Origin of the sequence: Nocardioides halotolerans DSM 19273 (assembly GCF_000422805.1) — a bacterium.
In the GTDB taxonomy this organism is placed as follows: Bacteria; Actinomycetota; Actinomycetes; order Propionibacteriales; family Nocardioidaceae; genus Nocardioides; species Nocardioides halotolerans.
In genome coordinates this window covers 297,666-353,071 of the sequence record NZ_KE383923.1, presented here as the reverse complement: position 1 = coordinate 353,071, position 55,406 = coordinate 297,666, and the positions used below count along the sequence as shown (strand labels likewise).

The following is a 55,406-nucleotide window of genomic DNA, read 5'->3' as shown; positions in this document are numbered from 1 at the left end:
GAGCAGCAGGATGAGGAAGGTCCGCATGTCACCGTTGCCCTTGGGGCCGCGGTTGCTTGCCCGGGTGGCGCTCTGAAGGACGTCGGCGGCTCCGCTGGTGTCGACGATGTGACTGACCAGCTGGTAGCGGAACGCGGCCTTCACGCCGCCCCCTCCTGGGCGATGTCGGTCCGGCGGCCGCGCAGAACAGTGGCGGCGGCCGCCTCATCCATGGCCGGCAGGTGCGGCAGCAGGTCCGGCAGCGTCCGCGCAGTGCGGAGGCCGGCGGCCGCCATGACCACGTCGAGCCGAACCGGCTGCATCAGCAGTGCCGCCAGCCACGTCGCACGCAGCCGCGACTGCTCGATCCGCGGGCAGTCACCGAGTACGACCACGTCAGCCAGAGCGTTTGCCGCGAGGTTGCGGCGGTCTTCGACTCGCCCGAGGAGCAGCTGGTCCCCGCCGAGTCCCTCGACGCCTCGTGCGACGAGGTCGACGTACTCGGTACGGATCGGCACGATCCTCGTGCGCGATCCGGTCGCCGTCCCGGGGACTGTCACCTGTGCTCGCAGCGACCCATCACCTCGGTCGGCGCGCTCAATGTGGATGTGCTGACGGCGCAGCCCGCGGAAGTCGCTGGAGTCGAGTCCGGCGCCGAGCCCGAGCCCGACGCACAGCGCGGCCTTGCGGGTTCGTTCCGATGAGGGCTGGTTCCACGCGGTGCGGACCAGCGCCTGCACCTGCGTTTCGGTGTAGGGCGGCCGGATCCTGGGACGTTCGATCTCCACGTGCGGGCCGGTGGACTGCTCGGGGTGGACTCGGTCGGCGAGCCGGCGCAGGCGGCTGCGTCGGTCGGACCGGGACTTGGGCGTGCTGTCCGGCATCCCTGTCCGGGCGTACTCCTCGATGTTCGTCCGCGTGAGGGTCGCAGCGGTGAGTGGGAGGTCGTGCTCGCTGGCCCAGGCGTAGAAGTAGCCGAGGTGGGTCAGGTGTTTGCGGAAGCTGTCGTTCCCGCGGACGACCGATCCGGCCAGAATCTCGGCGACCACAGACCTGACCTGGGGCCAGATTCGGGAGATGGGAGGTCCCGGGCTGAAATCGTCGATCATCCTGGCCAGCTCATCTGGCAGCTGCTGTGCGCTGACCGTTGCTTCGCCTCGCGCGACGAGCAGTCGGCGGGCAGCTGCGGCGCTGACCTTGCGCGGTCGAGTCGTCACCGTGGCTCCTAGGTTCTCCCCGGCGGAAACCGGGTGCCGAGAGAGACTCGGCAGCCCGCAGAGTGCTCGATGCGTCGCTGCTGGCATTCACATCGCCCGATGCAACCCGGCCAAGAGGGCAAGCTCCTTGCCGGTGTCGGGGTCAAGGCAAGAGTTCAGGTGGCAACTGCTGGCGTAGACCGGTGTGTCCCACCATCTGCGCGGTGGGCGTAGGGGGAACCGCTCGCCGAGTCGAAGTGACTCGGCGAGCGGCTTGGGTCGTGTGAAGTGGGGGTTACCGGCTCTTGTAGGCGAACGATCGGTCAAGCAGGGTGCGCATGGAGAGTCCGGCCCCTGAGTTCGCGATGAGCGCGAGCAGCTCGGGGTTGAGGTCGGGAATGTCGGTGATCTCGGCCGCGATGACGGTGAGGTTGTCGACGTGGTGGATCTGCTTGGTGTCGTTCTCGAACACCACGAGTGTCGAGGCACCCACGCGGTGACGACGGCTCCCCTGGAGGATGAGCCGGGCGTATTCCTCCAAGGGGGTCGCAGCCGCGGAAGTGTCCGCGGATGTCGGCGTGGAAGGGTTGTGGACTGGTCTTCCAGTCAGGTTGTCGGTCACAGCGATCACGCTGGGAGCGGTTCGGTCGGGCCCAAGCCGGACGGGAATCACCGGTGCCCTGACGCTGCCCGGTAGCTGGGCAACTGGGGGCTGTTTGACGCTTCGCTGGCGATGCGGACGGTCCGAGCCATGGATGACGCGAAGAGTGACGAGCCATGGTCCGCAACTGCTGGGATCCCCGCGGAGTCAGTGGTCGAGGCTGGGCGGGACCGGGAGGCAGATGAGGACGGCATCGGCTGGACCCTGGTGGTGCATGACGGCGACGGCACGTGGCATGCCGTCAGCGCGCTCAGGCTGGTGGCCCTGAGAGACGATGAGCTCACGCGCCTGGAGGACGGCGATGAGTCTGTGCTTGATGGGCTGCCTCACTACAGCGTTCTCGAGGCGCTGGTGGCCCAGCATCCCGACCTTGCTGGGAACGGGTGGGTCTGGAGCTAGCCCCCTCGTGCCCCGTGCACCGGTGGCCGAAGCGAGGCGCGTCCGAAGTGCCTCGGCGCGGCACCTGCTCACTCGGATCGCTTGCGTTGCGCGCGACGCGCGGCACGCGAGATCTCCTTGTACTCGGTGTTGGTCTCCAGTCCGGTCAGGAGCTGTGTCACGGCGTGATCGATGACTGCCTGGAGCGAGTCCTTGCCCAGTGCTAGTTGGGCCGATTGAAGGTCGAGCCTTCGCTGCGGGTCGATCCGGTAGCCGGTGGGGCTCAGGTCAGAGCGCCGCATGGGAGGTGCGGCTCCTCGGCGTGGCGACGATCGGTCGATTGACATGGTGAAACAATGTTGCCATGTTTCAGCCGACTCAGCGCGAACTCCAGTCGGTGAGCGAGGCCCTCGGTTGGTCGGGCATCTGCGTCGGCCCAGTGCGCCAGATGGGGACGGATGTGTGGCCCGTCATCTCGATGGGCCGTTCCCATGGGAGCCGAGTTGGTGCGGACGAGGTCGAGCTCGTCGGATGCCTGGTGGCGGGAGAGGCGTCAGCCGCTCTTGTTGCCTCGGCCTCGCTGTTCGCTGGCTACGCGCCGCGGGCGATCGTGATCTCGGGGGAAGCGCCGCTCGAGGTCATGGTGGACGCCGCACTGCTGGATCAAGGTGTGGTCGCGGTGGCTGCCGACATGGTGGAGGTCCTCGGACTTCCCGGGCCACGCGTGCAGCCGCGGACGCGGGAGCCTCGCGGGTCCGTCGCCGGGGCGAACGGTGCCATCGACGTCGGGCGCGAGCGTCAAGAGGACGGCGGGCAGCCGTCGTTCAAGGGCGAAGCTGACTTGAAGGCGAAGGCGCTCGCCGCGCTCCTAGCAGTCGCGGACAGGCAGTAGGTCTACGGCGTCGGCGTGCGGGCAGACAGGCCTCAGCTGGTCTCGACGGCCCACTGCGCGATCGACGTGGGCACCCTGAGGGCCGAGATCTTGTACTCGCTGACGAGCTCCGCTTCCACGCGGACGGCGCGAGCGCAGGCTGCGGCCCACGACTGCAGTGGGTCTGAGGTTGCGCGCAGGCGGTTGAACGTCGTCATCCACCGATCAGCGTCGTGATCCTGAAGACGCTCACGGACCTTCTGCGGAACCTGGCCGGGCCACTCACGTGCGTAGACGCTCAGAGGCTCGCCGTCGCAGGGAGGGCACGGGCAGTCCGCGAGCCCGATCTCGGGGAACGGCTCGATGGCGCCGAGGGTGGTGCCGCGCTGCCAACCAAGAAGTTCCGGGAGCCACAGCCATGCCGAGCGCTGTCGGTCGTCGTGTTCCTTCTTCAGCTTGCTCGAGAACGGCAGAGGGTGGTGCCGCCCCTGACTGGTGAGGCCGATAGCTCCCCGAGCGCCGCCGGCGAGCGCGAACGGGATGGCCTGCGTATCGGTGCGCAGCAACTCGACGGGGCGCTCAGGTGCCGACGCCGCGGCCAGAAGGTACTGCAGACCGTCGACCGCGCCGGCACCGCCGAACGGGTCGAACAGGTCGGCGAAGACGAAGGAGAGCGGGTCGTCGCTGTTGCGCACTGCTGCGATCGCTACCGGCAGTGCCGGTCCTCGAAGCCAGGACGAGTGGAGTGACACGAGCCTGCGGGAGCCGGGACTGATGGGCGTCCGCATCGCTGCCCGCAGTTGCTCGTGGTCGTCCTTGCGGACGGCGATCCCGGCGGAGCGAACGACAGGTAGACCGAGCCCGCGCTGCGCGGCCTCCCAGTCGATGTCGATGAGTGCCGCCTGGGCATGCTTCTTCGGGTTGACCGCGTACTGGGCTGGGTCCAGGTCGAAGTCCTCAAGACTCATGGTGCGCGCCAGCGTCTGCAGCGCCCGCAGGCCGGACTCCCCGGACAGGGTTACCGCCCCGATCCGCGCACGCATCGCAAGAGCGCGCTCGTGGTCCGCAGAGGTGAGGTAGGCCGACAATGTGCCGGCCCGCACCCTGGCTTCTGAGAGTGGTTGAGTGGTCATGACTCGGTTCGCCCTTCCGGCGTCACCACGCTTGTCACGCCTGACTTTCAATGTAAGGCGACCCACCGACACTGCCGGGGACCCTGACTCCCGGGCCGCGCCGATCCCGGGTTGAGAGGCAAGCAGGGAGGGCCTGACATAGCCTGCCGACGTGGCCACCGTCCTGATCTGTCTTCTCCTGATCGTGCTGGTCGCGGTGGGAGTCCTTGGCCTACTTCGCCTCGTCGGAGGCGGCGCGCCCGACTCGCAGCCTCGTGCGTCGCATCGGAAGTCGGAGCCCACCAGAAGCGCTGCCTCGACCTCGACCAGGCCCGCCACTCGGTCCGCGACCCGGTCTGCGTCCAGTGGGTCGGCGTTGTCGAGCCAGCCGAACGCTTCGACGCCCGCCCGTCATCGCATCCCGTTCGCCGAGGCGGGCATGCACGGCGTGCTCTTCACCTACGCCGGCGACCGGGCCGGCCACGGCCCGCACCAGTTCGACGGCCCGTACGTGGTCATCGACTTCCAGACCACGGGCCTGGCGCCCCGCGGGGCAGACCGGGTCATCGAGGTGGCGCTGGCCCGGGTCGAGGCCGATGGCACGGTCGGGGAGCCTTGGTCGACGCTCATCAACCCGGGTCGCGGCACGGGTGTGCCTTTCATTCACAAGATCACCGACGCCGACGTGGCCGAGGCTCCGACGTTCGCCCAGATCGCGCCGTACCTGCTCTCGCAGCTCGACGGCGCCGTGGTCGTGGCGCACAACGCGCCCTTCGACGAGGAGTTCCTGGCCGCAGAACTCGACCGGGCCGGATATAGGGACATGCGGATGCCGGGCCTGTGCACCCTGTGGCTGGCTGAGCGAACCATGGGTGACCTGCCCAACCGCAAGCTCCCCACGCTCGCGCGTGAGCTCAACATCCCGCTGACCACGTACGTCTCGCGTGACCACGTCGTCGCCACCGCTGCGGTGCTCAAGCACGCCCTGGCGATGTATGGACGGCCTCTTCTGTACGGAAGCGACGTCTTCCACTGGACCGGCGGCCCGGTCCTTCCGCCCCGCGTGGTCAACAAGGTCCGCGGTCTCCGCAAAGGCGATGGCTGGATGACCTCCCTGATGACCAAGCTCCCCGTGGTCGCCGGCGACGTGCCCGACGCCGCCGGCGAGGCGTACTACGAGCTGCTCTGCGCAGCCATGGAAGACGGCCAGATCACCCGCGACGAAGCCCAAGCACTCGGAACCCTGGCCGGCGAGGCCGGCATGAGTCGGCTCGACGTCGAAGCTCTCAACCAGCGCTTCCTGGAAACGATGCGGGAAGCAGCATTCGCCGACGACGTCCTCACCGCGACCGAGCTCAGAGAGCTGACACGAGCCGCGAAGGCACTCGGTGTCCCGGACTACTTTGACGACCTCACCCCGACGAACACCAAGGTACCGCGACACCCGACGCTCGGCGAAGTGCGGGTCGATCCCTCAGAGGAAGATTCAGGCCCGACGGAGGCTGCCAGCGCCTCTCGCGGTGCTCGTCGCTGCGGCAACTGCGGCGAGGTGGGTCACTACCGGCCGACCTGTCCGAGCCTGGCCACCTCAGAGAACCTGGGAAGCGGCTGAGGCGTCACGGAACTCCGCGACCTACACACCGGGCTGGTTCGTGATGTCGGAGGCGGTGTCGAGGAGCTGTTGAGCCGAGCCGAACCATCCTTCGTCGGCCAGCCGGAGCGCGACGTCGCGTTCGAGCGAATCCGGAGGTGTCCACAGGGAGACGGCGAGCTGCGCGCGGCAGTGCCTCAGCAGCTCGTCGATCCTGCCCGCGAGGTGTCTGGTGACGTAGAAGGTCTGACCTCGCATGAACTCCGCCGCCCGCCGGAGAGCAGATGCCCAATCAGAGACCGCAAGGACCTGGCTCTCGAACTCCGCGCCGAGCGTCTCTGTGAGCGCGATGCCGATCATCGTGTTCACGGCCGAGTAGATGTCGGGGGCGAGCAGTGGTCGGCGCGCGAACATGACAAGGCCATCTAAGATCAGGCGGCACTCCTCGAGTAGGTGGACTTCTGGCGGACCCCCGTCGCTGCGCACGTAGGTTCCTTCGACGAGCCAGGGGCGTTCGTCGAGGACGATTTCGACCCCATGGGTGTAGCCGCCGTGCTGTCTGACGGCGGAGAGGGACGCGCCGGAGAGAGCGCCGAGTACCTCGGTGCGCAGGACCTGCTGCATCCGCTCGGCGAGCTGTTCGATGGCCTCGACGCTCTGTGGAATCTCGAGGTCGGCCATGGTGATGTCGCTCAGTCTGGCCGGGAGGACGGTGTAGTCGTCGACCAAAGGAGTCGCCACTACGGGACCGCTGGCTTTGAGTCGCGGTAGAGAGCCTCGGCCTCGACTCGCGCGCCGGTGGACCACACCAGCGCCTCACCGTGGTCGATCGCCATGAGTTTGAAGGAGGCGTAGCTGACGAGAAGCGGCTCGAACTCGGCGCCGACCATCGCGCTCTCCAGATCGAGGATTCGGTCGAGGTCGCCGGCGAAGCGCAGGAGGAGGAAGTACCGACCAAGCAGCTCGACGCCGGTGAGCACACGCACGGGTCGAGGAAAGTCGAACAGGGCTGGGTCTTCGTTCAACATGCCGGGCATCGTGACGCCTAGGTGCGACAGCGCCTTCGATCGCGCGATCGACCCCAAGGGCTGACGAGCTCTTGGACGTGCTTCAACGAAACCGCCGCCGGACCAGGGGTCCGGCGGCGGCGACATTCGTTACGTGGCGCATGAATCTTTCTGTGGCGGCTCAGGCCGCGCTGGGTGGTCCACTGTCCGTTTTCACGGTGCGGCAGATCCCGCACGCGACATCCCAGGCGCCGACGGCGTGCTCTGCCGTCGCGTCCTCGTCGACCCACCCTGGGAAGAGCTCCTCGTACTCGTCCGGGAACTCCTCGGCGATCAGGCTCTCCAGTGTGACCTGTAGGTCGAGCATCTCCCGCGCCTCGTCGAGTTCGTGGCTGCGCTGTTCTGCGACCGTGCGGGCGAGCCGCCGGCGAGCGTCCACAAGGCGTCGGAGGCGGCGCAATGCGCGATGGGCTGCGAGGTCGACGACCTCGGCCACGTCGCGCCGCCGAGCGTCGGGGTACTGGGGATGGTCGGTTGCGGTGTGATCAATTGTGGTCATGACCCCTCCATGGGTCAGAGCGCCCGTAGAACAGGTGTTCCCGGTCACGCTGAACGTTTCGACGTTCATCAACACTCCTTCCGGCGCGCGCGCAGCGCACAAGGGTCTGGCGCGCGCGGGCGCGCTTGACCCGATCGCAGCCGAGGGCGACGCGCCAAGGGCGGTGGTGCATCCGAGGTGGGAGTGTCGTCAGTCCTTGCCATCATGACGTCGATGCTGCTGCGACTGCAGCCGACGGAGGGACGGAGGTGGTGTGCATGGGCCGGGAGCCACTCCCGTGGACCTTCCAGGCAGAAGGGGCTCGCAGGTCCGTGGTGGCCACCCGGGCGCCGAAGGAGTGGCTAGTGGTCCACTTCACCGTTGTGGGCGCGGTACAGCCTGACCCGCGGATCGGCACGGTGATTCGATCCGTAGAGGACGGTGGCACCCGGCTGCTCCGGCTTGAGGAGACCGTGCCACCGCGTCGGTGGACCGCCAGGTCGGTGCGACGCAAGGACGACGAGCTTGCTCTCAACGAGCTGAGCCCGGGCGAGCCGACGCCACTCGAGCGCGCGTTTCTTGAGCAGGTTTCGGCACGGCCAGCAGGCGAGGTCCTCGATCAAGTACGGACCTTTGTGCAGGAGCGAGTCGATCGCGCCAGGGCGCACGTTGCGCATCGCGAGGCTCAGGCGCAGCAGCACCCGATCAACTCTGTGAGTGCCACGACGATCCAAAGCGGCCACCTAGCGCTTCGGCTCGAGGAGCTTCGCCGCGCGGCCTTGAGTCTGGACGACCCCTCGGCTCGGCTCTTCGCCATCAGGGCCGCCGACGCCTTTGTCGGCGATCCAGACGACCTCATTGCTCTGGCTGGCGACATTGCCTCTTCGCCTTGACGTGTGGGCGTGCCAGCGCTGTCCGCTCTTCCGTGGCCCAGGTTCGTTGACAGGGTTTGCGCTGAGCGACGACATGAAGCGCACCGCCGGACGGTGGGCTGGCGTGGATTGACTGAGCGGCTCGATCGTCCAACGTAGGCAGCGCGCTTACGCGTCGTCCGCTGGCCCGTGATGGACCCGACGTCAGGCGGCCTCGGGTGGGTCGACGTGGCGACAGTTGCCCAGCGCACCGCAGGTTCCACAGCTGGCGTCCAGCGGCCGGCGGGATGCTTGGCCGTCGACTCGCCCTCGGGCCAGGTGACGAAGAGGTCTTCGTACGCGACCGGGAACTCCCCAGAGATCACTGCCTCGAGGTTCACCTGCAGCTCGAACGTCGCCTCTGCGTTGTCCAGCTTGTCACTGCGCTGCTCGGCGGCGGTGACAGCGAGGTGCTGGTGCACTTCGACAAGGCGTGCGAGCCGTCGCCGGCGACCCACGCCTCCGCAGGGAGTCCGCCGCAGGTTCGTGGCTTGTCGCCTCGTTTCATGGCGACAAGTAATGAGTTGTGGTCATGACCCCTCGATGGGTCTTGACGCTCGGCCGGACACGGGGCGGTCCGGCTCTTGGCGCAGGACGTCTTCGCGTTCGGCAGTGACCGTCGTTGCCAAGGCGGTCAAGGCGAGGAGGGTGCTACGCCCGCGCTCGGGGGCTGGTAGCGCTGCTCAGAGGAGGAACGCCGCAGCGCGCGTGAAGCACTTTTGAGTGCCTGGCGAGTGGGACAACACGGAGGTACGCGATAACGATTCGGTAAATACAATTGCCCGCATATCCCGCCGATGACGCCGAATTTCGTCGCCAAAAGGACCCGAAAACCAGTTCAAAGCGGCACGCCGGCAGCACCTTCACAGGGTGGCGAAGGCGGGTGGGAGCCCCAGTTCCACGCTCAGATGGGCCCTTCAGGCCGCAGGTGTGACGGTGAGAACGTGAGAATGTGAGAAAGAAAGATAGACAGATGGCGAGATGTTGAATCGCTCCTTTTCGACGACTTGACGGAACATCCGAATTCGGGATCGTTGCCGCTGCATTCCGATCTCGATCAGGAGGGGACGGCATGAGTCGTTCAGCTCGTTCATCACCGTCAAAGGCAACGCCAGTCCACACCGCTCCCGCGTCTGACATGGCCTCACCCAGCTTCCAGGCGCCCGTCTTCACCTCCGAGCCGGCGGCCACGCGTGGCGCTCATGAGCACGGAGGAGATATCCGGCCCGCGGATGATCGCTTGGTGGACCAGGCGCTGACGCAGGGTTGGGTGACCACGAACTCGCAGCGGCGTCGGCAAAGCGCCAAGGTCCAGGCAGCGATTCTCGCGATCGGATCGGGGTGGACGAGTCCTGTACCGATTCAGGAGGAGCAGACCAGGGCGGTGCGCGAGCTGATTCCGAAGGCGCTCAACAGCGCTTCGCATGCAGCGAACGCCCGCGATGGCATGACCTTGCTTGTCTTGTGGTGGCTGGCCAACGACGTCGACTTCGACCTCAAGTCCATGTTGCGCGCGGCGTCACTGGCGGACTTCCAGGACGCGCTCGACGAGATGGGCTACGAACCGACGACGAACAACCAGTACGTCACCGCTTTGGACAAGATGGGCAGCTGCCTTCACCCCGACCAGCGGGCTCAGTGGAAGGCGATCGGTCGCAGCCCTTCCCGGAAGGCACCGCCGCCGGCTCGGTACGAGGCCCCGGAGGTGGAGGACTACTTCGTCCTCGCGTGGGCTCAGCCCACCGCCAACCTGCGCGACGGTCTCCTCGCCGTCCTGTGCCTCGCGCTGGGCGCCGGCGTCTACAGCACCAAGATGAAGCCACTCCGCGGAACCGACGTCAGAGAGACACCGAACGGGGGAGCGGAAGTGTGTGTGGAGGGCGTATGGCTCGTGGTCCGCCGCCGCTACGCGCCGCTCCTGCTCGAACTGGCCCGGCGGGCCAAGTCCAAGCACTTGGTCCCGATGTCGCGAGGGCAGCAGATCGTCGCGCACATGATGATGTCGGTCGTCGTTCCCGACGGCATGGAGGTCCCGAAGGTCAATCGGCTCGTGGCCACGTACCGGTTCTGGGCGAGCGTGCAGTGTCAGTTGCTGGCGCTCGTGGCTCAGTGCGGCCCCGGTGTTCTCATGCAGCTTGGGCAGATGTATCGGCTGGTGGAGGAGGTTCCTCCGCCCTCGGCGTTCTTCGATGTCCTCTGCCCTCCGGAGCCGACGTTGGACGGGCCCTGGGCAGTTGACTGGCCGGTTCGGCATCACCGGCAGTGAGCAAACTTCCCAAGATCGGCGCCATCGATCCCTGGCGAGTCGCTCTGGATACCGAGATCGTCCGTCGCGGCGGACTGGCCGTGGTGCTCGAGCAGGAGCTCCGACCCAAACGCGGCCAGCGGCACTGGCTGTCCTGGGAGGGGTTCCTGGTCATCCTCATGCTCACCGTCCGCAGCCAGAGCTTCACCTTCGAGGAGATGGCGGCCTGCTACTGGCGCCTACCAGAGGCGGCGCGCCGAGCGTTCGGCGAACCGCACGCCCGATCCAAGGTCCGGCCCGGGCGAACCGGCGGATCCGACGACACTGTGCTCAACCACCTCCACGTCAAGTGGGACCTCTTCCGTCAGTACTTCGACAGCTCACCGGTGACCCGTGCATTCCTCGAGCCCGACGATCGCAGCCGATTGAACGAGCGTCGCGCGGTCCTCCTCGACAGGCATGCCTCGGGCCTTCTACCTCCGCTCTTCCACGACGCTCATGTTCAAGATGGCACTGCCGTCGATGGGTTCCGCAACCGATTCCTCGGAGGGTGCCCCCACCAGCGGCTCGGTCACCGCACTCCGACCAAGAGCGATCCACGCGAGAAGGTGTTCGGCTTCTGCTTGGTGTGCATCGGCGGCGCCTCCATCGACGACGAGTACCTCGTTCCTGGCGTCGTGAGGCATCACGAACTCGTTCCCGCGAACGAGTCCGAAGGCGAGGTCACACTTCGGTTGTACCGGCGACACGTGAAGACCTGCAGCCTGCGTCATGTCATTGGCGATCGGCACATCAGCTACTCGCCGTACGACTTCAGCACCCGCTTGGTCGCCCTCGGAGCCAGGCCCGTCCACGACCTCCACGTACACCTGCAGAAGCAGCGCGGCATCTTCCAGCGGTTCCTCGTCATCGACTGCTGGCTGTGGCACCCCGACCTTCCAACCCCCTTCTGGAAGCTCCCCAACGCCCCGAAGTACCGCAAGGCAGGAAGGTGGCGGAGCTGCTACGCCGCACACCTTCTTGCAGACCCCACGCTTGACCACCCCGCGGCCCTGGTCGGCTGCCCCGGACGGGCCTATGGGCCTAGTCACCCCGCCACCCTCAACTGCCCTGGAACCAGAGCAAGGGGTGATCAGGTCGTGGACAAAGCCCCGATCGTGGAACGCTGCATCGACTCCGAGGTGTGCGCTCAGCCGCAAGGTGTCGACCTGCCGCTGGTCGACGACCGAGGCGAGCCCACCGACTTCGGTCGCGGGTATCAGGTCTACCCCCGGCTCAGCCCCGAATGGGTCGCCATCTACGGCCGACTCCGGGCCCTCATCGAGAACGTCTTCTCCAGCCTGACCACTCGCAAAGGCGCGAACGTCGCCCAGAACACGCACAGCATCTGGGGACTGCCAGGCGTGGCGCTGTGGGCGGCCACGGCCGTAGCCATCCACAACCACCAACGGCTCTGGCGCGTCCTCAAGAAGCCGAGCAAGAGGACTCGCCTTCACCCCGACGACCTCGAGGCACTCACGACCAGCATCCTGTTCGCCGACCGCGACGTCCTGTCCGAACACTACGAACGACTCTTCCCAGGTGCTGTACGTCCGTGAGTGCTCCACGATCGCCAGACCGGCCGCCCCCCGCGCACCTACAGGCCTTCCCTCGGGTCGACCCCAGTGACCTCTCCGAGCCGCCGATCGAGCGCCTCAGATCAGCCCGCGCAGAGGTGACCCGACTCGTCCGGGCCCAGGACGCAGTGGAGCGCCGAGCCGTCGAGACCAGGAGAGAGAGCACGTCCCTGCTGTTTCATCCGGATGCACCCCACCTCGTGTGGGAAGCCCAGTTCGAGCCCGGTGAACGGGCGCAAGAGCCGGCCGCTTACGACGACGTTGAGGATCCCGACGTCAACGTCCTCGAACTTCTCGACGAGTTCGGCGAGCACGATGCCCACCACGAGGAACGCGACCCGGAAGCGATGGCCTGGGACTTCGCCCTCGAGCAACTCGCCACCCGACCAGCCGCCCGCACCGGCAAGCAGCCACGTCGGCACCCCGCCGACTGGCCACCCGGGATCACGTTCGGCCCGGAGGCCTGGATCCAGATGCGCTGGCGCCCAAAGCACCGTTTCGACGACCAGCAGTACTGGCTCGACAGGTTCGAGCTCGGCCGACACTGGTGGAACGCCATCAAGAAGGACCCACGCATCAACGACGACGAACAGCTGTTTACGCAATTGGTCGAAGCCAGAGACAACGGCTGCCGTGGCGCCATCTGGTCGTGCCCCACCCGCTCAGGTCGACTCGAAGAACCCGCACTCGCGATCGTCGTCGTCTGCGCAGCCGCACGCCCACGCCGCAACGCCCAACTGCCGCTCTACCTCCCAGACCCGACCTGGAGCCCAGAAGCGCGCACCCACTACATCCGGCGACGCACCGGGGGAGAGAAGGACTGGAACCTTGTCACCCGGGAAGCCGAAGCCATCAGCGGGCTTGCCAATGTCGATCAGCACTCCCTAGCCAGCGAACAACTCCAAGCACGGCTCGCCAGAGGTCGGCGACGCAACGTCGCCCGCGACAGAAGCCGGCGGCCGTCGGATCGGCGGCAGCAATAGGGCGACCTAGACGTCAGCGGGTCCAGCTACGTGAAAGCCCTGGTCAGCTGTTACTGACCAGACCAGGCGCGGGAGGGCGACTAAAGTCCATGGCGCTTGATTCGACTACATGTTGAAGGGCCATCCACCGCGGTAGAGCTGCCGCAGGGAGCGGGGTCGGTCATGAGCAGCGGAGGACCTCCGCCGGACTGGGCTGCCCTGTACGCCAAGCACAAGGACAAGATGTGGAGCGTTGCCAGGAAGGTCCTTCGCGAGGCGGGTCGCGAGAGCGACGCCGCTGACGTGGTGCAAGAGGCGATGCGGTCTCTGATGGCGTCGCCGCCCAAGAGCGTGACGAACTGGGAGGCGCTGATGGTCGCCACGGCCAAGCGGCGCGCCCTGGACTTGCTCGACTCCGCGCGGGTGCGGCACGACGGCGGCGAGCTCATCGAGGAGACGACCGAGGGCCTCGCGAGCGACGAGTTCCTGGCAGAGGACGTGGCCAGCGCGGTCGACAACCAACGGGTCGGCGGGCTGCTCTGGGACGCGCTTGGCGACCTGGACCCTCGAGACCGGCAGATCGTGTGGCGGCGGTTCGTGCACGAGCGCTCCCTTCGAGAGCTCGCGGCGGAGTTCGGGGTCTCCGAGGGTCGGATCAGTCAGATAACGAAGGCCGCGCTGACGACGCTTCGCGCAGCACTCGAACAGCAAGGGATCGAAGGGTGGTGAGGAGATGACCGTGGAGAACGAAGACCCGCGCTTCGAGGCTCTCGTCGACGAGTACGTCCGCACCGGGAAGATGCCGGCCCTTGACGACCTTGACGAGCCGTCGCGGGACGAAGCTCAGTCCCTCCTTCATGTCGCTGAGATGATCTGGGAGCTCGGCAGTGGTGCTCCCGCTCTGGAAGCAGACCCGGTGGCCGCGGAGTTGGGCTTGGTCCCCGACCCAAATCGAGCGCTCGACTCGCTTGCGCTGAAGGCAGCGATGGCCAAGGCCAGTCTGCGCGCCAGTGACGTCGCGACGCGGCTGAAGGGTCGCCATTGGGAAGTAGAGACCCGAGACGTTTTCGCGTGGACATCGAGTGGCGGCCTGGACGTTCCACCTGCCTTGATCGGCGCAATCGCGGAGATTCTCAACACGTCAGTTCAGCGGCTCACGAGCGAACGCCGACCGACGTCACTCGAGGTAGCCCTTCGCGAACTCGTGCAGACTCCGGCGTTCGAGTCACTCGCACGGCGCTGGGCACTCATCCAGCGGTCGAGCCTGGCGGCCGCCCGTGCCACGCTCGCCGCGCGCGTGCCGGCCGCCGTCAACCGGGGAGGCCACCCGGACCTGGACCAGATGCTCGCGTCGTTGGCCGAAGTGGTCTCCCTCAGCGAGATGAACCAGCGTGATCAAGACTCTCGATGACTGCGTGACGGCTGCGCTCTCGGCGCTGCCGCAGTCTGCCCGCGACCGCTTCGCGCACGAGCCGCTGGAGACGCTCGAGCAGAGCCTCGGCCTGACCGTCAGGCGCGCGGACCACCTGGCTGACGCGCGTCCCGGTGGCGGCTGGTGCGACGGTCAGTCGTACTTCAAGGACGGTGTGGTCTTGTACAGGCCCACGGGCAACCGCCGCGAGAACTTCACCCTGGGCCACGAACTGGGTCACTGGCTGGTCGACCAGGTCGACGACGTCTATGACTGGCTCAGCACCCAGGACGAGAGCGACCGTCTGCACGAGACGATCTGCGACGCGGTCGCCCAGACGCTCCTCATCCCGCGCGACTCGGTCGACACCGCGCTCGCTGGCGGCCACGTCTCCGCAGAGGCCGTCCTGAGGCTTGGCGACGAGAGCCTCGGGAGCAGACCCGTCTGCGCTATCGCGATGGCCCGTCGACTCCCAGGCACTGGGGCGGTCGTGATCATCGAGCGTGACGAGAACACGGTGAGCTACTCCAGCGTGCAGCCGGATCCGCTTGACGGATGGCCCAGCGCCATCCCCTGGCCCGGCCAGACCGTCCCGGAAGGGCACCCCCTGACCCGAGTCCCCTCTGGCGGGCGATTCGGAGGGAAGACCTTCTGGACGACGTCATGGGGCGCGCGCCAGGAGTACTACGTCGACGCGGTCGGGCTTGATCGCGTCGTCGTAGCCGTCTTCGCCGACCGTGACCTGTGGGGCGTCGAAGCCGTTCACTTCGACGCACCGACGGAGTTCGTGAACCGTCCCGAAGCAGAGATTCGTTGCTGCGGCGGAATCCAGAAGGCCCGCGGCTATCCATGCCCGGAGTGCAAGCGACTCTTCTGTCCGAAGTGCGGCGGCTGCCTGTGCACCCAACGCGCGGCCAACACGAACGAGTGCTCGGCCTGCGGCATGACTAAGGCCAAGCACCTCATCGGTGCGAACGGCATCTGTGTCGATTGTGAGTGACGCCCGCTAAAGCCCTGGCCGGCTACATCGACTACTAGGTGAGGGCGCAAGAGAGGCGCTCGACACGACACCTAGGAGGATGCCATGACGGCAGCCAAGACAGAGCCCACCGAGGGCCACGAACACGAGGACCGCACCGTGCGCATCCTCGTCAATACCCGCCCGCACCAGTGGGCCGAGAAGACCATCTCCTACGAGGAGTGCGTCGAACTCGCCTACGCCGGCCAGCCGGTCGGCGACGGCGAGGAGGTCACGGTCCGCTACACCCGCGGACACGACGAGAAGGCGGAGGGCTCGCTGACGGCGGGCCACAGCGTCAAGGTCAAGAACAAGATGGTCTTCGATGTCTACCGCACCTCTCGCTCGTGACGAGGACGTCCGTCGTCTGCTCGACGACGGATACGACGTCACCATCACCGGCGGGCACCTCGTAGTTCGCCGCATCCCGTACGCGACCGCCGACAAGACGGTCGCGTACGGGCAGGTCGCCTACCCGGTCACCGTCAGCGGCGACCGGGTGGTCTCCAGCACCGACCACCGCATCTGGTTCGTCGGCAGAGCGCCGTGCAACGAACACGGTCAGCAGCTCAGCTGCGCCAACCCGGAGACCCACGCTGTGGATGCCGAGACCGCCGCCAGCTTCATGCTTTCGAGCAAGCCAGCGTCCGGCGCCTACCCGAGCCAGTACGAGAAGGTCACCGCCTACGTGCGCATCGTGAGCCACCCGGCCATGGCCCTCGACCCCACCGTTACCGCCACTCCCGGCGCCGCGTTCCAGGACGTCGAGGACGACCTGCCCTTCAACTACCGCGACACGGCGACCTCGCGAGCCGGCCTCGCGCGGCTCAACAGTGTGTTCACCGGGCAGCACCTGACGATCGTCGGCCTCGGAGGCACCGGCGGATACGTTCTCGACCAGGTCGCCAAGACACCTGTCACCAGCATCCTGCTGATCGACGGCGACGTCTTCGACAACCACAACGCGTTTCGCGCTCCCGGTGCACCGACCCTGGAGCAGCTGCAGCAGAGGCCGTACAAGGTCAACTACTTCGCCGACATGTACGGCAACATGCACACCGGTATCACCGCCGAACCCGTGCACATCACCGACGAGAACCTGTCGCTGCTCGACGACGCCACCTTCGTGTTCCTCTGCATGGACGACGCGACCGTGAAGCACCAGATCGCGGCACACCTGCTGGCCCAGCACATTCCGTTCATCGACGTCGGGATGGGTGTCGAGGAGATCGACGGGAAGCTCTCCGGCCTCCTCCGTGTGACCTTCGCCGACGTCGACGCGGACACCACCAGCACGCTGGGCCGCCTGCCGGCGCCGGCCGAGGAGCGCGACGACTACGACCGGAACATCCAGGTCGCCGACCTGAACGCTCTCAACGCCCAGTTCGCGGTGGGCCGATGGAAGCGTCACCTCGGCTTCTACGCAGACGCGACCGCCGAACACCTCGCGACCTACTCCATCTTCACCAACGACATCGTCAACGAGCGGCTCGATGGCGAGGACGACGAGCAGGCCGCGGCCTCATGAAGACCACCAGGTACACGCCGGCGTTTGTCGAGTCCTTCCCGACGCCCTTGGCAGCCGGCGTCTTCTATGTGTCGCTGGAGTACAACACCTGCGCACACCTGTGTGCCTGCGGGTGTGGCGACGAAGCGGTCACGCCACTCTCGCCCGCTCAGTGGTCGTTCACCTACGACGGCGAGTCGATCTCGGTCCGGCCGTCAGTGGGCAACTGGTCCTTGGCCTGCAAGTCCCACTACGTCATCCACAAGGGTCGCGTTCAGTGGGCACGCAGCTTCTCTCCCGACGAAATCTCCCGGAACCGCGCACGCGACCGCGCCGCTCTCGACGAGCCAAACAGCACGGTCGACGAGCCCCGAGATGAGCCTCGTGCCAGCGGCCCTCCACCCGCACAGGCCGCCGGCGACGCTCGACGCGGCACGCTTCGCCGCGTCGCTAAGTGGCTACGCGGGCGTTCCTGAGCTGCCGCGCGCGTCGCGCAGGATCGGGGCAGCAGCGCTCGTATCGTGCTCGGATGCCTGTGGTCAGTGACGACACACTCGTTATCGGGGTCGCCTCGAGCGCACTGTTCGACCTCGCCGAGTGCCACGCAGTCTTCGAGGAGCAAGGCGAGGACGCCTACCGCGACTTCCAGGAGAAGAACTACGAGGTCCAGCTCGCGCCCGGCGTCGCGTTTCCGTTCATCAAGCGACTACTTGCGCTCAACGATCTGGCGAAGGGGGCAACACCCATCGTCGAGGTCATCGTGCTGTCGAGGAACGACCCCGAGACCGGAGCTCGAGTCATGCGCTCCATCGAGACCCATGACCTGCCGATGACACGCGCGGTGTTCATGCAGGGCCGGTCGCCGTACAAGTTCATGCCGGCCTTTGGCATGAAACTGTTCCTCTCGGCTAACCCGAAGGACGTCGCTGAGGCTCTCGACCTTGGCTTCCCTGCCGGCCAGGTTCTCGGCTCGGCCGACGCGCTTGAAGCTCACGACCCCGACGACACGGACCTGCGGATCGCGTTTGACTTCGACGCGGTTTTGGCCGACGACTCCGCTGAGCGCGTCTACGACGCCGAAGGTATAGAAGGGTTTCGTGAGCATGAGGTGGAGAAGGAAGCCACGCCCCTTCCCCCCGGCCCCATGAAGGACCTGCTCGGCGCCATCAACGCAATCCAGGACCTCGAGGACGAGCGTGTCGACAGCGACGAGCCATATGCGCGCAGACTCTTCGTCTCCTTGGTGACCGCACGAAACGCGCCTGCACACACACGAGCGATCAGGACCCTGAAGGCATGGGGTCTACGCGTGAACGACGGGTTCTTCCTCGGGGGCTGGGAGAAGGCGGCGGTACTAGCAATCCTCAAGCCGCACATCTTCTTCGACGACCAGATGTCACACCTCGAAGGCACCCTGGGGGTGGTGCCGAGCGTGCACGTCCCGTTCGGGGTCAAGAACCTTGCCCAGCCGTCGGTCAGTCCTGAGCCAGCACCCGAGACCGAATCGGCGCGACGACCTGGGTGAAGTAGCGCTCGCGCTTAGTGATCCAACGGGCAATCCAGCGGTTGGCCGGCTGAGGGGGAGCCTCGGCGATCGCGAGCACTCGAAGTGCGACGAGGACGGCTTGGGTGGCGGTGGGACCGTTGAAGATTTCATGCTCCCACGACGTAGCTACGCCTACGGGATGCGCGCGAGCTGGCCGCATCTCGCTGAACGCGTGCAGCGCGCCGTGTCGGGCGCCGAACAGCTCTTCGAGCTCGTTTTTCAGCGGCCCCACGTCCGACTGCTGGATGCCAAGTGCGTGGACGAGCAGGTCAGCAGCCGCCTCGTCCGCTGAGTTGGATCTGGGTCGTGGCGGCACGAGGTACTCGAGGTCCTGGCACAGAGCGTCGACAACGGAGGCTGCGGCGGCGAAGGCAACCATCGACTCCCGTAACTCGCTGCCCAGCCGGGACGTGTCCCCTGCGTCGATGCGTGTGAACTCAGCCTCAGCGGCGGCCCGGTGCGCCTCTGCAGCCTGCAACCACTGCGCCCACATGACATGGCCCATCAGCACGCCGCCCTGAGCAGAGCGGATTCCCAGCTCGACGTCCTTGTCGCGGTGTGCGGTTCGAGCAGCCGCGAATGTCGTCATGAGTTCGCGTCGCTCCTCGTCGCTTTCCGCGGATGCTCGAGCGACGTCGTAGTCCTCGGAGAGGTCGGCAAGGGCGTTCTCCCGTTCTATGACGAGCCGCCTGCGCGCGTCTCTCTGCTTTCGAGTCACCGTCCGAGTCTTGCGGCTGAAGAGTCTGCCCTGCGACCGGATTTGCTATGGCGACCGTTGGTCGCGTCCATCTCGCTGGACAGCGGGCACGCCCTCCTCCAGTGCTCAACGTCCTCGTGTGCTTTCAGGACCGGGATCCATGGGTACGCTTTGAGCAATGGACCCCGGACTGACGATGTGCCGAAATCGGCTGGAGTCCGCCGGTTCCACTATCGGGCGGTGTGCAAATTCCCGGCTATGCGTGTGCGCGCGACATTGGGCAGGTTCAACGGGGGGCGACTGACCAGCCCGATCGGAAATTTACGAAGATCCCACCACCACCACCACGGGGGTATTCGTAAGTTTCTGCGGATCTCCTTGTAAGTATCGAAGGGCCCAGGCTCAGCGCTTGGGCCCTTCCTTCTGTCAACCTGTCCGATCACTGGTCTCGGCCCGCCCATTGATGGTCAGTGAAGTGCTCGTTCAGTTGCTCGTGAAGCACAGTGAACATGCGACCCCACTCAGGATCGCCGTAGAGGGCGGGCGAACGGGCTGTGGAGGGCCCGGCACGGCCTCGTACTTCTCCCGTAGATCGGGACAGCATGAGCTCCACGGGTCCACCATCCGGTCCACTTCCTGGTCGAACGCTCTGCGGCGATCCGACCGACCCATGCAGGAGGTAGCTCACCGCCCCGAAGAGCCCGAAGCGGTCCCGGTTGCGCAGGAACATGCCGGTGAAGCCTGCGATCGCGAGTGCGGCCATCGTCATCTTGGCCGTTTCGCGGAACCAGGAGCTCAGTCGTCACGACGTGCTCGACATCGGCGGCCGGGTGGTTGATCTGGACCCCGGCGTAGATGCCGCCGGCGACGACGGCGCAGGCGGCGGCGGCCTGGGTCAGAGTGGTGGCGGTGAGGTTCATGCCGGTGAAGGTATGAACCCTCCTGGTGACCAGGCATCACCAGGGGCTGCTGCACGAACGGGTGACAGGTTGGGTCACGCAGCCTGGGTGGCTGGCGCGGTCACGATGGTCTCGAACTCGATGGGGGTCAACCGCCCGAGGGCGGCCTGCCTGCGGCGTCGGTGGTAGGTCCGTTCGATCCAGGTCACGATCGCGATCCGGAGCTCCTCACGGGTGGCCCAGGAGCTGCGGTCCAGGACGTTCTTCTGCAGCAGCGAGAAGAACGACTCCATCGCGGCGTTGTCGCCGGCGGCGCCGACTCTGCCCATCGATCCGACCATGCCGTGCCGGTTGAGGGCGTGGACGAATTTCCGGCTGCGGAATTGGCTGCCTCGGTCGCTGTGAACGATGCAGCCGGCGACATTACCGCGCCGGGCGACGGCGTTGTTCAGCGCCGCGACCGCGAGGCGGGACTTCATCCGGTCGCTGATGGAGTAGCCGACGATCCGGTTGGTATAGGCGTCCTTGATCGCGCAGACGTAGAGCTTGCCCTCACCGGTGCGGTGCTCGGTGATGTCGGTCAGCCACAGCTGGTTCGGGGCGTCGGCGTTGAACTCGTGTCGGACCCGGCCCTTGTCGTCGATGACGGCGCACAGGTCGTCGTGGACCGGCGGACCGGGCTTCTTCGCCTTGCCGCGCTTGGGCTTGCCGAACGCCGACCACCACCCCAGGGCCGAGCAGATCCGCCACGCGGTCCGCTCGGCCATGGGCTCGCCGGCTTCACGTGCCTCGTCGGCCAGGAACCGGTAGCCGAACTCGGGGTCGTCGCGGTGGGCGTCGAACAGGGCGTTGGCACGGTAGGCCTGCTCGAGTTCGGCGGCGGTGACCGGGCTCTGGAGCCAGCGGTAGTAGGGCTGGCGAGCGATCTTGAGCACCCGGCACGTCACCGTGACGGGGATCCCGTACGGCCAGCTCGCGGACGAGCGGGTACATCATTTTCCCGGAAGGTTGGCCTGGGAGAGGTAGGCGGCCGCCCGGCGCAGAACCTCGTTCTCCTGCTCCAGCAGCCGGATCCGCTTCTTCAGCTCGCGGTTCTCGGCGTTCTCGGCCCCTGTCGTGCCCGGCTTCACGCCGTCCTCGACGTCGGCGGTCTTCATCCAGTTCGTCAGGCACGACTCGCTGATGCCGAAGTCGGCAGCGATCTGCTTGAGGTGGACGCCCGGCTCACGATTCCTCGCGACACGAACCACGTCGTCGCGGAACTCCTTGGGGTACGGCTTCGGCACAGTGCACAGCCTTCCAGCGGCACCCTTCGGCACCACAGATCAGATGTCACCTATCCGTGCAGCAGTCCCCCACACGATGTGGCCTCGGGTGGTGATCTTCCAGGACGAGGGGTCAGGGACGTCGCTCCTTGATGTCCGGTCCTTGACTTCGGGCGCCGACCAAGAGGAGGTTGGAGCTCCTGTATCGAACCCTTCGATTCAGAACCTGCGTCGAGAGCTCTCAGCGGCGGTTCGGACCGCGTCCTGCTCTGGACACCACATCCACGGATGTTTCGGGCTAACCGCTCTCGCATATCGCGTGCTCTCGCGGAGTCCCGTAGCGCGCTGCTCCATAAGAGAGGCGCGGGCGTGACCGCATCTCTGCAATACGGACGCGACCGACAAGCGCCTCACTGAAAGCAGATGAACATGGTCTCTGAACAGATGCTCCCGGCAACCGCGACGATGGGGGCGATCGTCCGGGATTGTTACGGGGACGCTGACACTCTGCGCCATGAACGCATCGCTCGCCCCGAGGCCGCCAAGGGTGAGGTGCTGATCCGCGTGCGCGCAGCGGGACTGGACCGCGGCACCTGGCACCTGATGACGGGCAAGCCTTACTTGATGCGGGTCGCCGGCACGGGGTTCCGCGGGCCGAAGGACCGGGTGCCTGGACGTGACCTGGCCGGCACCGTGGTGACCGTCGGTTCGGGTGTCACCAGGCTCGCGGTGGGTGACGATGTGTACGGCATCGGCCGTGGCGCGTTTGCCGAGTACGCCATCGCCCGTGAGGACAAGCTTGCCCGCCGACCGGCGGATCTCACCTACCAACAGGCCGCTGTGGTGCCGCTCTCTGCGGCTACCGCTCTGCAAGCTCTGACCGACCAGGGCAGGGTCGCGGCGGGTCAATCAGTGCTGGTCGTCGGAGCTTCGGGTGGGGTCGGCAGCTACGCCGTACAACTGGCCAAGGCGCTCGGGGCCGAGGTCACCGCGGTAGCCAGCACCGCGAAGCTGGATCTGGTTCGCTCGCTCGGCGCCGACCACGTCATCGACTACTCACGTGACGACTGGGCCGACGGCGCCCAACGCTACGACCTGGTCTTGGACATCGCCGGCAACCCAGGACTCTCACGGCTACGCCGCGCGCTCAACCCGAAGGGGACGGCTGTCCTGGTCGGTGGCGAGGACGGTGGCAACCTCACCGGGGGCATGAACCGGGGTCTGCGCGCACTGATGCTCTCGCCGTTGGTACGTCAACGACTTGCTTGGTTCATCGCCAAAGAGCGGGCCAGTGACCTCGAACGGATCTCCGGGTTCATCGAGGCCGGAACCCTGACGCCGAGCCTCGACCGCGTGTATCCCCTCGAGGAGGTTCCCGAGGCGATGCGTCGCCTTGCCGCCGGTCAGGTCCGCGGCAAGGTCGCCATCACCGTCTGACCCAATCCACCCGTCCGATCACACCCAGTCACCGACATAAGGACCGCCACATGACCATCATCGCCTCACCACCGATCTCGGGCGGCCGCGGCCCGATACCCGACGGAGCAGGAGATCCGAGGACCGGCTCCCGAATGTGGACGTCCCGCCTGATCGGAGCGCTGTTCCTAGCCGGCTTCCTGTTTTACGGGACCGGCACGGTGCTGGTGAACTCCGTCGTCGACGGCTCCGACTTCCTCGCCGGCGTGGGCGCCCATGAGACGACCCTGGCCTTGGGGGCATTCCTGATGATCGCCACCGCGGCCATCGACATCGGTAAGGCAGTCCTGTTCTTCCCGGTCCTGGAACGCCACGGCAAGCGCACCGCCGTGGCGTACCTGGCCACGATGGTCTTTGAGATGGCCCTGATGACCGTCGGTGTGCTCGCCCTGCTCATGATCATCCCGCTGGCCGGCCAGAGCGATCAGCTCGGCCCGGACGCCGCGCAAGCCCTCGGCTCGCTCGCCGTCGACACGAACGAGACGGCATACCAGATCGGCCAACTCTCGCTCGCGTTCGGCTGCCTCTTCATGTGCGCGTTGCTACTCCGAACGGGACTGATTCCCAAATGGCTGGCGGGCCTAGGGCTGGTCGGCTACGCACTGCACCTGCTCGGCGCCAGCACCGAGCTCTTCGGAGTCCCGTTGAGCCTCGTGCTGCTCGTCCCCGGCGCCATCTTCGAGGTCACGCTCGCGATCTGGCTCCTGGTCAAAGGGTTCACACCAGCGGTGTTCGACGATGCAGGCACGACCAAGGCTGGGGCATGACGGCTGAGGTGCTGAGGTACGCCGCCTTCACAGACTCCAGCGCCGGCGGCAACCCGGCCGGCGTCGTGCTCGATGCCGGGTCCTTGAGCGATGCAGAGATGCTCAGACACTCAAGGAGGCGACCGGCACCCGCATAGCGCCGCACGCCGCGCTCGTGCTGGCGGGCGTACGAGGCAACGAGCCCGCGGCCTCCGAGCTGATCTCGGGCGTCATCACCCAGGCCACCAAGGCGGGGCAGGGGACCGCGGTCCAGTACGCGTGGTGGGCGAGGGCCGTGCTCATGAACGGACTGGGGCGCTATGACGAGGCGTTCGCCGACGCCGTGGAGGCGAGCGAGCAGACGCCGGAGCTGTTCATCGCGTCGTGGGCCTCGGTCGAGCTGATCGAGGCCGCCACGCGATCTGGGCGCGACGCCGAAGCGGGGGAGGCGCTGGATCGACTCGCTGGGCACATCGAGGGTTGCGAGTCGGACTGGGCGCTCGGCGTGCACGCCAGGTCGTGCGCGTTGCTGCGTCAGGGCGACGCGGCCGAGTCGCTGTACCGCGAGGCGATCGACCGGCTGAGCCGGACGCGACCACGACCGGAGCTCGCCCGAGCACACTTGCTGTACGGCGAATGGCTTCGGCGTGAGGTCAGGCGCGTCGACGCGCGCGTCCACCTACGCACCGCCCACGACATGCTTGCCTCGATCGGGATGGAAGCGTTCGCTGAGCGCGCCCGACGCGAGCTGCTGGCCACGGGCGAGAACGTGCGGGCGCGCACCGTCGAGACGCCAGATCTCCTGACGGCTCAAGAGTCGCTGGTCGCCCACATGGCAAGCGATGGCCTGACGAACCTGGAGATCGGGGCACGACTCTTTCTCAGCGCCCGTACGGTCGAATGGCACCTCGGCAAGGTCTTCGCCAAGCTGGGAGTGAGCTCACGTCGGGAGCTGAACGCCATCCTCCCGAAGGCCGAGCTGGCAGCTGTTCCGGCCTCTTGAGCGCAGCGTCACCTCCAGTCCTTCGCCGCACGAGCGCGCCCTGGCAGGTGCGCCGGACCTCCGCCGCCCGACCACTCACGGCGATCTGTCAGCCGGAGCCCTTCCGCCGAGCGTGGTCGATCCCCACAATGGCGCGATGGGTCTCGCGCAGCAGTTCGGTCGTCCTTCGGGGCTCGTGGGGTCAGTCGTGGGGCGCGTCATGGCGCGGGGCAACGCCGACCTCAGCAGGTGGGTGGTCGAGCAGGCCGCGGCGGCTCACCCGGGCGCCGTCGGGCGTGTCGCCGAGCTCGGGCCCGGGCCCGGGGTCGGCCTGGAGACCTTGCTGACGACGTTCCCGGACGCGCAGGTCTGGGGTGTCGACCTGTCCCCGGTCATGCTCGCGCAGGCCGGCAAGCGCAACGGGTCGGCGGTGGACGCCGGCCGCCTGACGCTGGTCGAGGGCGGGGTGCCGGCGCTGGCGGCGAGCCGGCCCGCGGACGTCGTGATGGCCAACCACGTCCTCTACTTCTGGGCCGACCCGGAGGCCGAGCTGGCCCGGATCCGTGGCTTCCTGCGCCCGGGCGGCGTGCTGGCGCTCGGCTACCAGCTCCGGCAGAACATGCCGGCGATGGCGCAGCGCAAGTTCCCCCTCGCCGGTCACCGCCTCTACGACACGGCCGAGGACGTGACCGCGTTGGCGGAGGCGGCGGGCTTCACATCCGTGACCCAGCTCGTCAAGGGTCCGGCCGACGCGCCGCAGGGCCGCGTCATGCTGGCCACCGCCTGACCTCGACGGACGAGGTCACTCGCGCCCGGTGAGCTGCGGGGTGCGCCTGCCCGCGGGCTCGAGGTGCCGCTCGCTGTAGCCGCCGTCGGGCGAGCGGTCGATGATGCCCATCTCCTGGCCGTGCTCGCGGCGTTCGCGGTCGACGTCCTGGAGCGAGCGGCACACCATGCGCGTCACCACGAACGCGAGCGGCGGTCCGAGCAGCACCGCGAAGCGCAGGAACCACGTGATCTGGTTGATCGACAGGTGCAGCTGGGTGGCCAGGATGTCGTTGCCGCCGGCCGACCACGAGAGGCCGTAGAAGGTGATCAGCGAGACCATCAGCGCCGTGCGGTTCGGTACGTCGCGCGGCCGCTGCAGCAGGTGGTGGACGCGCTTGTCGCCGGTGAGCCAGGCCTCGACGAACGGCAGGGAGAGGACGACGGTCCAGAGCAGGAGCGGCATCACGAGGATCGGCAGGATGATGTTCCACGAGACGGTGTGGCCCCACAGGTGCGTCTCGAGCGGCGGCATCAGGCGGAGCAGCCCGTCGGGCCAGCCCATGTACCAGTCGGGCTGCGAGCCGGCGGTCACCTTCGACGGGTCGTAGGGCCCGTACTTCCACACCGGGTTGATCGAGAGCATCGCGCCCATGAGCGCGAGGGTGCCGAAGACGATGAAGAAGAAGCCGGTCGTCTTCGCGATGTAGACCGGCAGGAACGGGTAGCCGACGACGTTCTTCTCCTCGCGTCCGGGCCCGGGCCACTGCGTGTGCTTGTGGTAGAAGATCAGGATCAGGTGCGCGGCCATCAGGGCGAGGATCAGCCCGGGCACGATCAGCACGTGCAGGATGTAGAACCGCGGGATCACATCGCTCCCCGGGAACTCGCCACCGAAGAGGAACGACGACAGGTAGGACCCCACGACCGGCGTCGCCTTGATGAAGCCGTCCGTCGCGCGCAGGCCCGTGCCCGACAGCAGGTCGTCGGGGAGCGAGTAGCCGAGGAAGCCCTCCAGCGTGCCGAGCAGCAGCATGGTCGCGCCCAGTGACCACGTCACCTCGCGGGGCTTGCGGAACGCGCCGGTGAAGTAGACCCGCAGCAGGTGGATCATCATCCCGGCGATGAACACCTGCGCCGCCCAGTGGTGGATCTGGCGCATGAGCAGCCCGCCGCGGACCTCGAAGGAGATGTCGAGGGTCGACGCGAACGCCGCGGACGTCGGCACGCCGCGCAGCGGCGAGTAGCTGCCGGCGTACTCCGACTCCGCCATGCTCGGGTCGAACCACATGCTGAGGAAGATCCCCGACAGCAGGAGCACGACGAAGCTCCACATCGCGACCTCGCCCAGCATGAACGACCAGTGGTCGGGGAAGACCTTGCGCACGTAGGGACGGACGGCCTTCGCCAGGCCGAGCCTCTCGTCGGCCCAGCGGGTGGCCGCCACCCCGCGTCGCTCGGTCTGCGGCAGGGCCGGGCCGGACGTCGTCCGTGCCACCTGGCTCATGCGAGTCCTCTCCATGCCCACTAGACGTTCGCCGTGCTCCGTGTGTGACATCCGCGCCCGATGTCCCAGCGGATGTCACACACGGCGGGGTCGGATGCGTCTTCTGGGGCAGCGGGCCGCTCACGCCGAGCGCGCCCGGTCGACCCGGGAGACCACCGATGACCCACTGCCAGACCGAGCACCACAGCCCGGCGCGCCTCGCCGACCTGGCGGACTACGCGCGCCTGTTCGACTCCTGGAGCGGGGTCCGCCACCGCCAGGTGCTCCGGACCTGCCAGCTGGGATACCTGCGCGACCAGCCCGTCCGGCGACGCCGCGCGCGCCCGGACGTCCCGCTCCTGCACCTGCTCGTCGACCCGGCCCGGTCGGCCGACCTCGCAGATCCCCGGACCGGGTTCGGCGGCCTCGTCGGCGCCCCCGACCCGGACCGGGTGCTGACCCTGTGGGCCGACGACCTGCTGAGCGTCCGTCACCACGACGACTGGATGTACGTCGTCGACGCCGACCGCCCCTTCGACGAGGAGTGGCTGCGGCTGCTGGGCTCCGAGCACGGCCCGGCCGGGCGGTCGTACGCCGTCGTCAGCGCTGCCGTCCACGGACCGGCGCCCGCGGGCGAGTTCTCGGTGGTGGAGCTCGACGCGACGACGTACACGACGCTCGTGCGGGTCGAGGACCTGCGCGGCGAGCGCCCGGTCAGGTCGCGCGCTGGGAGGTGAGCCACTCCTCGAACGTCGTCGGCGCGATCCGCGCTTCGGGCCGGGGCAGCAGCACGTCGCCCGCCATCTCTGCGCCGAACAGGCCCGACCACGTGGGCACGAGCGTGACCGACCGGCCCTGCGCCTGGTGGGTCCGCCGGGCCATGTCGACGAGGTCCTGCGGCTCGGGGCCGGCGACGTCGCGGTAGTCCCCCTCGGGCTCGCCGACGGCGACCTCGGCGAGCACGTCGGCCACGTCGGCCGGCGCGATCGGCTGGACGAGCAGCGGGGCGATCGTCGCGGCGCCGTCGCGCTCGGTCCAGCTCGTGACCATCGCGGCGAAGTCGTGGAACTGCGTCGCCGGGACGATCGTCCACGGCACGGCACCGGTCCGCACGAGCCGCTCCTGCTCGCGCTTCCCGGCGTAGTGGGCGTTGCCGGTCACCCGGTCGACCCCGGCGATGGAGAGCAGCACGTGGTGCGGCACCCCTGCGCGGGCCTCGGCGTCGAGGAGGTTGCGGGTCATGGCGCCGAAGCGCGCGACGACCTCGTCGGGGTCGGTCGCCGTGGAGTTCGTGACGTCGACGACCGCGTCGACGCCCGAGAGTGCCGCGTCGAGGCCGTCCCCGGTCGTCAGGTCGATGCCCAGGGAGCGGCTGAGGGGCACGACGACGTGCCCGGCCTCCTCCAGGGCGGTCCGGGTCAGGGTTCCTATGTTGCCGGTCGCTCCGGCGATGGCGATGCGCATCGCTGTCCTCCGATCTCGTGGGCCATCACGCTATCTCGGACAAAGGAAGTCCGCGATGCGGATTATCCGGCCCCGACGCGGCCTTCTAGGCTGACCGGATGAGCGCGAGCCGGTGGGCGGCCGCCGTCGAGAGGACGTGGGACGCCGCACGGCTGCGCCGGTCGCGGTCGGGCCCGCCGGAGAGCTTCCGGATCGAGGCCTACCTCGGGCACGGCGGCGCGCAGGGGGTCGTGGTGCGCGGGCGCGTGCTCGACGACCCGCCGCCGAGCGAGGCCGTCGACGGCGAGGGGGTGGGCGCTGCGGTGCTGCGCACGGTGCGCGGCTTCGTGACCGACGAGCTGCCGGGCGTCCCGCTGCGCGTGATCGTCGGCGACGCGACCGTGGAGACCGAGACGGATGCCGAGGGCTACTTCCTGGCGCGCCTGCACCCGTCGGCCGACGCCCTCAGCAGCCCGTGGACGCAGGGGACGATCGAGCTCGCGGGGTCCTACCGCGGACTGACCGAGCCGCACACCACCCCGGTGCAGGTCCGCGTGCCGGCCGCGGACGCGCGGTTCGGGATCATCTCCGACGTCGACGACACGATCCTCGAGACGGGGGTCCAGCGGGTCGGGCAGATGCTGCGGCAGACCTTCACCGGGTCGGCGCTCACGCGCACGCCGTTCCCGGGCGCCGCCGCGCTCTACCGCGACCTCTCCGCGACCGCCAACCCGGTCTTCTACGTGTCCTCCAGCCCGTGGAACCTGCACACCTTCCTGCTCGGCTTCCTGCGGCACCGCGACTTCCCGCTCGGGCCGGTGCTGCTGCGCGACCTCCTCGGCGCGGGCGGCGGCCGCGAGCCCAAGCACGGGCGCATCCACGAGATCCTCGAGCTGCACCCCGACGTGCGGTTCGTGCTGATCGGCGACTCGGGCGAGAAGGACCCGGAGGTCTACGCCGACATCGTCCGGTCGCACCCCGACCGGGTGCTCGCGGTCTACATCCGCGAGGTCCGCCTCGACCCTGGCGACGGGCGGGTCGAGAGGGTGAGCGACGCCTGGGACCACGAGGTGCCGTTCGTGCTCGCGGCGGACAGCGACGCCGTACGCCGCCACGCCGGCACGCTCGGCCTGCTGGGCTGATCAGCCGGCGGTCGGGTCCGGCGGCAGGAAGTCGTGGGAGGTGCCGAAGGCGACCGCCTGCGCGCGGTCCCCGACCCCGATCTTGCGGTAGATCTCGGGGAGCTGCGCCTGCACCGCCTCGACGCTCAGCATCACGGTGGCGGCGATGGCGTCGTCCGTCAGGCCCCGGCAGTGCCAGGCGAGGATCTCGGCCTCGCGCGGTGAGAGGCCCAGCTCGCGACCCGGCCAGTTGCCCAGGCCGCGAGCGCGGCCGGTGCCCGGCGCCAGGGCGACCACGTGCTCCCCGGCGTGCACCTGCTCCAGCGCCGCGAGAAGATCGGCCTCGGAGATCCCCTTGTAGAGGTAGCCCGCGGCGCCGGCCTCGAGCGCGGCCGTCACCGCCGGCCAGGTCGAGCCGCCGCCCAGCACGACGACCCGCGGGCCGACCGCGGCGACGTAGTCCTTGACGGGCCGGCTGGCGACGAAGTCGTCGTAGATGACGATGTCGACCGGGGCCCGGTCGGGGGCGGCGTCGTCCACCAGACCGCTCGCCGACGGGACGAGGACGAACCGGTCACCGTGCGCCCGCACGACGGCGGCGAGCCCTCGCACGACGACCGGGTGGTCGTTGGCGATCGCGATGCGGATGCGGTCACGACGTGGCACGGCGGGCCCGGCTCTCATGGGGTGCCACCGCGGTGGCGGGCGTGGTCCGTGCCCGTTGCTCGAGCCCGGTGCGTCGTTGCTCGCAGCATACGTCGTCGCCCGCGCCGCGGGCGTCGCCCTGCTAGCAGTCGAGTGTCGGGCGCGCCCGGAGGGTGTCGTCGCGCACCCACAGCAGCGGGCCGCACCGGGGGGTGATGAGGCGGTAGCGGGTCATGAGGAGGTCGCGCAGCCGTCGGTCGTCGTCGATGTGCCAGGAGCTCAGCGGCAGCACCGCCACGACCCACGTCGGCGCGTCCGGCCCGGAGAGCACCGCGCGCAGCTCGTCCTGGTCGGGGTCGAGGGTGCGCATCGGCAGCGACCAGAGGTGCCGGTAGGGCGAGGGGAGGCCCGAGGCCTCGACCAGCTCCGCGCTGCCGTAGAGGCTCACGATCGTGTCGTCGCGGCCCGACACCAGCGAGATCGCGTGCCCCACCTGCCAGGGTCCCGAGGGGGTGGGGGAGACCAGCCGCGCCTCCGCGAACCCGGCGTACGCCGGCACGGCGGCGACCACGGTCAGCGCGGCGACCAGCCGGGTCAGCGAGCGGAACGGCGGCGTGCACGACACCGCCAGCGCCGCGAGCAGCGCGACGTCGGGTACCAGGGGCACCAGGTAGGCGTGCCAGTAGCTGCCGCTGACCCCGACGCCGACGAGGTCGACGACGGTCGTCGCGACCAGGGCGAGCGAGAACGCCGGCCAGCGCGACCACCAGCGGCGCAGCGACGCGACGGCCAGCACGACGAGCGGCGCCATGCCGCAGACGACGAAGATCCAGAGCAGCTCGTGGGCGCGCTCGACCGGTGCTCTCGAGTCGCTCGCCGCCAGCACCGCGGAGGCGTCGGCCCGGAAGCCGACCACCTGGTGCCACGCCGACGAGACGGTGGCCGGGCTGACGGCGAGCCAGGCGAGCCCGGTGAGCACCGGCACCGCGGCGCCGATCGCGAACCGGCCGCCCACCCGCAGCACCCGACCGGGCGGCAGCCGGTCGGAGCCCAACGACGCGACCAGCAGCATGGCCGCGAAGACCAGCCCGCCGACCAGGCTCTGCTTGAACCCGCACGCCGTCATCGCGCAGCACCCGGCCAGGACCGCGGCGCGCCCCGAGCCGCGGTCGAGCGCCCGCACGAGCAGCAGCCACGAGAGCACCACGAGGGGCGTGCCGAGCACCTCGCCCTTCGCCGTCCACGCCGACAGGTCGGGGTTCGCCAGGAGCGCCACGGTCACGACCGTCGCCACCCGCGCCGACGACCGGCTCGACACGCGAACGGCGAGGAGGTGGACCGCGACCACGAGCGCGGCGGCCAGCACGAGGGCGAGCAGCCTCGGCCCGAGCTCGCCGAGCAGCGCGTCGCTCCACCGGTAGGCAGCGAGGAGGACGGGCGGCCGGTCCACCCAGTAGTGGCCGTACAGGCTGTCGCCGGTCGGCGCCCACGACCTCGCGACCAGGAGGAATCCCGCCTCGTCCGAGCTCGGCGTCGCGAGCAGGCCCGGCAGCCGCAGGGCCGCCGAGACGACCACCGCCACGACCAGGAAGCGGTCCGGCCGGACGACCTGCTCGCGCGGCGTCGTCCTGGTCTCGGGCCAGAGGGCGGGGACCGGTGTCATGCCGCACTGTCGCCCACGCCGGCACCGCGGTGGCACCGCGGCAGCGTCGCTGAGCCCGAATCGTTAGGAGACGGCGTCCGGCCCGTTACTCGGGTCGCGCCTGACCTACCGTCGTCCCATGCGTGATCCGGGCTGCCTGTTCTGCACCATCGTCGCCGGTGAGGCCGACGCGGACGTGGTCCTCGAGGACGACGTCGTCGTGGCGTTCCTCGACACCCGCCCGGTGTTCAAGGGCCACGTGCTCCTCGTGCCGCGCGACCACGTGGTGACCCTGCCCGACCTGCCCGCCTCGCTGCGCGACGGCTTCCTCGCCGCGGCGCAGCGGCTCGCCACCGCGATGGTCGACGCGCTGGGCGCCCAGGGCAGCTTCGTCGCGATGAACAACGTCGTCAGCCAGTCGGTCCCGCACCTGCACCTGCACGTGGTGCCCCGCACCAAGGCCGACGGGCTGCGCGGGTTCTTCTGGCCGCGCACGAAGTACGCCGACGCGGCCGAGCAGACGGCGTACGCCGAGAAGCTGCGGGCGGCCCTCGTCTGAGCGCAACTCTTCGACGCCCGGGCACGTCTCCCGGGACATGAGCATCAGGTCCCTCGTCGCAGCCACCGCGGCAGCCCTCGCGGCCGGCCTCCTCGCCGTCCCGGTCGCCGCAGCGTCCCCCACCGCCGCCACCGCCTCAGCACTCGCGGTCCAGGCCTCCCCCGTGCCGCCGGGCTCCTACCTCGCCGTGGTCGAGCGTGGCCGCGACGCACGCGAGGGCGGCATCGACGCCCGCGAGCAGCGGCTGGTGCTCGTGTCGCCGACGGGGGAGACGCGTACGATCTACCAGCAGCCGGCGCGCGGCTACAGCCGCTTCACGCTCAGCGACTGGTCCGTAGACGGGTCGACCGCGCTCCTGGTGGCCTCGCACCGGCGCCGCAGCGAGCTCGTCCGCGTCGACGTCGAGACCGGTGCCACGACCCGGCTCGACGTGGTCCGGCTCAACACGGCGATCCTCGACCCCGCGGGCGCTGGCGTGCTGGCCACGACGTGGAAGCGGGCGCGCTCCAACACGCTGGTGCTGTCGAGGATCTCGTGGGCCGGCGAGACGACCCGGGTGCGCGAGGGCGTCAGCGGCAGCATGATCGCCGGGCCCGGCGGCACGGTGCTCACCGCCGACGTCAAGCGCGGGCGGGTCCAGCGGCTGCTCTCGACGTCGACCGGCGCCGTCGTCAGCCACTTCCGCGGCGACGCCTTCTGCACGCCGGTCCGGTGGTGGGACGCCGCGCAGGTCCTCGAGATGTGCGGCACCCGGGGCGACCTCCACCTCGTCGACCCGGTCGCCGGCACGAGCCACCGGCTCACCAGCCGCCACGGTCGAGGCGACTACGGGCACCTCGACGCGCGCTACGCCGGCGGCAGCCTCTACGTGCAGGCGGCCGGCGGATGCGGCTACACGTTCGTCGCCAAGGTGACCAAGCACTCCACCCGCCACCTGCGCGTGCCGCACGCCGTGGGCAGCGTGGTCATGGTCGCCGCGGTCGGCGACCAGCTCGTGCTCGAGCACGCCGCGAGCTGCGACGGGGACCGGCCGCGCTCGGTGCTGTCGCTCTTCGACCCCGTCCGCCACCGCGAGACGTCGCTGGTCCGGCTCGGGCGGCACGAGGCGTTCGCCAGGATCCTGGTGCTCGGGGAGATCCGCGCGTCGGCGTACTGACGGCGTCCCCTAAAGTGGCCGTCCATGGGTCGATACGACGGACGCGTTGCGGTCATCACGGGCGCCGCCCAGGGCATCGGTTTCGGGACCGCCACCCGGTTCGCCGAGGAGGGGGCGTCGGTCGCGATCGTCGACCTCGACGAGGCCTCCGCGGCGGCGGCGGCCGAGCGGCTCCCGCTGCAGGGTGACGCGAAGGCGATCGGCGTCGGCGCCGACGTCAGCAGCACCGAGGCCGCCGAGGCCGCCATCGCGCGGGTCGTCGAGGAGCTCGGCGGGATCCACGTGCTGGTCAACAACGCCGGCATCACCCGCGACAACCTGCTCTTCAAGATGACCGACGAGGACTGGGACCTCGTCATCGGCGTGCACCTGCGGGGCGCCTTCGTCATGACGCGGGCCGCGCAGAAGCACTTCGTCGAGCAGAAGTACGGCAAGATCCTCAACCTCTCGAGCGTCAGCGCGCTCGGCAACCGCGGCCAGGCCAACTACTCCGCGGCCAAGATGGGGATCCAGGGCTTCACCCGCACCCTGGGGATCGAGCTCGGCCCGTTCGGCATCAACGCCAACGCGATCGCCCCCGGGTTCATCGCCACCGAGATGACCGACGCGACCGCGCGCCGGCTCAAGATGGAGCCCGAGGAGCTGCGCCGCCTCAACGCCGAGGCCAACCCCGTCCGGCGGGTGGGCGAGCCCGCCGACATCGCCGCCGCGGCGGCGTTCCTCTGCAGCGACGAGGCCTCCTACATCACCGGCCAGACCCTCTACGTCGACGGCGGGGCCAAGCTGGGCTGATCCAGACCGGTCGGCGCGCCCGCTGGGGAACCACGGCGCGCCTACCGACGTCCGGGTCAGGGTGGGCGCACCATCGAAGTCCACCAGTTCAGTAGAGAACCCGCGTGACCAGACACTTCCCCACGATCGGAGTACGCACGTGCGAGCTCGCACCGTGATCGCCGGCCGGGCGCGCACCGGCGCCGTGGCCCTTCTCGCAACCTCCCTCCTGCTCGCCGGCTGCGGCAGCGACGACGGCACGGACGACCCGGCGGCGAGCGGCCCCGAGGCGCAGAACGTCGCGGCCGCCGCCCAGCTGAAGGCGACCTGGCCGCTCACCGGGCTGCCGGTCAGCGGTGACGACGAGGCCGCCCAGAAGCACCCGGTGATGGTGCTCAAGATGGACAACACTGCGGCGAGTGCTCCGCAGGTGGGTCTCGGCTCGGCCGACCTGGTGGTCGAGGAGCTGGTCGAGGGCGGCATGACCCGGCTCGCCGCGTTCTACTACTCGCGGATCCCGGGCGACGTGGGTCCGGTGCGCTCGATGCGCGCCAGCGACATCGGGATCGTCTCGCCGGTGCACGCCACGGTCGTCACCTCGGGCGCGGCGCAGGTGACGATCAACCGCATCGAGGGCGCCGACATCCCGTGGTTCACCGAGGGCGACAAGGGCTTCTACCGCGACTCGGGCCGGCACGCGCCGTACAACCTGTTCACCGACATGTCCGAGACCGCGACGCTGGTCGACCAGGACGGCGCGGCGCGCCCCGACGACTACCTGCCGTGGGGCGACGACAAGGACTTCCCGCAGGGGCAGCCGGCGCGCACGGTCGCGGCGTCGTTCTCGGGCGGGCACACGACGAACTGGACGTTCGAGGACGGCACCTACGTCAACGAGAACACCTATGCCGGCGCCGGTGACGAGTTCCCGGCCGACACGGTGCTCGTGCTGCGGGTGCGGGTCGGCGACGCCGGCTACCGCGACCCCGCGGGCAACCCGGTGCCGGAGACGCAGTTCACCGGCCAGGGGCAGGCGCTGATCTTCCACGACGGCCGGCTGGTCCGCGGCCAGTGGACCAAGGAGTCGCTCGGCGCCCCGCTGGAGCTCTCCACCCCGGCGGGGGAGCTGAGCGTGCCCGCCGGGCACACCTGGATCGAGCTGGTGCCGCAGGACGGCGGCAGCGTGCGGTTCGGGAAGTAGCCCGACTCACTCGTCGTCGGTGACCAGGGTGTCGGGCAGCTCGACGCCCGACTCGGCCAGCGAGCGGAACCCCGCGATGATGAACCCGATCGCGGCCTCCACCCGGTCGGCTGCCTCCTCCGGGTCGTCGGACGTGGCGACCGACTCGCCGGCCGACGACATGGCGCCGAAGAAGATCCGAGCGAAGGTTTGCAGCATCGCCTCGTCGAGCTCCCACGAGCCCGCGCCGAGCACCGAGCGGACGATGTCGAGCACGGTGGCGAACGTCGAGCGCTCCTCCTGCTCGCGGAAGCGCTCGTAGCCCAGCACGGCCGGGCCCTCCTGGATCACGATCCGGCGGTATTGGGGCTCCTGGACGACGCCGAGGAACGCGCGCAGCCCGGCCCGCGCCTTCTCCCACGGGTCGCGCCGGCCCCTGAGCGCCTTGTTGATGGTCTTGGAGGCGTCGGTCTCGACCCGCTCGAAGACGGCCTCGAACAGGGCCTGCTTGCCGCTGAAATGGTGGTAGAGCGCGCCCTTGGTCACCCGGGCGCCCGCGACGATCGCGTCGAGGGAGGTGTTGGCGTAACCGTGCTCGGTGAACAGGCCCTCCGCGACCTCGACGAGCGCGCGCTTGGTCGACGCGGAGTACTGCTGGCGCCGGCTGGCGCCTGGCACCACGGGCATCAGGCGGCTGACCGACTTGGGCATCCCGGCAGTGTAGGAACCGACCGGCGGTATGGCGAGGACTCCGCCGTCCCGGCGGTGGGGTGGCCAGCATCACGGACCGGCCGCTCGCATACCGTCGGTACGGTCCCGTACTCTGGGTACGTACTCACGGTATGTGAGTCCCGTCGGCCCGATCGGGCCGGCCGAACCCAGAGAGGACCTGCCCATGACCTGGACGTCCTTCCACCGTCGTGGAGACGTGCTGCGCGCCGTCATCGCCGCGGCGGACCAGCGCCGTGACGGCGCGCTCCCCAGCGACGTCGACGGCGTCGCCGAGACCTTCGCCGACGACCTCGACCTGCTCGCCGCCCTCCAGCTGAAGTGGCACACCCGCCTCGCCGGCCGGATCGAGCGCGAGCAGCTGCACCAGCCCCTCGACCTCCGCGACTCCGTGGTCCGCGCCTGGCAGCTGACCGCTGACGAGCTGCCGGGCATCTGCGCGATCCTCGACGAGGCGCGCCGGCACCCCGCCGACGAGGCCACCCGCGAGGTGGTCCGCAAGGCCGTCGCGAAGGAGCACGTGCTCCTCGCGGTGATGGCCGGGCGGGCCAGCGCCCAGGACGACCGCGCCGCGGCCGCCGGTGCGCGCATCGAGGACGAGGCCCTGGCGACCCGGGCGCCGTACCCCCTCGACGGGGCCGGCGACGGCGTCCAGCGACCGAGCCTGCTCGTGCGGCTCAAGGCGGCACTGGCCGCCTGACCCCGACGTGGCGACCCCGACCCCGGCACCCTCTCCCTCCCTCCCCGTGCCGGGCGTCGGGGTCGTCCCCTTGTTGCATGATGGGTTCATGGTCGACGGCCCCGACGTCCGCGCCGGGATGCTGCTGGTCGCCACACCCGAGCTGCTCGACCCCAACTTCGCCGACTCGGTGGTGCTGATCCTCGACGTCGACGACAACGGCGCCCTCGGCGTCGTCCTGAACCGTCCCTCCGGCGTCCCGGTCGCAGACGTGCTGGAGACCTGGGGCGAGATCGCGTCCGAGCCGGAGGTGCTCTTCCGCGGCGGGCCGGTCAGCACCGAGGGCGCCCTGGGCGTCGCGCTGCTGCGCGACGGCGACGACGTACCGGTCGGCTTCCGGGAGGTCGACGGCCTGCTCGGGCTGGTCGACCTCGACACCCCGGTCGAGCTCGTGACCGGCTCGCTGGCCGGCATGCGCATCTTCGCGGGCTACGCCGGCTGGGGCGCCGACCAGCTCGCGGCCGAGATCGACGAGGGCAGCTGGTACGTCGTGCCGGGCGACCCGGTCGACGTGTTCCGCATGGATCCGGGGGAGCTCTGGCGCGACGTGCTGCGCCGCCAGCCCGGCGAGCTCGCCTGGCACTCGACGCGGCCCGTCGATCCCGAGCTGAACTGAGAGCGGTGGCAGTGCCACCAGCGGGGGATGCGTCGGACTCGCCCGCTGGCTCGTAGAGTTGGGAGCGTGAGCACCACCGGTTTCGGGACCCAGACCGCCGTCGACACCGACGTCCGTCACGAGGACCGGACCGTCCCCACCGACGCGGGCGACCACGAGCGGTTCTCCCACTTCGTCGACAAGGACAAGCTCACCGAGGCGATGGTGATGGGCACGCCGGTGGTGGCCCTCTGCGGCAAGGTGTGGGTGCCGAGCCGTGCGCCGGAGAAGTTCCCGGTCTGCCCGGAGTGCAAAGAGGTCTGGGAGTCCCTCAACGAGGGCGACTCGCCCGACTCGGGTCCCACCGAGTGACCCGCGGCGACGACGCCGCGCCCCTCGCGCCCGGACTCGGTCCGGCGTGGCCGGAGCGCGCGGCCTGGGGCACGGCGACGCCGCTGCGCACGTGGCAGACGGCCGCGATGACGGCGTACTTCGACCGGCTCCCGCGTGACTTCCTGGCGGTCGCCACGCCCGGCGCGGGCAAGACGACGTTCGCGCTGTCGGTCGCGGCCGAGCTGCTCGGCCGCCGGCTCGTCGACCGCATCACGATCGTGGCGCCGACCGAGCACCTCAAGCTGCAGTGGGCGGAGGCGGCCGGCCGGGCCGGCATCCCGATCGACCCGGCGTACGCCGCAGGCAAGGGCAAGACCTCGCAGGACTACCTCGGCATCGCGGTCACCTACGCCGGGGTCGCGGTCAACCCGCTGGCGCTCCGCATCCGCACCGAGCGGTTCAAGACGCTGGTGATCCTCGACGAGGTGCACCACGCGGGCGATGCGCTCTCGTGGGGCGAGGGGGTGCGCGAGGCGTTCGAGCCCGCCCACCGGCGCCTGGCGCTGACCGGCACGCCGTTCCGCTCCGACGTCAACCCGATCCCGTTCGTGACCTACGCACCGGGCGACGACGGCGTCCCGAGGTCGGTGGCCGACTACACCTACGGCTACGCCGAGGCGCTCGCCGACCGGGTCGTGCGGCCGGTGATGTTCATGGCCTACTCCGGCGAGCTCCAGTGGCGCACCCGCGCCGGTGACGAGATCGCAGCCCGGCTCGGCGAGCCGCTCACCAAGGACCTCACCGCGCAGGCGCTGCGCACCGCGCTCGACCCCGACGGCGCGTGGATCCCGTCGGTGCTGTCCGCGGCCGACAAGCGTCTCTCGGAGGTACGCCGCCACGTCCCCGACGCGGGCGGGCTGGTCATCGCGACCGACCAGGACTCCGCGCGCGCCTACGCCAGGACGCTGAAGGCGGTGTCGGGCGAGGCGCCGACCGTCGTGCTCTCCGACGAGAAGCAGGCGTCGAAGAAGATCGCCGCGTTCTCCGAGGGCGAGGGCCGCTGGATGGTGGCCGTGCGGATGGTGTCGGAGGGGGTCGACGTACCCCGCCTCGCCGTCGGCGTGTACGCCACCACCACCTCGACGCCTCTCTTCTTCGCGCAGGCGGTGGGCCGGTTCGTCCGCGCCCGGGGCCGCGGCGAGTCGGCCTCGGTGTTCCTGCCGTCGGTGCCCAACCTGCTCACGTACGCCGCGGAGCTCGAGGTCGCCCGCGACCACGTGCTCGGCCGCCGGATCACCGACGAGGGCGACCTCTTCGCGGCCGAGGACGACCTGCTCGTCCAGGCGCAGGCCGGAGAGGCGGCGTCCTCCGAGCTGGGAAGCCTGCCCTTCGAGGCGCTCGGCTCGCAGGCGCACTTCGACCGCGTGCTCTTCGACGGCGCCGAGTTCGGCCACGAGGGCGAGGTGCACGTCGGCTCCGAGGAGGAGATGGACTTCCTCGGCATCCCCGGCCTGCTCGAGCCCGACCAGATGCGCCAGCTGCTCGCCCAGCGGCAGAGCGACCGCCGGGCCAAGCGACCGGCTCGCCCGGATCCTGAAGTGCCCGAGCTCACGACCCACGAGCAGCTCGCCGTGCTGCGCCGCGAGCTCAACGGTCTCGTCGCCGCCTGGCACCACCGCACCGGCCAGCCCCACGGCGTCACCCACGCAGCCCTCCGCAAGGAGTGCGGCGGCCCTGCGGCGGCGGTCGCCAGCGCCGAGATGCTCCGCAAGCGCATCGACCGCCTGCGCGACTGGGCCAGCAAGGCGGGATAGTCCCTGACGTTCGGGCCCCAGTTGTGGAGGAACAGGGGCCCGAACGTCAGGGACTACCCCACCACGGCGGCCAGGGGCAGCACCCGGTAGGGCACCTGGGTGGCGAGCGCGATCACGGTCGAGGAGCGGACGATCGCGGGGTTGGCGAGCACGAGGTCGATCACGCGCTGCAGGTCGGTGTTGGAGCGGGCGACGACGCGGGCCATCAGGTCGCCGGCGCCGGTGATCGTGTGCGCCTCGAGCACCTCGGGGATCTCGGCGAGGTGGGCACCCACGGTGTCGTGGCCGCCGCCGGTGCGCTCGTCCTGGCGGATCTCGAGGGTGAGGAACGCCGTCACCGGGTAGCCCAGAGCAGCGGGCGACAGGTCCGGGCCCCACGACGTGATCACGCCCGACGAGGTGAGCTTGTCGAGCCGGGCCTGGACGGTGCCGCGGGCCACGCCGAGGCGCCGCGACGCCTCGAGCACGCCGATGCGCGGGTCGGTCGCGAAGAGATCGATCAATCTGCGATCGAGATCGTCCATCAGCGGCTCCGAACTGAACAAGTTGCACAGCGTGTCGTCGTACTGTTGCACACTTTGACCTGACCCGTGAGGGTTGAGGCCATGAGCGAGTCGACCCTCACCGCCCTGACCAGCGAGGAAGTCCAGGCCGGACTCTCCCTCGAGCAGCTCAAGCAGCTCGTCGGCCTGGTCGAGTACGACGCCACCAACGACCCGTTCCCGGTCGTCGCCCAGGACGCCGTGTGCTTCGTGGTCGGCAACGCCACCCAGGCCGCGGGCTTCTACCAGCTCGCGATGGGCATGGAGCTCGAGGCCTACCGCGGTCCGGAGACCGGCCACCGCGACTCGAAGTCCTACGTCCTGCGCAGCGGCAGCGCGCGGTTCGTCTTCACCGGCGGCGTCACCCCCGACAGCCCGGTGCTCGACCACCACCGCCGGCACGGCGACGGCGTCGTCGACCTCGCCATCGAGGTGACCGACGTCGACAAGTGCATCGAGCACGCCCGCTCGACGGGCGCCACCGTCCTGGTCGAGCCGCACGACGAGACCGACGAGCACGGCACCGTCCGGATCGCCGCGATCGCGACGTACGGCGAGACCCGCCACACCCTGGTCGACCGCAGCCGCTACACCGGCCCCTACCTGCCCGGCTACGTCGCCCGGCGGTCGACCGTCGTCCGGCGCGAGGGACACCCCAAGCGGCTCTTCCAGGCGATCGACCACTGCGTCGGCAACGTCGAGCTCGGCCGGATGGACGAGTGGGTGGAGTTCTACAACAAGGTCCTCGGCTTCACGAACATGGCGGAGTTCGTCGGCGACGACATCGCCACCGACTACTCCGCCCTCATGAGCAAGGTCGTCGCCAGCGGCAACCACCGGGTGAAGTTCCCGCTCAACGAGCCGGCCATCGCGAAGAAGAAGTCGCAGATCGACGAGTACCTCGAGTTCTACGACGGCGCCGGCTGCCAGCACATCGCGCTCGCGACCAACGACATCCTGCGCAGCGTCGACCTCCTGCGCGACAACGGCATCGAGTTCCTCGACACGCCCGACTCCTACTACGACGACCCGGAGCTGCGCGCCCGGATCGGCGAGGTGCGGGTCCCGATCGAGGAGCTGAAGAAGCGCAAGATCCTCGTCGACCGCGACGAGGACGGCTACCTGCTGCAGATCTTCACCAAGCCGATGGGCGACCGGCCGACGGTGTTCTACGAGTTCATCGAGCGGCACGGCTCGCTGGGCTTCGGCAAGGGCAACTTCAAGGCCCTCTTCGAGGCCATCGAGCGCGAGCAGGACGCCCGCGGCAACCTCTAGTGTCGGGCCACTAACCTTCCCGGGTGACCTCACCGCCCGGCTGGCACCCCGACCCCGTCCCGCCGCAGCCCGGTCAGCCGGCGCAGCTGCGCTACTGGGACGGCACGCGCTGGACCGAGCACGTCGCCCCGGCGCAGCAGCCCGCCTACCCGAGCTACCCGGCCTACCCGGCCGCCGGCGCGGCGTACGACGGCCGGCCGACCACGCCGGACGGCGTACCGCTGGCCGGGTGGTGGTGGCGGGTGCTGGCGCTGGTGATCGACGGCCTCCTCCTCGGCATGGTCTCGGCGGTCCTCGCGTTCCCGTGGGCCCGTGACGTCTACGACAGCTACCGCGACGTCTTCGACGAGGCTTTCAACGGCGACAGCGCGAGCCTCGACTCGAGCGAGCTGCAGGGCGACATCGCGGTCCCGCTGGCGATCATCACGCTGATCAACGTCGCGGTCGGCTTCGTCTACAACGTCGGCTTCCTGATGTGGAAGCAGGCCACGCCGGGCAAGCTGCTCCTCGGGCTGCGGGTGCGCCTGCGCGAGCGGCCGGGACCGATGACCCTCGGCACGGTGCTGCTGCGCTGGGCCGGGCAGTACGGCGTGGGGCTGCTGGGCCTGCTGCCGGTGGCCGGCTGCCTGACCTTCGTCTACACCGTCCTCGACTACCTCTGGCCGCTGTGGGACGACCACAACCAGGCGATCCACGACAAGATCGCGAAGACCAACGTCGTGCGGATCCGCTGAGGTCATGGCGACCTACATCGGCTTCCTGCGGGCGATCAACCTTGGCCGCAACCGGAAGTTCCCCAAGGACTCGATCATCAAGGCGGTCGAGGCGGCCGGCTTCACCGACGTCGCGACGTACATCAACACCGGCAACGTCCGCTTCGACACCACGCTGCGCTCCCGGGCGAAGATCGAGGCCGCCCTGGAGGAGGCCTTCGAGGTCGAGGCGGGGTTCGCGGTGCCGACCATCGTGTTCACCCAGAAGGAGCTGCGCGAGATCGCGGAGCACGCCGCGCGCCTCGGGCACGGCGGCAAGCACTACGTGTCGCTGTGCAAGGACGCCCCGACCGCCGCGGCCATCAAGCAGCTCGAGGACACCAGCACCACCGACGAGGTGGCCAAGGTCGGCGGCCGCGCCGTGCACCTGCTGCTCGGTGACAACTACCACGAGGCGAAGCTCACCAACGCGGCCGTCGAGAAGCACCTCGGGGTGGCGACCAACCGCAACCTCACGGTGATCCGGGCGCTGGCCGAGAAGTGGTGCTGAGGCTCAGGTGACCGCGCCGGCGTGGTCGACGCGCTGGAGGTCGCGCACCGACCGCGAGCCCAGCGTGGCCACGCAGATCACGGCGTAGGCCACGCCGCAGACCAGCAGCACCTCGCGCACGCCGAACGCCGCACCCAGCGGCCCGACGGCCAGCTGCCCGACGGGGATGGCGACGAAGGAGCCGAGGGCGTCGTAGGAGTAGGCGCGCGAGAGCATCTCGTCGGGCACGTGCTCCTGCATCGCCAGGCTCCAGCCCAGGCTGAAGACCTCGATGCCGGCACCCCCGACGAAGGTCGCCACCATCACCGCAACCAGGCTCGGGTGGAGGCCGAGCACGAGCATCGGCACGCCGTAGAGCGCGCAGCCGAGCATCCCCCAGAGCAGCGGCCGCTGCAGGGGGACGCGGAGCATCACCACGGTGGTGAGCAGCAGGCCGACCGCGCCGGCCGACAGGATCAGTCCCCACCCGGCCTCGCCGATGTCGGTGGTCACCGCCATCACCGGACCGAGGGTGTTGAAGCCGCTGTGCAGCGCGTTGAGGACGCCGAAGGCGAGCACCACCGCCCACAGCCACGTGGTCGAGCGGAAGTAGGCCCAGCCCTCGCGGAGGTCCTCGACCATGCTCGCCCGGTCGGCGCGGGGGAGCGGCGGCGGGATCTTGACCATGAGGAGCAGGGCGGCGGCCGCCAGGTAGGTGAGGCCGTCGACCGCGACCGCCCACCCGGCACCCACGGTCACCACGAGCACGCCGCCGATCGCCGGGCCGATGACGTTGAGGACGCCGCGCCGCATCGAGTTGAGGACGTTGGCCGCCTGCAGCTGCTCGCGGGGCACGAGCTGCGGCAGCACGCTGGCCAGCGCCGGGAAGCCGATCGCCGACGAGGCCCCGTTGACCGCGCTGAGGGCGGCGAGCACCCACAGCTGTGCCTCGCCGCTGATGACGAGACCCGCGATCACGAGCTGGGTGACCCCGGAGATGACGTTGGAGAGCTGGATCGTCGCGGTCCGGCCGAAGCGGTCGGCGATGACGCCGCCGGCCAGCAGAAGGAGGACCTCCGGGATGGTGTGCGCGGCGAGCACGATGCCGAGCGCGGACGGCGAGCGGCTGACCTCGAGGACCGCGAACGCCAGCGCGATGCCGCCCATCGTCGAGCCGGCACCGTTGACGAGGGTGGAGAGGAAGTACGCGCGGAAGTTCGGCTCGCGCAGGGTCGCGAGGGCCTGCCCGCGCTGGCTCACGGCGGTCAGAGGCCCCGGAAGGCGGGCCGGCGCTGCTCGTTGAACGCGCGCATGCCCTCGGCGGCGTCGTCGGTGCGCAGCAGGACGGTCTGGCCGGTGCGCTCGCGCTCCAGCGCGCCCTCCAGCAGGTCGAGGGTGGCGGCGTTGACGGCCTTCTTGGTCGCGGCCTGGGCCAGCGGTGCTCCTCGGGCCAGCCGCCGGACCACCTGGTCGACGACCGCGCCGAACTCCTCGTCGGGCGCCACGTGGCTCACCAGGCCCGCGTCGTACGCCTCGCGCGCGGTGAGCGGCTCGCCGAGCAGCGCCATCCGCATCGCCCGCGCCCGGCCGATCGACGCGGCGACCGTCGCGGACGTACCGCCGTCGGGCATCAGCCCGATCCGGGCGAACGCGAGCAGGAACGACGCCGACTCGGCCGCGACGACGAGGTCGGCGGCGAGCGCGGTCGAGCAGCCGACGCCGGCGGCGACGCCGTTGACCGCGGCCACCACCGGCTTGGGACAGGCGACGACCGCCCGGATGATCCGGTTCGCCGCGTCGAGGGCGCGGACGTCGAACCGCTCGTGCGCGTCCGCGCCGGAGATGTCAGCGCCGGCGCTGAACGCGGGCCCGGTGCCGGTGACCACGACGACGCGGACCTCGTCGTTGCTGGCGGCGTCCTCCAGCCGCTCGGCGAGCGCGACCGACAGCTCGCCGCTGAACGCGTTGAGGACCTCCGGCCGGTCGAAGGTCAGCCAGAGCGCCCCGCCCTCGCGGGGCTCGACGACGAGGTCGTCAGTCTCCAGCAAGGCCGACGCCCGCCTCTCGCATCGCCGCCAGCGCGGCCTCGGTGGTCTCGGGAGCCACGCCCGCACACAGGTCGAGCAGCACCGTCGTCTCGAACCCCTCGCCCGCCGCGTCGAGCGCGGTCGCGCGCACGCAGTGGTCGGTGGCGATGCCGCAGATGTCGACGCGGGTGATCTCGTGGTCGCGCAGCCACTGCGCCAGCGGGCGCCCGTCGTGGGTGCCCTCGAACCCGGAGTAGGCCGCCTGGTGCTCGCCCTTGAGGAAGATCGCGTCGAAGGGCTGCGGGTCGAGGTTGGGGTGGAACGCCTCCCCCTCGGTGCCGACCCGGCAGTGCACCGGCCAGGAGTCCACGAAGTCGGGCTCCCGGGCCCAGTGGTCGCCTGGGTCGACGTGGTGGTCCTTGGTCGCGACGACGTGGTCGTACGCCGGGGCGGCCTCGCCGCCGGCCGCGCGCTCGTGCAGGAGCCGGGCGACGTCGGCCGCGACCTGGGCACCCCCGGCGACGGGCAGCGACCCGCCCTCGCAGAAGTCGTTCTGCACGTCGACGACGATGAGCGCGGTCTTCACGAGGTCAACCTAGTCGGCGCTTCCGGTCGCCGCCGCCAGGGTGGTTCGGAATTTCCTCGACTGTCGAGCAGTGTGCGAGGCCCTCAGCGATCGCCCTCGAACACCGTGGGGATGACGGGCTCGCCGCGCGACAGCTGCTGCGCGGCGGGCGGCAGCTCGGCCCGGCTCCGGGTGTGCCGGTCGCGCGCGGCCTCGAGCGGCTCGCGGCCGACGACCTCGCCGTCGCGCACGAGCGGCACGAGGAGCTCGCGGTCGTCGCCGTCGTTCTCGGCGGGGGTGCCGACGCCGACCACCTCGGCCTCGGCGACGCCCTCGCGGGTGAGCCGGCGCAGGGCGTACTTGCGACCGCCCACGGAGACCTTGTCGACGCTCTTCTTCGCGACCGACTGCAGCACGCCCTGGTCGTCCTCGCGGGCGACGAGCTTGTAGACGAACCCGGACGTCGGGTGCCCGCTGCCGGTCACGAGCTGGGTGCCGACGCCGTAGCCGTCGACCGGTGCCGAGGCGAGCGCGGCGATGGCGTACTCGTCGAGGTCGCTCGTCACGACGATCCGGGTGCCGGTCGCCCCGAGCGAGTCGAGCTGGGCGCGCACCTCCACGGCCAGCAGCCCGAGGTCGCCCGAGTCGAGGCGGACCGCGCCGAGCTCGGGCCCGGCCACGTCGACGGCGCTCCGGACCGCCTCGGCGACGTCGTAGGTGTCGACGAGCAGCGTCGTCCCGGTGCCGAGCGAGGTGACCTGCGCGCGGAAGGCGTCCTCCTCGGTGTCGTGCAGCAGCGTGAACGAGTGGGCGCTGGTGCCGGTGGTCGGGATGCCGTGACGCCGGCGCGCGGCGAGGTTGGAGGTGTTGGCGAAGCCGGCGATGTACGCCGCCCGGGCCGCGGCCACCGCGGCCTCCTCGTGGGTGCGCCGCGAGCCCATCTCGATGCACGGCCGGTCTCCGGCGGCGGCGGTCATCCGCGAGGCGGCCGAGGCGATCGCCGAGTCGTGGTTGTAGATCGAGAGCAGCACGGTCTCGAGCACCACCGCCTCCGCGAAGCTGGCCTCCACGATCAGCAGCGGCGAGTGGGCGAAGTAGGTCTCGCCCTCGGGGTAGCCCCAGACGTCGCCGCGGAAGCGGTAGTCGGCGAGCCAGGCCAGGGTCGGCGCGTCCACGACCCCGTCGAGCGCGGCGAGCTCCTCCTCGCCGAACCGGAAGGCCTCGATCGCGTCCAGCGCCCGGCCGACCCCGGCCACCACGCCGTAGCGCCGGCCCTCGGGCAACCGCCGCCCGAACAGCTCGAAGACCGACCGGCGCTCCGCCGTACCGCTCGCCAGCGCGGCCTGGAGCATGGTCAGCTCGTAGTGGTCTGTCAGCAGGGCTGTCGAGGGAGCCACGGACGAACCCTACGTGCGTGGCACCATGGGGGCGTGTCGACCGCCAGCCCCGTCGAGGTCGAACCGACCACCACCCCCGACGAGATCACCGTCCTGGCGGTGCCGTGGGTGACGATCGTCTGGAACGACCCGGTCAACCTGATGTCCTACGTGACCTACGTGTTCCAGAAGTACTTCGGATACGACAAGAAGAAGGCCGAGAAGCTGATGCTCGAGGTGCACGAGGACGGCAAGTCGGTCGTCAGCACCGGCAGCCGCGAGGAGATGGAGCGTGACGTGCAGGCCATGCACGAGTACGGCCTCTGGGCGACGCTGGACAAGCAGAGCTGATTCCTTGACCGGCTTCACGCGCCACCGCCGCAGCAAGCGCCTCATCGCCACCTTCACCGGCTTCGAGGCCGACCTGCTGCGCTCGCTCGCGGCCCAGCTCGTCGAGCTGCTGCGCAACGAGGCGGCCGTGCCCCGCGACGACGTCGACCCGCTCGAGGCGATGATGGACTTCTCGGGCCCGACGACCGAGCCCGACGACCCGGTGCTTGCGCGGCTGTTCCCCACGGCCTACCCCCACGACGAGGAGGGCGCCGCGGAGTTCCGCAGGTTCACCGAGGGGACGCTGCGCGACGGCAAGGCGCGGGCCGCGGTCACGATCATCGACGGGCTCGAGGAGGCCGGGCTGCCACCCGAGCTGACCGAGGAGGGCCTGATGATCGACGTCGAGCTCGACGAGCCGACGGCGGAGGTCTGGATGCGCTCGTTCACCGACCTGCGGCTCGCACTGGCGACCCGCCTCGAGGTGCAGGAGGGCGACGAGGGCTACTGGCACTCGCTCCCCGACGACGACCCCCGCGCCCAGGCCCACGACATCTACGAGTGGGTCGGCTACCTGCAGGAGACACTCGTCCAAGCTCTGGCCTGATACCCCCGCGAGCTTGCGCTGGCGCCGTCGCTCCCAACCCTCGGGCCGTGGGCCGGGACGCCGTGGTCAGCCCATACGCTGGACGGGTGCTGAGACTCGAGCAGGCGACGTACGACGCGATCGTCGCGCACGCCAAGCGGGACCACCCCGACGAGGCCTGCGGCATCGTCGCCGGCCCCGCCGGCAGCGACCGCGCCGAGCGGCTCGTCGAGATGGTCAACGCCGCCGGCAGCCCGACCTTCTACGAGTTCGACTCCAGCGACCTCCTGCAGCTCTACAAGGAGATGGACGCCAACGACGAGGAGCCGGTGGTGGTCTACCACTCCCACACGGCCACCGAGGCGTACCCCAGCCGCACCGACATCGGCCTCGCCATGGAGCCCGGCGCGCACTATGTGCTCGTCAGCACACGCGAGCACGGGAACAACGACGGCCCCGTGGAGTTCAGGAGTTATCGGATCATCGACGGCGAGGTGACCGAGGAAGAGGTCGACGTCGTCGCACACCTACCCGCGAGGAGCACCACCTGATGGCCATCGAGGTCCGGATCCCGACCATCCTGCGCACCTACACCGGCGGCGAGAAGTCGGTCGACGCCGAGGGCGCCAGCCTCGGCGCGCTCATCGACGACCTGGAGGCCAACCACCCCGGCATCAAGGAGCGCCTGATCGACGACGGCGACCTGCGCCGGTTCGTCAATGTCTACGTCAACGACGAGGACGTGCGCTTCCTCGGCGGGCTCGAGGCGACCCTGAGCGACGGCGACCAGGTCGTGGTGCTGCCGGCGGTCGCCGGCGGCTGAGCCGCATGACGCGCTACGACAACCTCCTCGCCTCGGTCGGCGGCACCCCGCTGGTCGGGCTGCCGAGGCTGTCGCCGAGCCCCGACGTACGCCTGTGGGCCAAGCTCGAGGACCGCAACCCGACCGGTTCGATCAAGGACCGCCCGGCGCTGCGCATGGTCGAGGAGGCCGAGAAGGAGGAGCTGCTGCGCCCCGGCTGCACGATCCTGGAGCCGACGTCGGGCAACACCGGCATCTCGCTCGCCATGGCCGCCAAGCTCAAGGGCTACCGCCTGGTCTGCGTGATGCCGGAGAACACCTCCGAGGAGCGTCGGCAGCTGCTGCGGATGTGGGGAGCCGAGATCATCACGTCCCCGGCCGCGGGCGGCTCCAACGAGGCCGTGCGGGTCGCCAAGCAGGTCGCCGAGGAGCACCCCGACTGGGTGATGCTCTACCAGTACGGCAACGAGGCGAACTCGCTCGCGCACCAGGAGGGCACCGGGCCGGAGATCCTGGCCGACCTGCCCGGCATCACCCACTTCGTCGGCGGTCTCGGCACCACGGGCACCCTGATGGGCGTCTCCCGCTTCTTCCGCGAGGCCAAGCCCGACGTGCGGGTGGTGGCCGCCGAGCCGAGGTACGGCGAGCTCGTCTACGGACTGCGCAACCTCGACGAGGGCTTCGTGCCCGAGCTCTACGACGCCGACCTCATCGACGCGCGCTTCTCGGTGGGCCCGCGCGACGCCGTACGCCGGGTGCGCGAGCTCCTCGAGCTCGAGGGCATCTTCGCGGGCATCTCGACCGGCGCGATCCTGCATGCCGCGCTGGCCCAGGCCGCCAAGGCGGTCAAGGCGGGGGAGAGCGCCGACATCGCGTTCATCGTGGCCGACGGCGGCTGGAAGTACCTCTCCACCGGCGCCTACGAGGGCACCATCGACGAGGCCGAGGACGCCCTCGAGGGCCAGCTCTGGGCGTGACTACCTCCGGATCTCCATCACCCGGTTGAACGGCGTCTCGGCGGCGCTGCGGAACCTCGTGAAGCCGGCCGCCTCGACGAGCTCGCGGATGCGGGCCGGCCCGGCCTGGGTGCCGAGGGCCAGCCCCACGTCCTGCGAGAGCGAGGCCGGCGTGCAGAGCAGCGTGGAGAAGCCGTAGTAGGTCCGGCCGACGGGGTTCAGGTTGTCCTCGACGCGGTCGCCGGCCATCGGCTCGACCACCATCCAGGTGCCGTCGTCGGCCAGCACCTCGTGCACGTGCCGGGCAGCGCCGAGCGGGTCGCCCATGTCGTGCAGCGCGTCGAAGGTGGTGACGAGGTCGTAGCCGGAGCCGCCGAAGCCGTCGGCGGGCGCCACCTCGAACGTCACCCGGTCGGAGACGCCGGCCTCGACCGCCCGCGCGCGGGCGACCTCGATCGACTCGGCGTGGTAGTCGGAGCCGTGGAACCTCGACGCGGGGAAGGCCTGCGCCATCAGCACCGTGGAGGCCCCGTGGCCGCAACCGACATCGGCCACGGAGGCGCCGGCGCGCAGCGCGTCGGCCGCGCCGACTGCCGGGAGCCACTCGTCGACGAGGTGCGCGTGGTAGCCGGGCCGGAAGAACCGCTCGCACCCGTGGTGCACGTCGCGGTTGTGCTCGTGCCAGCCGACGCCGGTGCCGCGACGGGCGGCGTCGGGGACCCGGCCGGCGCCCGCGACCGTGCCGACGGCGATCTGGAAGAGCCCCGGGAGGAAGGCCGGGCTCGACTCGTCGGTCAGTGCCACGGCGTGCTCGGCGGGCAGTGTGTAGCGCCCGGTGCCGGGGTCGTAGTCGACGATCGAGCCGGCGGCCTGGGCGTTGAGCCACTCGCGGGCGTAGTGGGCGTCGGTGCCGGTGGCGACCGCCAGCTCGGCGGCCGTCAGGGGGCCGCTGTCGGCGAGGGCGCGGTAGTAGCCGAGCTCGTCGCCGACGACGACCAGGGCGGCGTTGAGCGTGGCGCCGACCTCGTCGACGGCCCGGAAGACGAACGCCATCAAGCGGTCGCCGTCGATGGCCGGGCCGGTGTCGCCGGGGTGACCGCTGTCGGGGCTGGCGCCCGGGCTGGTGCCGGTGCTTGTGCCCGTGCTGGTGGTGGTCATGGCTGGTGCTCCTCTGGTGCGTTGCTGGCCCCGTGGGACGGCTGGACCGTAGGCTGGCCATGCCATCAGCAGCAATGCTGATAACTGAAGGATCATCAGTGGAGCTGATACATCACCTGCGCGGGGTCCGGGTGCTCTGCGCCCTCGACGCCTCTGGCTCCTTCACCGCCGCGGCCCGCGAGCTCGGGCTCACCCAGTCGGCGGTCAGCCAGCACGTCTCCGCTCTGGAGCGGCACCTCCAGCTCACGCTCGTCGACCGGGCCAGCCGGCCGACCGCGCTCACCGAGGCGGGTCACACCCTGGCCCGGCACGGCCGGCTGCTGCTCTCCCGGCTCGCGGACGCCGAGCACGAGCTCGCCGAGGTCACCGGCAGGCGGGCCGGGCGGCTCCGGTTGGGGAGCTTCCCGACCGCACTGGCGACGTTCGTGCCGCCGGCGCTGGCCCGCTTCCGCGACCAGCGGCCGGGGGTGCGGCTCTCGCTCGTCGACGACCACCTGCAGGCGCTCCTGCCCAGGCTGTACGACGGTGAGCTCGACGTCGCCCTCGTCTACGACGACCCGGCGCTCGCGCAGCATCCCGACGTCCGCCTCGACCAGGTGGTGCTCTTCGACGACCCGTTCCGCGTCGTGCTGCCCGAGCGGCACCGCCTCGCAGGCGGGAAGACGCCGCTCGACCTGACCGCCCTGCGGGGCGAGACGTGGATCGGCGGCCTGCCCGGCAGCACGTGGTTCAGCATCGTCCGGGCGGCGTGCCGCGGCGCGGGCTTCGAGCCTGACGTCGGCTTCGCCAGCGACGACTACCGCGGCGTGCAGGCGTTCGTGGCTGCCGGGCTGGGCGTGGCCGTGGTGCCCGGGCTGGCCGTCGCGGCCGCCCGGGTGCCAGGCACCAGCATCCGCCGGCTGCGCGCCGGCGGTCCGTCGCGACGGGTGCTCGCCGTCCGCCCGCCGGACGCCTACCCGACGCCCGCCAGCCTGCTGATGCTCGAGACCCTCGCGTCGGTCACGGCGTCGTTCCGGGTGCCAGCCCGGCGATGAGCTCGACCTGGCGCTCCTCGTCGGTGAGCGGCCAGACGTGCACGCGCTCGGCGCCGGCCTCGGCGTAGGCCGCGAGCAGCTCGGCGCACTGCTGGGCCGGGCCCACGCAGACCCGGCCGTGCAGCTCGCCGGGGTCCCGGCGCAGGGCCGGCGCCAGCACCTCCTCGACCATCCGTCGCTCCTCCTCGGCGTCCTCGGTGACCCAGGTCCACATCGACACGACCGCCGCGGGCAGCCCGCCCGGGAGCCTCTCCCGGGCAGCGGCGAAGGCCTGCGGGTCGGTGTTGTACGCCGAGGCGAGCCAGCCGTCCCCGAGCCGGGAGACCCGGTGGAGCCCCGCGGGGGAGCCCCAGCTGCCCAGCCACAGCGGGACTCCGCCGTCCCGCGCGGGTCTCGGGTCGAGTGGCACGGCCGGCCCCGGGTAGTGGCCCGACTCGGGTGAGGGTCCCCCGCGGAGCAGGTGCCGGAGCAGCACCACCGCGTCGTCGAGCCGTCGCCAGCGCTCGTCGAACGCGATGCCCACCTCCGCGTAGTCGGTGGGGGACGACCCCGCGCCGAGGCCCGCCACGACGCGTCCGCCGGAGAGCACGTCGAGACCGGCGAGCGTGCGTGCCAGCACCGCCGGGTGGCGGATGGTGGGCAGGGCCACCGACGTCACCAGCTCGAGGTCGCCACTGACCTCTGCCACCGCGGTCAGCGCGACGAGTCCGTCGAGCCACGGGCGGGCGAACACGAGGTGGTCGTTGGCCGACACCGAGCCGAATCCGGCCGCCCGCGCGGCGGCAGCCGCGCGGGTGAGCCGGCCGAGGGAGAGCCCCGAGCCGTCGAGGTCGACGTGCGGGAGGTGCAGGCCGAGGTGCATCCGTGCATTGTGGACCCGGCTATCGTCGCCGGCGATGAGACGCCTTCTGCTGGCCCTGGTGGTGGCCCTCACCGGTGTGGTCGCCCTGGCCACGCCGGCTCCCGCTGCTCCGGTCACGCCGCCGACGGTCACGGGGTCTGCCGTCTACGGCAGCACCCTCACCGCAGACCCGGGCGTGTGGTCGCCGCCGGTCGCCTCGTTCGGCTACCAGTGGCTGCGCGACGGCGTCCCCGTCGGCGGCGCGACCGCGCCGACGTACGTGCCGGGCCTCGACGACCTCGGGCACTCGCTCGCCGTGCAGGTGACCGCCGTCGACGGCTCCGGCGTCGCCACCTCGGCGCCGACCGCGCCCGTCGCCGAGGCGACCATGACCGCCAAGCGCCAGCGGATCCTGGGCGAGGCGAGGTACACGCACCGGCTCAAGGCGCGGCCGGGCCGCTTCTCCGCTCCTCACGCCACCGTGAGCTACCGCTGGCCCGGCGGCGGCACCGGGCGCACCTACGACGTCCGGCCCGAGGACGTCGGCAGCAGGGTCGTGCTGCGCGTCCACGCGGAGGCCCCTGGCTACCACCCGCTCACGGTGAAGGTCCGGAGCGCCGTCGTCCGGCACCGGGTCGACGTCCGCCGGACCGTGACCTACCACGTCGAGACCCGCGGCCGGATCACCACGAGTCGCGCGGAGTTCGAGAAGCTGGCCAAGGCGACCTACGACGACCCGCGCGGATGGCGCGGCGCCGGCATCCGGTTCCGGCCGGTGGCCAAGGGCGGCTCGTTCACGCTGGTGCTCGCGCAGGCCGGGCTCGTGCCGTCGTTCTCCTCGTCGTGCTCCTCGACGTGGAGCTGCCGGGTGGGCCGCTACGTGATCATCAACCAGGACCGCTGGAAGAACGCCTCGCCCGCCTGGAACGCCGCGCACCTGGCGCTGCGGAACTACCGGCACATGGTGGTCAACCACGAGACCGGCCACTGGCTGGGCCTGGGGCACGCCACCTGCCCGGGGCGAGGCCGGCTCGCGCCGGTGATGCAGCAGCAGTCGAAGGGGCTGCAGGGCTGCCGGTTCAACCCGTTCCCGACCACCCACGAGCTCGACAGCCGGACTCCGCGCGGACGTGCCATGGCGCACCTCCAGGCCCGCGGTTACAGTCCGGACGTCGAGTAGCCCGAACCGGCCACCGGGGAGCCCATGCGCGAGATCGTCGTCTTCAGCGGCAGCGCCCACCGACCGTTCGCCTCGGCGGTCTGCGAGTCGCTCGGGGTCGAGCTGAGCGCGGTCGAGCTGACCCGCTTCAGCAACGACTGCCTCCAGGCGCAGCTGCAGGTCAACTGCCGCCAGCGCGACGTGTTCGTCATCCAGCCGCTGGTGCCGCCGACCCAGGAGCACCTCATGGAGCTGCTCCTGATGCTCGACGCCGCGCGCGGCGCCTCGGCGCAGCAGATCACCGCGGTGATCCCGTACTACTCCTACGCGCGCTCGGACAAGAAGGACGCCTCGCGGCTCTCGATCGGGGGACGCCTCGTCGCCGACCTGCTCGTCGCCGCCGGCGCCAACCGGGTCATCACGATGACCCTGCACGCCCCGCAGGTGCACGGCTTCTTCTCGGTGCCGGTCGACCACCTGACCGCGCTCGGCGTCCTCGCCGACCACTTCCAGGGCCAGGACCTCACCGACGCGGTCGTCGTCTCGCCCGACTTCGGCAACGCCAAGACGGCGACGCAGTTCTCCCGGCTGCTCGGCCTGCCCGTCGCTGCCGGCTCCAAGAAGCGGCTGGCCGACGACCAGGTCGTCATCGACGAGATCGTCGGCGACGTCGAGGGCCGGCGCGCGATCATCCTCGACGACGAGATCGCCACCGGCGGCTCGATCCTCGAGCTCCTCGAGCGGCTCTCGGAGCGCGGCTGCACCTCGGCGGCGGTCGCCTGCACCCACGGTCTCTTCGTCGGGAAGGCCATCGAGCGGCTCCGCGAGCACCCGATGATCACCGAGGTCGTCACCACCGACACCGTCCCGGCCCCCGAGGGCTGGCCGGAGCTGCAGGTCCGCTCGGTCGCGGGTCTCTTCGGTGCCGCCATCGAGCGCATCCACGCCGGCGAGTCGGTCAGCAGCCTCTTCGACGGCGTCGACCCCGCGCACGGCCCGCCGCAGCCGCGGCTCTTCGACTGACGGACCTCATCCGACCCCTGCGGCCGGCTCTGCCGCCGGCCAGTCAGTCGCCGAGGGTCGTCGGCGCGGCGCGGACCAGGTCGCCCGGCGCCACCGCGCCCTCGGTGTGGCCGACCAGGTCGGTGATGATGCCGCGGGCCGAGTCGAGGGTGCGGCGCACGTACTCGCGGACGGCGTCGGGGTCGTCGAGCTCGAGCGCGTAGAGGGCCGCGGTCAGACCCTGGACCACCGAGTCGTTGAGCTCGAGGGCGGCCTGGCGCCGCGTCTGCTCCTCGCGGACCCGGGCGGCGTGCGCCTCGCGCTCCTCCTCGGCGTGCACGCGGTCGGTGATGTCGATGCACGTGCCCCGCATCCGGATCGGCGTGCCGTTGTCGTCGGTGACGACCTGGCCGTTGGAGGAGAGGTAGCGGACCTCGCCGTCGCGCCGGACGATGCGCTCGATCATCTCGTAGGGCTCGCCGGTGGCGTACGCCGCCTGGTGGATCTCCTTGATCCGCTGCTGGTCGTCGGGATGGACCATCGAGAGGAACCGCTCGTAGTTCGGCTCGATCTCGCCGGGCTCGTAGCCGTAGATGCGGAATAGCTGGTCCGACCACGTGTTGGTGTCGGTCGCGATCTCCCAGTCGTAGTCGCCCATGTGCGCGAGCTGCTGGGCGTTGTCGATGCGCGCCTGCAGGTCGCGGAGCGCGCCCTCGGCGGCCGTCTTGTCGTCCAGCGCCTGCTCGAGACGCTGCTCCAGGAGGTCTGCCACCGTCCCACCTTGCTCCCGCGGGCACCCGTTTGTCTCGTCATCCGCAGAACCTCGGGGACGGCAGCGGGGCTGGGCCGCGGACGTGACGTGCGCGACGACACCGTGCGCGGGGGCACGACGCCGCCTACTGTTGCTGGTCGTGCCAGC

Annotated in this window: 62 protein-coding genes and 1 pseudogene (2 of these 63 cut by a window edge); 40 read left to right on the top strand and 23 right to left on the bottom strand. The window is 70.1% G+C overall.

Annotation, left to right across the window (positions count from 1 at the left end; all coding sequences use genetic code 11):
- The 3 genes from G514_RS0116495 to G514_RS0116485 form a co-directional block, all read right to left on the bottom strand.
- Positions 1-144, bottom strand: the 5' portion of a protein-coding gene (locus tag G514_RS0116495) for a hypothetical protein (RefSeq protein ID WP_028652654.1). 1,671 nt of this gene lie to the left of the window's left edge; 144 of the gene's 1,815 nt are visible here — the first part of the coding sequence; its start codon is at positions 142-144; the stop codon falls past the left edge of the window.
- Positions 141-1,196, bottom strand: a complete 1,056-nt coding sequence (locus G514_RS0116490) for a hypothetical protein (RefSeq protein ID WP_157544898.1) — start codon at positions 1,194-1,196, stop codon at positions 141-143. The genes G514_RS0116495 and G514_RS0116490 overlap by 4 nt, the downstream gene beginning before the upstream one ends.
- A 274-nt stretch (positions 1,197-1,470) precedes the next feature.
- Positions 1,471-1,668 (bottom strand): hypothetical protein, encoded by a 198-nt coding sequence (locus G514_RS0116485; RefSeq protein ID WP_036565057.1) that lies wholly within the window; start codon positions 1,666-1,668, stop codon positions 1,471-1,473.
- 258 nt (positions 1,669-1,926) lie between these two features.
- On the opposite strand from G514_RS0116485, the gene G514_RS0116480 reads away from it, so the two are divergent.
- The gene (locus G514_RS0116480) at positions 1,927-2,235 is read left to right on the top strand and encodes a hypothetical protein (RefSeq protein WP_157544896.1); all 309 of its coding nucleotides are present in this window, start codon (positions 1,927-1,929) and stop codon (positions 2,233-2,235) included.
- 68 nt (positions 2,236-2,303) lie between these two features.
- Here the strand turns inward: G514_RS0116480 and G514_RS0116475 are convergent, their stop codons facing one another.
- A complete protein-coding gene (locus G514_RS0116475) occupies positions 2,304-2,516 on the bottom strand; it encodes a hypothetical protein (RefSeq protein WP_028652650.1) in 213 nt (70 codons plus the stop codon).
- A 62-nt stretch (positions 2,517-2,578) separates the two neighbouring features.
- Between G514_RS0116475 and G514_RS0116470 the strand changes: the two genes are divergently transcribed.
- Entirely contained in the window at positions 2,579-3,106 is a 528-nt protein-coding gene (locus G514_RS0116470; RefSeq protein WP_028652649.1) for a hypothetical protein, read from the top strand.
- Positions 3,107-3,138: 32 nt separating this feature from the next.
- Here the strand turns inward: G514_RS0116470 and G514_RS0116465 are convergent, their stop codons facing one another.
- On the bottom strand, positions 3,139-4,218 hold the full coding sequence (locus G514_RS0116465; protein ID WP_157544894.1) for a hypothetical protein: 1,080 nt from the start codon (positions 4,216-4,218) through the stop codon (positions 3,139-3,141).
- A gap of 151 nt (positions 4,219-4,369) precedes the next feature.
- On the opposite strand from G514_RS0116465, the gene G514_RS29390 reads away from it, so the two are divergent.
- The gene (locus G514_RS29390) at positions 4,370-5,809 is read left to right on the top strand and encodes a 3'-5' exonuclease (protein ID WP_051247558.1); all 1,440 of its coding nucleotides are present in this window, start codon (positions 4,370-4,372) and stop codon (positions 5,807-5,809) included.
- Positions 5,810-5,830: 21 nt separating this feature from the next.
- Here G514_RS29390 and G514_RS0116455 read toward each other — a convergent pair whose 3' ends face one another.
- The 3 genes from G514_RS0116455 to G514_RS0116445 form a co-directional block, all read right to left on the bottom strand.
- Positions 5,831-6,517: a hypothetical protein gene (locus tag G514_RS0116455; RefSeq protein ID WP_157544892.1), complete on the bottom strand. Its 687-nt coding sequence runs from the start codon at positions 6,515-6,517 to the stop codon at positions 5,831-5,833.
- A gap of 11 nt (positions 6,518-6,528) precedes the next feature.
- Positions 6,529-6,816 (bottom strand): DUF2442 domain-containing protein, encoded by a 288-nt coding sequence (locus tag G514_RS0116450; protein ID WP_157544890.1) that lies wholly within the window; start codon positions 6,814-6,816, stop codon positions 6,529-6,531.
- 160 nt (positions 6,817-6,976) lie between these two features.
- The gene (locus G514_RS0116445; protein WP_157544888.1) at positions 6,977-7,423 is read right to left on the bottom strand and encodes a hypothetical protein; all 447 of its coding nucleotides are present in this window, start codon (positions 7,421-7,423) and stop codon (positions 6,977-6,979) included.
- A gap of 275 nt (positions 7,424-7,698) precedes the next feature.
- Between G514_RS0116445 and G514_RS0116440 the strand changes: the two genes are divergently transcribed.
- The 11 genes from G514_RS0116440 to G514_RS0116395 all read left to right on the top strand — a co-directional run bounded on the left by G514_RS0116440 (position 7,699) and on the right by G514_RS0116395 (position 18,528).
- Positions 7,699-8,226: a hypothetical protein gene (locus G514_RS0116440; RefSeq protein ID WP_157544886.1), complete on the top strand. Its 528-nt coding sequence runs from the start codon at positions 7,699-7,701 to the stop codon at positions 8,224-8,226.
- A 1,261-nt stretch (positions 8,227-9,487) separates the two neighbouring features.
- Entirely contained in the window at positions 9,488-10,510 is a 1,023-nt protein-coding gene (locus G514_RS0116435) for a hypothetical protein (protein WP_028652643.1), read from the top strand.
- On the top strand, positions 10,507-12,087 hold the full coding sequence (locus G514_RS0116430; protein ID WP_028652642.1) for a hypothetical protein: 1,581 nt from the start codon (positions 10,507-10,509) through the stop codon (positions 12,085-12,087). The genes G514_RS0116435 and G514_RS0116430 overlap by 4 nt, the downstream gene beginning before the upstream one ends.
- Positions 12,088-12,203: 116 nt before the next feature.
- Positions 12,204-13,088, top strand: coding sequence for a hypothetical protein (locus G514_RS30415; protein ID WP_157544884.1), 885 nt, complete (start codon positions 12,204-12,206; stop codon positions 13,086-13,088).
- A gap of 162 nt (positions 13,089-13,250) precedes the next feature.
- Entirely contained in the window at positions 13,251-13,796 is a 546-nt protein-coding gene (locus G514_RS27260) for a sigma-70 family RNA polymerase sigma factor (protein WP_028652640.1), read from the top strand.
- A 10-nt stretch (positions 13,797-13,806) separates the two neighbouring features.
- On the top strand, positions 13,807-14,478 hold the full coding sequence (locus tag G514_RS0116415; RefSeq protein WP_157544882.1) for a hypothetical protein: 672 nt from the start codon (positions 13,807-13,809) through the stop codon (positions 14,476-14,478).
- Positions 14,459-15,478, top strand: coding sequence for an ImmA/IrrE family metallo-endopeptidase (locus tag G514_RS0116410; protein ID WP_157544880.1), 1,020 nt, complete (start codon positions 14,459-14,461; stop codon positions 15,476-15,478). Before G514_RS0116415 ends, G514_RS0116410 begins: the two co-directional genes overlap by 20 nt.
- 84 nt (positions 15,479-15,562) lie before the next feature.
- A complete protein-coding gene (locus tag G514_RS0116405) occupies positions 15,563-15,847 on the top strand; it encodes a multiubiquitin domain-containing protein (RefSeq protein WP_028652637.1) in 285 nt (94 codons plus the stop codon).
- Positions 15,822-17,024: a ThiF family adenylyltransferase gene (locus G514_RS0116400; protein WP_028652636.1), complete on the top strand. Its 1,203-nt coding sequence runs from the start codon at positions 15,822-15,824 to the stop codon at positions 17,022-17,024. Before G514_RS0116405 ends, G514_RS0116400 begins: the two co-directional genes overlap by 26 nt.
- Positions 17,021-17,479, top strand: a complete 459-nt coding sequence (locus G514_RS30410; protein WP_157544878.1) for a ubiquitination-like system serine protease family protein — start codon at positions 17,021-17,023, stop codon at positions 17,477-17,479. Before G514_RS0116400 ends, G514_RS30410 begins: the two co-directional genes overlap by 4 nt.
- Before the next feature lie 53 nt (positions 17,480-17,532).
- Positions 17,533-18,528: a 5'-nucleotidase gene (locus tag G514_RS0116395; protein WP_028652635.1), complete on the top strand. Its 996-nt coding sequence runs from the start codon at positions 17,533-17,535 to the stop codon at positions 18,526-18,528.
- Here G514_RS0116395 and G514_RS0116390 read toward each other — a convergent pair.
- Complete coding sequence (locus G514_RS0116390) at positions 18,479-19,267, bottom strand: hypothetical protein (protein ID WP_028652634.1); 789 nt, start codon at positions 19,265-19,267, stop codon at positions 18,479-18,481. The two genes, G514_RS0116395 and G514_RS0116390, sit on opposite strands and share 50 nt — an antisense overlap.
- A gap of 973 nt (positions 19,268-20,240) precedes the next feature.
- A pseudogene (locus G514_RS0116385) lies at positions 20,241-21,431 on the bottom strand (IS3 family transposase).
- 408 nt (positions 21,432-21,839) lie between these two features.
- Here G514_RS0116385 and G514_RS0116375 point away from each other — a divergent pair.
- From G514_RS0116375 to G514_RS27250, 4 genes are all read left to right on the top strand, one after another.
- A complete protein-coding gene (locus G514_RS0116375; RefSeq protein WP_245582243.1) occupies positions 21,840-22,847 on the top strand; it encodes an NAD(P)-dependent alcohol dehydrogenase in 1,008 nt (335 codons plus the stop codon).
- A gap of 50 nt (positions 22,848-22,897) precedes the next feature.
- Complete coding sequence (locus G514_RS27255) at positions 22,898-23,653, top strand: DUF4386 domain-containing protein (RefSeq protein WP_084152163.1); 756 nt, start codon at positions 22,898-22,900, stop codon at positions 23,651-23,653.
- A gap of 154 nt (positions 23,654-23,807) precedes the next feature.
- Positions 23,808-24,635: a helix-turn-helix domain-containing protein gene (locus G514_RS0116365; RefSeq protein ID WP_028652630.1), complete on the top strand. Its 828-nt coding sequence runs from the start codon at positions 23,808-23,810 to the stop codon at positions 24,633-24,635.
- Positions 24,636-24,771: 136 nt separating this feature from the next.
- Complete coding sequence (locus G514_RS27250; protein ID WP_084152162.1) at positions 24,772-25,401, top strand: class I SAM-dependent methyltransferase; 630 nt, start codon at positions 24,772-24,774, stop codon at positions 25,399-25,401.
- 15 nt (positions 25,402-25,416) lie between these two features.
- Here G514_RS27250 and qcrB read toward each other — a convergent pair whose 3' ends face one another.
- The gene (gene qcrB / locus G514_RS27245; protein WP_051247555.1) at positions 25,417-26,886 is read right to left on the bottom strand and encodes a cytochrome bc1 complex cytochrome b subunit; all 1,470 of its coding nucleotides are present in this window, start codon (positions 26,884-26,886) and stop codon (positions 25,417-25,419) included.
- A gap of 158 nt (positions 26,887-27,044) precedes the next feature.
- On the opposite strand from qcrB, the gene G514_RS0116350 reads away from it, so the two are divergent.
- A complete protein-coding gene (locus tag G514_RS0116350; RefSeq protein ID WP_028652629.1) occupies positions 27,045-27,602 on the top strand; it encodes a hypothetical protein in 558 nt (185 codons plus the stop codon).
- On the opposite strand, the gene G514_RS0116345 is transcribed toward G514_RS0116350, so the two are convergent.
- Positions 27,580-28,329, bottom strand: coding sequence for an SDR family oxidoreductase (locus G514_RS0116345; protein ID WP_028652628.1), 750 nt, complete (start codon positions 28,327-28,329; stop codon positions 27,580-27,582). The two genes, G514_RS0116350 and G514_RS0116345, sit on opposite strands and share 23 nt — an antisense overlap.
- Positions 28,330-28,427: 98 nt before the next feature.
- On the opposite strand from G514_RS0116345, the gene G514_RS27240 reads away from it, so the two are divergent.
- A complete protein-coding gene (locus G514_RS27240; RefSeq protein ID WP_051247554.1) occupies positions 28,428-29,450 on the top strand; it encodes an App1 family protein phosphatidate phosphatase in 1,023 nt (340 codons plus the stop codon).
- Here G514_RS27240 and G514_RS0116335 read toward each other — a convergent pair whose 3' ends face one another.
- Together G514_RS0116335 and G514_RS0116330 are read right to left on the bottom strand one after the other, a co-directional pair.
- A complete protein-coding gene (locus G514_RS0116335) occupies positions 29,451-30,095 on the bottom strand; it encodes a response regulator transcription factor (RefSeq protein WP_028652627.1) in 645 nt (214 codons plus the stop codon).
- A 121-nt stretch (positions 30,096-30,216) separates the two neighbouring features.
- On the bottom strand, positions 30,217-31,737 hold the full coding sequence (locus G514_RS0116330; protein WP_028652626.1) for a hypothetical protein: 1,521 nt from the start codon (positions 31,735-31,737) through the stop codon (positions 30,217-30,219).
- 118 nt (positions 31,738-31,855) lie between these two features.
- Between G514_RS0116330 and G514_RS0116325 the strand changes: the two genes are divergently transcribed.
- From G514_RS0116325 to G514_RS0116310, 4 genes are all read left to right on the top strand, one after another.
- Complete coding sequence (locus tag G514_RS0116325; protein WP_028652625.1) at positions 31,856-32,275, top strand: HIT family protein; 420 nt, start codon at positions 31,856-31,858, stop codon at positions 32,273-32,275.
- A 37-nt stretch (positions 32,276-32,312) separates the two neighbouring features.
- Positions 32,313-33,431, top strand: coding sequence for an SMP-30/gluconolactonase/LRE family protein (locus G514_RS0116320; protein WP_028652624.1), 1,119 nt, complete (start codon positions 32,313-32,315; stop codon positions 33,429-33,431).
- Positions 33,432-33,455: 24 nt separating this feature from the next.
- Complete coding sequence (locus G514_RS0116315; RefSeq protein ID WP_028652623.1) at positions 33,456-34,223, top strand: SDR family NAD(P)-dependent oxidoreductase; 768 nt, start codon at positions 33,456-33,458, stop codon at positions 34,221-34,223.
- A 139-nt stretch (positions 34,224-34,362) separates the two neighbouring features.
- Positions 34,363-35,403, top strand: a complete 1,041-nt coding sequence (locus tag G514_RS0116310; protein WP_169576463.1) for a DUF3048 domain-containing protein — start codon at positions 34,363-34,365, stop codon at positions 35,401-35,403.
- Between the two features lie 6 nt (positions 35,404-35,409).
- Here G514_RS0116310 and G514_RS27235 read toward each other — a convergent pair whose 3' ends face one another.
- Positions 35,410-36,093 carry a TetR/AcrR family transcriptional regulator gene (locus G514_RS27235; protein WP_028652621.1) on the bottom strand — a complete coding sequence of 228 codons (684 nt, stop codon included), beginning with the start codon at positions 36,091-36,093 and terminating at the stop codon, positions 35,410-35,412.
- 184 nt (positions 36,094-36,277) lie between these two features.
- Here G514_RS27235 and G514_RS0116300 point away from each other — a divergent pair, with 184 nt between their 5' ends.
- The 4 genes from G514_RS0116300 to G514_RS27230 all read left to right on the top strand — a co-directional run bounded on the left by G514_RS0116300 (position 36,278) and on the right by G514_RS27230 (position 39,592).
- The gene (locus G514_RS0116300) at positions 36,278-36,811 is read left to right on the top strand and encodes a hypothetical protein (protein WP_028652620.1); all 534 of its coding nucleotides are present in this window, start codon (positions 36,278-36,280) and stop codon (positions 36,809-36,811) included.
- A gap of 88 nt (positions 36,812-36,899) precedes the next feature.
- On the top strand, positions 36,900-37,466 hold the full coding sequence (locus tag G514_RS0116295) for a YqgE/AlgH family protein (RefSeq protein ID WP_028652619.1): 567 nt from the start codon (positions 36,900-36,902) through the stop codon (positions 37,464-37,466).
- 66 nt (positions 37,467-37,532) lie between these two features.
- The gene (locus G514_RS0116290; protein WP_028652618.1) at positions 37,533-37,817 is read left to right on the top strand and encodes a DUF3039 domain-containing protein; all 285 of its coding nucleotides are present in this window, start codon (positions 37,533-37,535) and stop codon (positions 37,815-37,817) included.
- 107 nt (positions 37,818-37,924) lie between these two features.
- A complete protein-coding gene (locus G514_RS27230) occupies positions 37,925-39,592 on the top strand; it encodes a DEAD/DEAH box helicase (RefSeq protein WP_245582265.1) in 1,668 nt (555 codons plus the stop codon).
- Between the two features lie 53 nt (positions 39,593-39,645).
- On the opposite strand, the gene G514_RS0116280 is transcribed toward G514_RS27230, so the two are convergent.
- Positions 39,646-40,116, bottom strand: a complete 471-nt coding sequence (locus tag G514_RS0116280) for an Lrp/AsnC family transcriptional regulator (protein WP_028652617.1) — start codon at positions 40,114-40,116, stop codon at positions 39,646-39,648.
- 81 nt (positions 40,117-40,197) lie between these two features.
- Here G514_RS0116280 and hppD point away from each other — a divergent pair, with 81 nt between their 5' ends.
- Genes hppD through G514_RS0116265 form a run of 3 tightly spaced genes read left to right on the top strand, consistent with a single transcriptional unit; the run spans position 40,198 to position 42,672 of the window.
- Complete coding sequence (gene hppD, locus G514_RS0116275; RefSeq protein WP_051247552.1) at positions 40,198-41,409, top strand: 4-hydroxyphenylpyruvate dioxygenase; 1,212 nt, start codon at positions 40,198-40,200, stop codon at positions 41,407-41,409.
- Between the two features lie 23 nt (positions 41,410-41,432).
- Positions 41,433-42,143, top strand: coding sequence for an RDD family protein (locus tag G514_RS0116270; protein ID WP_028652615.1), 711 nt, complete (start codon positions 41,433-41,435; stop codon positions 42,141-42,143).
- A 4-nt stretch (positions 42,144-42,147) separates the two neighbouring features.
- The gene (locus tag G514_RS0116265) at positions 42,148-42,672 is read left to right on the top strand and encodes a DUF1697 domain-containing protein (protein ID WP_028652614.1); all 525 of its coding nucleotides are present in this window, start codon (positions 42,148-42,150) and stop codon (positions 42,670-42,672) included.
- A 3-nt stretch (positions 42,673-42,675) separates the two neighbouring features.
- Here G514_RS0116265 and G514_RS0116260 read toward each other — a convergent pair whose 3' ends face one another.
- From G514_RS0116260 to G514_RS0116245, 4 genes are all read right to left on the bottom strand, one after another.
- Positions 42,676-43,911, bottom strand: a complete 1,236-nt coding sequence (locus G514_RS0116260; protein WP_028652613.1) for an MFS transporter — start codon at positions 43,909-43,911, stop codon at positions 42,676-42,678.
- 5 nt (positions 43,912-43,916) lie between these two features.
- Positions 43,917-44,699, bottom strand: coding sequence for an enoyl-CoA hydratase-related protein (locus tag G514_RS31185; RefSeq protein ID WP_051247551.1), 783 nt, complete (start codon positions 44,697-44,699; stop codon positions 43,917-43,919).
- The gene (locus tag G514_RS0116250; protein WP_028652611.1) at positions 44,686-45,264 is read right to left on the bottom strand and encodes a nicotinamidase; all 579 of its coding nucleotides are present in this window, start codon (positions 45,262-45,264) and stop codon (positions 44,686-44,688) included. Before G514_RS0116250 ends, G514_RS31185 begins: the two co-directional genes overlap by 14 nt.
- Before the next feature lie 83 nt (positions 45,265-45,347).
- Positions 45,348-46,640: a nicotinate phosphoribosyltransferase gene (locus G514_RS0116245; RefSeq protein WP_028652610.1), complete on the bottom strand. Its 1,293-nt coding sequence runs from the start codon at positions 46,638-46,640 to the stop codon at positions 45,348-45,350.
- 33 nt (positions 46,641-46,673) lie between these two features.
- Here G514_RS0116245 and clpS point away from each other — a divergent pair, with 33 nt between their 5' ends.
- The 5 genes from clpS (at position 46,674) to G514_RS0116220 (ending at position 49,314) form a co-directional block, all read left to right on the top strand.
- Complete coding sequence (gene clpS, locus G514_RS0116240; protein WP_028652609.1) at positions 46,674-46,970, top strand: ATP-dependent Clp protease adapter ClpS; 297 nt, start codon at positions 46,674-46,676, stop codon at positions 46,968-46,970.
- A 4-nt stretch (positions 46,971-46,974) separates the two neighbouring features.
- Entirely contained in the window at positions 46,975-47,556 is a 582-nt protein-coding gene (locus tag G514_RS0116235; RefSeq protein ID WP_028652608.1) for a DUF2017 domain-containing protein, read from the top strand.
- A gap of 86 nt (positions 47,557-47,642) precedes the next feature.
- A complete protein-coding gene (locus tag G514_RS0116230; RefSeq protein ID WP_028652607.1) occupies positions 47,643-48,086 on the top strand; it encodes a M67 family metallopeptidase in 444 nt (147 codons plus the stop codon).
- Entirely contained in the window at positions 48,086-48,358 is a 273-nt protein-coding gene (locus G514_RS0116225; RefSeq protein WP_028652606.1) for a MoaD/ThiS family protein, read from the top strand. Before G514_RS0116230 ends, G514_RS0116225 begins: the two co-directional genes overlap by 1 nt.
- Positions 48,359-48,363: 5 nt before the next feature.
- On the top strand, positions 48,364-49,314 hold the full coding sequence (locus tag G514_RS0116220; RefSeq protein ID WP_028652605.1) for a PLP-dependent cysteine synthase family protein: 951 nt from the start codon (positions 48,364-48,366) through the stop codon (positions 49,312-49,314).
- Here G514_RS0116220 and G514_RS0116215 read toward each other — a convergent pair whose 3' ends face one another.
- Positions 49,315-50,451, bottom strand: coding sequence for a class I SAM-dependent methyltransferase (locus G514_RS0116215; RefSeq protein ID WP_084152160.1), 1,137 nt, complete (start codon positions 50,449-50,451; stop codon positions 49,315-49,317).
- 98 nt (positions 50,452-50,549) lie between these two features.
- Here G514_RS0116215 and G514_RS0116210 point away from each other — a divergent pair, with 98 nt between their 5' ends.
- Positions 50,550-51,485 carry a LysR family transcriptional regulator gene (locus G514_RS0116210; protein WP_051247550.1) on the top strand — a complete coding sequence of 312 codons (936 nt, stop codon included), beginning with the start codon at positions 50,550-50,552 and terminating at the stop codon, positions 51,483-51,485.
- Here G514_RS0116210 and G514_RS0116205 read toward each other — a convergent pair.
- Positions 51,451-52,347 carry an LLM class flavin-dependent oxidoreductase gene (locus G514_RS0116205; RefSeq protein ID WP_028652602.1) on the bottom strand — a complete coding sequence of 299 codons (897 nt, stop codon included), beginning with the start codon at positions 52,345-52,347 and terminating at the stop codon, positions 51,451-51,453. The two genes, G514_RS0116210 and G514_RS0116205, sit on opposite strands and share 35 nt — an antisense overlap.
- A 34-nt stretch (positions 52,348-52,381) precedes the next feature.
- On the opposite strand from G514_RS0116205, the gene G514_RS29385 reads away from it, so the two are divergent.
- Together G514_RS29385 and G514_RS0116195 are read left to right on the top strand one after the other, a co-directional pair.
- Positions 52,382-53,506 carry a DUF3152 domain-containing protein gene (locus tag G514_RS29385; RefSeq protein WP_157544874.1) on the top strand — a complete coding sequence of 375 codons (1,125 nt, stop codon included), beginning with the start codon at positions 52,382-52,384 and terminating at the stop codon, positions 53,504-53,506.
- A 24-nt stretch (positions 53,507-53,530) separates the two neighbouring features.
- Entirely contained in the window at positions 53,531-54,508 is a 978-nt protein-coding gene (locus G514_RS0116195) for a ribose-phosphate diphosphokinase (RefSeq protein ID WP_028652601.1), read from the top strand.
- A 43-nt stretch (positions 54,509-54,551) separates the two neighbouring features.
- On the opposite strand, the gene G514_RS27220 is transcribed toward G514_RS0116195, so the two are convergent.
- On the bottom strand, positions 54,552-55,259 hold the full coding sequence (locus tag G514_RS27220) for a PAS domain-containing protein (protein ID WP_051247548.1): 708 nt from the start codon (positions 55,257-55,259) through the stop codon (positions 54,552-54,554).
- A gap of 139 nt (positions 55,260-55,398) precedes the next feature.
- On the opposite strand from G514_RS27220, the gene murI reads away from it, so the two are divergent.
- On the top strand, positions 55,399-55,406 hold the start of the coding sequence (murI, locus tag G514_RS0116185; RefSeq protein ID WP_211222161.1) for a glutamate racemase. The gene runs 799 nt beyond the window's last position; only the first 8 of its 807 coding nucleotides appear in the window; the start codon lies at positions 55,399-55,401; its stop codon lies beyond the right edge, outside the window.

Coding starts and splice junctions, on each gene's coding strand:
- G514_RS0116450 (WP_157544890.1), bottom strand. CDS start 6,816: ATGTTGAACGAAGACCCAGCCCTGTTCGACTTTCCTCGACCCGTGCGT.
- G514_RS27250 (WP_084152162.1), top strand. CDS start 24,772: ATGGGTCTCGCGCAGCAGTTCGGTCGTCCTTCGGGGCTCGTGGGGTCA.
- G514_RS30410 (WP_157544878.1), top strand. CDS start 17,021: ATGAAGACCACCAGGTACACGCCGGCGTTTGTCGAGTCCTTCCCGACG.
- qcrB (WP_051247555.1), bottom strand. CDS start 26,886: ATGAGCCAGGTGGCACGGACGACGTCCGGCCCGGCCCTGCCGCAGACC.
- G514_RS0116375 (WP_245582243.1), top strand. CDS start 21,840: ATGGTCTCTGAACAGATGCTCCCGGCAACCGCGACGATGGGGGCGATC.
- G514_RS0116405 (WP_028652637.1), top strand. CDS start 15,563: ATGACGGCAGCCAAGACAGAGCCCACCGAGGGCCACGAACACGAGGAC.
- G514_RS0116265 (WP_028652614.1), top strand. CDS start 42,148: ATGGCGACCTACATCGGCTTCCTGCGGGCGATCAACCTTGGCCGCAAC.
- G514_RS0116215 (WP_084152160.1), bottom strand. CDS start 50,451: ATGACCACCACCAGCACGGGCACAAGCACCGGCACCAGCCCGGGCGCC.
- G514_RS0116470 (WP_028652649.1), top strand. CDS start 2,579: ATGTTTCAGCCGACTCAGCGCGAACTCCAGTCGGTGAGCGAGGCCCTC.
- G514_RS0116315 (WP_028652623.1), top strand. CDS start 33,456: ATGGGTCGATACGACGGACGCGTTGCGGTCATCACGGGCGCCGCCCAG.
- G514_RS0116320 (WP_028652624.1), top strand. CDS start 32,313: ATGAGCATCAGGTCCCTCGTCGCAGCCACCGCGGCAGCCCTCGCGGCC.
- G514_RS27230 (WP_245582265.1), top strand. CDS start 37,925: ATGACGGCGTACTTCGACCGGCTCCCGCGTGACTTCCTGGCGGTCGCC.
- G514_RS0116395 (WP_028652635.1), top strand. CDS start 17,533: ATGCCTGTGGTCAGTGACGACACACTCGTTATCGGGGTCGCCTCGAGC.
- G514_RS0116205 (WP_028652602.1), bottom strand. CDS start 52,347: ATGCACCTCGGCCTGCACCTCCCGCACGTCGACCTCGACGGCTCGGGG.
- G514_RS27260 (WP_028652640.1), top strand. CDS start 13,251: ATGAGCAGCGGAGGACCTCCGCCGGACTGGGCTGCCCTGTACGCCAAG.
- G514_RS0116400 (WP_028652636.1), top strand. CDS start 15,822: ATGTCTACCGCACCTCTCGCTCGTGACGAGGACGTCCGTCGTCTGCTC.
- G514_RS0116445 (WP_157544888.1), bottom strand. CDS start 7,423: ATGAACGTCGAAACGTTCAGCGTGACCGGGAACACCTGTTCTACGGGC.
- G514_RS0116475 (WP_028652650.1), bottom strand. CDS start 2,516: ATGCGGCGCTCTGACCTGAGCCCCACCGGCTACCGGATCGACCCGCAG.
- G514_RS0116195 (WP_028652601.1), top strand. CDS start 53,531: ATGCGCGAGATCGTCGTCTTCAGCGGCAGCGCCCACCGACCGTTCGCC.
- G514_RS0116350 (WP_028652629.1), top strand. CDS start 27,045: ATGACCCACTGCCAGACCGAGCACCACAGCCCGGCGCGCCTCGCCGAC.
- hppD (WP_051247552.1), top strand. CDS start 40,198: ATGAGCGAGTCGACCCTCACCGCCCTGACCAGCGAGGAAGTCCAGGCC.
- G514_RS29385 (WP_157544874.1), top strand. CDS start 52,382: ATGAGACGCCTTCTGCTGGCCCTGGTGGTGGCCCTCACCGGTGTGGTC.
- G514_RS0116220 (WP_028652605.1), top strand. CDS start 48,364: ATGACGCGCTACGACAACCTCCTCGCCTCGGTCGGCGGCACCCCGCTG.
- G514_RS27240 (WP_051247554.1), top strand. CDS start 28,428: ATGAGCGCGAGCCGGTGGGCGGCCGCCGTCGAGAGGACGTGGGACGCC.
- G514_RS0116280 (WP_028652617.1), bottom strand. CDS start 40,116: ATGGACGATCTCGATCGCAGATTGATCGATCTCTTCGCGACCGACCCG.
- G514_RS0116225 (WP_028652606.1), top strand. CDS start 48,086: ATGGCCATCGAGGTCCGGATCCCGACCATCCTGCGCACCTACACCGGC.
- G514_RS0116480 (WP_157544896.1), top strand. CDS start 1,927: ATGGATGACGCGAAGAGTGACGAGCCATGGTCCGCAACTGCTGGGATC.
- G514_RS0116465 (WP_157544894.1), bottom strand. CDS start 4,218: ATGACCACTCAACCACTCTCAGAAGCCAGGGTGCGGGCCGGCACATTG.
- G514_RS0116295 (WP_028652619.1), top strand. CDS start 36,900: ATGGTCGACGGCCCCGACGTCCGCGCCGGGATGCTGCTGGTCGCCACA.
- G514_RS27235 (WP_028652621.1), bottom strand. CDS start 36,093: ATGCCCAAGTCGGTCAGCCGCCTGATGCCCGTGGTGCCAGGCGCCAGC.
- G514_RS0116325 (WP_028652625.1), top strand. CDS start 31,856: ATGCGTGATCCGGGCTGCCTGTTCTGCACCATCGTCGCCGGTGAGGCC.
- G514_RS27255 (WP_084152163.1), top strand. CDS start 22,898: ATGACCATCATCGCCTCACCACCGATCTCGGGCGGCCGCGGCCCGATA.
- G514_RS0116345 (WP_028652628.1), bottom strand. CDS start 28,329: ATGCGCATCGCCATCGCCGGAGCGACCGGCAACATAGGAACCCTGACC.
- G514_RS0116330 (WP_028652626.1), bottom strand. CDS start 31,737: ATGACACCGGTCCCCGCCCTCTGGCCCGAGACCAGGACGACGCCGCGC.
- G514_RS0116300 (WP_028652620.1), top strand. CDS start 36,278: ATGACCTGGACGTCCTTCCACCGTCGTGGAGACGTGCTGCGCGCCGTC.